The 54,503-nt window shown below is 40.6% G+C and carries 50 protein-coding genes, 3 tRNA genes and 1 pseudogene; 16 read left to right on the top strand and 38 right to left on the bottom strand.

Annotated features, from left to right (window positions below):
* Window positions 1-146: 146 nt before the first annotated feature.
* From hpsU to H6G59_RS24360, 4 genes are all read right to left on the bottom strand, one after another.
* Window positions 147-716, bottom strand: coding sequence for a hormogonium polysaccharide biosynthesis acetyltransferase HpsU (hpsU, locus tag H6G59_RS24375; RefSeq protein WP_190719755.1), 570 nt, complete (start codon window positions 714-716; stop codon window positions 147-149).
* Between the two features lie 127 nt (window positions 717-843).
* Window positions 844-1,773 carry a glycosyltransferase family 2 protein gene (locus H6G59_RS24370; RefSeq protein WP_190719752.1) on the bottom strand — a complete coding sequence of 310 codons (930 nt, stop codon included), beginning with the start codon at window positions 1,771-1,773 and terminating at the stop codon, window positions 844-846.
* Window positions 1,774-1,791: 18 nt separating this feature from the next.
* Window positions 1,792-2,724: a glycosyltransferase family 2 protein gene (locus H6G59_RS24365; protein ID WP_190719749.1), complete on the bottom strand. Its 933-nt coding sequence runs from the start codon at window positions 2,722-2,724 to the stop codon at window positions 1,792-1,794.
* A 174-nt stretch (window positions 2,725-2,898) separates the two neighbouring features.
* A complete protein-coding gene (locus tag H6G59_RS24360; RefSeq protein WP_190719746.1) occupies window positions 2,899-3,705 on the bottom strand; it encodes a hypothetical protein in 807 nt (268 codons plus the stop codon).
* Window positions 3,706-3,842: 137 nt separating this feature from the next.
* Here H6G59_RS24360 and cobU point away from each other — a divergent pair, with 137 nt between their 5' ends.
* On the top strand, window positions 3,843-4,391 hold the full coding sequence (gene cobU / locus H6G59_RS24355; RefSeq protein ID WP_190719744.1) for a bifunctional adenosylcobinamide kinase/adenosylcobinamide-phosphate guanylyltransferase: 549 nt from the start codon (window positions 3,843-3,845) through the stop codon (window positions 4,389-4,391).
* 56 nt (window positions 4,392-4,447) lie between these two features.
* Window positions 4,448-4,873 (top strand): hypothetical protein, encoded by a 426-nt coding sequence (locus tag H6G59_RS24350; RefSeq protein WP_190719742.1) that lies wholly within the window; start codon window positions 4,448-4,450, stop codon window positions 4,871-4,873.
* Window positions 4,874-4,903: 30 nt separating this feature from the next.
* Here H6G59_RS24350 and H6G59_RS24345 read toward each other — a convergent pair whose 3' ends face one another.
* The gene (locus H6G59_RS24345) at window positions 4,904-7,081 is read right to left on the bottom strand and encodes a putative bifunctional diguanylate cyclase/phosphodiesterase (protein ID WP_190719740.1); all 2,178 of its coding nucleotides are present in this window, start codon (window positions 7,079-7,081) and stop codon (window positions 4,904-4,906) included.
* A gap of 387 nt (window positions 7,082-7,468) precedes the next feature.
* Here H6G59_RS24345 and H6G59_RS27500 point away from each other — a divergent pair, with 387 nt between their 5' ends.
* Both H6G59_RS27500 and H6G59_RS24335 read left to right on the top strand, forming a co-directional pair.
* The gene (locus H6G59_RS27500) at window positions 7,469-10,309 is read left to right on the top strand and encodes an ATP-binding protein (RefSeq protein ID WP_242038970.1); all 2,841 of its coding nucleotides are present in this window, start codon (window positions 7,469-7,471) and stop codon (window positions 10,307-10,309) included.
* Window positions 10,310-10,431: 122 nt separating this feature from the next.
* A complete protein-coding gene (locus H6G59_RS24335; RefSeq protein ID WP_190719737.1) occupies window positions 10,432-10,911 on the top strand; it encodes a response regulator in 480 nt (159 codons plus the stop codon).
* A 99-nt stretch (window positions 10,912-11,010) separates the two neighbouring features.
* Here H6G59_RS24335 and glgB read toward each other — a convergent pair whose 3' ends face one another.
* Window positions 11,011-13,302: a 1,4-alpha-glucan branching enzyme gene (gene glgB, locus H6G59_RS24330; RefSeq protein WP_190719735.1), complete on the bottom strand. Its 2,292-nt coding sequence runs from the start codon at window positions 13,300-13,302 to the stop codon at window positions 11,011-11,013.
* 360 nt (window positions 13,303-13,662) lie between these two features.
* On the bottom strand, window positions 13,663-14,943 hold the full coding sequence (locus H6G59_RS24325) for a hypothetical protein (RefSeq protein ID WP_190719732.1): 1,281 nt from the start codon (window positions 14,941-14,943) through the stop codon (window positions 13,663-13,665).
* A 169-nt stretch (window positions 14,944-15,112) separates the two neighbouring features.
* Between H6G59_RS24325 and H6G59_RS24320 the strand changes: the two genes are divergently transcribed.
* Window positions 15,113-15,592 carry a hypothetical protein gene (locus tag H6G59_RS24320; RefSeq protein ID WP_127055636.1) on the top strand — a complete coding sequence of 160 codons (480 nt, stop codon included), beginning with the start codon at window positions 15,113-15,115 and terminating at the stop codon, window positions 15,590-15,592.
* A 274-nt stretch (window positions 15,593-15,866) separates the two neighbouring features.
* On the opposite strand, the gene H6G59_RS24315 is transcribed toward H6G59_RS24320, so the two are convergent.
* The 8 genes from H6G59_RS24315 to murA all read right to left on the bottom strand — a co-directional run bounded on the left by H6G59_RS24315 (window position 15,867) and on the right by murA (window position 22,690).
* A tRNA-Gln gene (locus tag H6G59_RS24315) sits at window positions 15,867-15,938 on the bottom strand.
* A 79-nt stretch (window positions 15,939-16,017) separates the two neighbouring features.
* Window positions 16,018-16,242 (bottom strand): hypothetical protein, encoded by a 225-nt coding sequence (locus H6G59_RS24310; RefSeq protein WP_190719729.1) that lies wholly within the window; start codon window positions 16,240-16,242, stop codon window positions 16,018-16,020.
* A 496-nt stretch (window positions 16,243-16,738) separates the two neighbouring features.
* Window positions 16,739-16,954 (bottom strand): hypothetical protein, encoded by a 216-nt coding sequence (locus H6G59_RS24305; protein ID WP_190719724.1) that lies wholly within the window; start codon window positions 16,952-16,954, stop codon window positions 16,739-16,741.
* A 467-nt stretch (window positions 16,955-17,421) separates the two neighbouring features.
* Window positions 17,422-17,503: transfer RNA gene (locus H6G59_RS24300), tRNA-Leu, on the bottom strand.
* Between the two features lie 78 nt (window positions 17,504-17,581).
* Window positions 17,582-18,664: an alpha-hydroxy acid oxidase gene (locus H6G59_RS24295; protein WP_190719721.1), complete on the bottom strand. Its 1,083-nt coding sequence runs from the start codon at window positions 18,662-18,664 to the stop codon at window positions 17,582-17,584.
* A gap of 52 nt (window positions 18,665-18,716) precedes the next feature.
* Window positions 18,717-19,592, bottom strand: a complete 876-nt coding sequence (locus tag H6G59_RS24290; protein ID WP_190719718.1) for a M48 family metallopeptidase — start codon at window positions 19,590-19,592, stop codon at window positions 18,717-18,719.
* A gap of 405 nt (window positions 19,593-19,997) precedes the next feature.
* A complete protein-coding gene (locus tag H6G59_RS24285; RefSeq protein WP_190719715.1) occupies window positions 19,998-20,921 on the bottom strand; it encodes a hypothetical protein in 924 nt (307 codons plus the stop codon).
* A gap of 386 nt (window positions 20,922-21,307) precedes the next feature.
* Complete coding sequence (gene murA / locus H6G59_RS24280; RefSeq protein ID WP_190719758.1) at window positions 21,308-22,690, bottom strand: UDP-N-acetylglucosamine 1-carboxyvinyltransferase; 1,383 nt, start codon at window positions 22,688-22,690, stop codon at window positions 21,308-21,310.
* Between the two features lie 327 nt (window positions 22,691-23,017).
* On the opposite strand from murA, the gene H6G59_RS24275 reads away from it, so the two are divergent.
* Together H6G59_RS24275 and H6G59_RS24270 are read left to right on the top strand one after the other, a co-directional pair.
* Window positions 23,018-23,099: transfer RNA gene (locus tag H6G59_RS24275), tRNA-Leu, on the top strand.
* Window positions 23,100-23,442: 343 nt separating this feature from the next.
* The gene (locus H6G59_RS24270; protein WP_190719712.1) at window positions 23,443-24,225 is read left to right on the top strand and encodes an RNA methyltransferase; all 783 of its coding nucleotides are present in this window, start codon (window positions 23,443-23,445) and stop codon (window positions 24,223-24,225) included.
* A 7-nt stretch (window positions 24,226-24,232) separates the two neighbouring features.
* Here the strand turns inward: H6G59_RS24270 and H6G59_RS24265 are convergent, their stop codons facing one another.
* Entirely contained in the window at window positions 24,233-24,472 is a 240-nt protein-coding gene (locus tag H6G59_RS24265; protein ID WP_190719709.1) for a hypothetical protein, read from the bottom strand.
* 165 nt (window positions 24,473-24,637) lie between these two features.
* Here H6G59_RS24265 and H6G59_RS24260 point away from each other — a divergent pair, with 165 nt between their 5' ends.
* Window positions 24,638-25,201, top strand: a complete 564-nt coding sequence (locus H6G59_RS24260) for a thermonuclease family protein (RefSeq protein WP_190719707.1) — start codon at window positions 24,638-24,640, stop codon at window positions 25,199-25,201.
* Window positions 25,202-26,115: 914 nt separating this feature from the next.
* Here the strand turns inward: H6G59_RS24260 and H6G59_RS24255 are convergent.
* The 4 genes from H6G59_RS24255 to lipB all read right to left on the bottom strand — a co-directional run bounded on the left by H6G59_RS24255 (window position 26,116) and on the right by lipB (window position 29,977).
* Complete coding sequence (locus H6G59_RS24255; protein ID WP_190719704.1) at window positions 26,116-26,952, bottom strand: peptidoglycan-binding protein; 837 nt, start codon at window positions 26,950-26,952, stop codon at window positions 26,116-26,118.
* Between the two features lie 72 nt (window positions 26,953-27,024).
* Window positions 27,025-28,542 (bottom strand): ABC transporter permease subunit, encoded by a 1,518-nt coding sequence (locus H6G59_RS24250; protein ID WP_190719694.1) that lies wholly within the window; start codon window positions 28,540-28,542, stop codon window positions 27,025-27,027.
* A 409-nt stretch (window positions 28,543-28,951) separates the two neighbouring features.
* Window positions 28,952-29,152 carry a hypothetical protein gene (locus H6G59_RS24245; RefSeq protein ID WP_127055645.1) on the bottom strand — a complete coding sequence of 67 codons (201 nt, stop codon included), beginning with the start codon at window positions 29,150-29,152 and terminating at the stop codon, window positions 28,952-28,954.
* A 132-nt stretch (window positions 29,153-29,284) separates the two neighbouring features.
* The gene (lipB, locus tag H6G59_RS24240) at window positions 29,285-29,977 is read right to left on the bottom strand and encodes a lipoyl(octanoyl) transferase LipB (protein ID WP_190719691.1); all 693 of its coding nucleotides are present in this window, start codon (window positions 29,975-29,977) and stop codon (window positions 29,285-29,287) included.
* 629 nt (window positions 29,978-30,606) lie between these two features.
* Between lipB and hpf the strand changes: the two genes are divergently transcribed.
* Window positions 30,607-31,245, top strand: coding sequence for a ribosome hibernation-promoting factor, HPF/YfiA family (hpf, locus tag H6G59_RS24235; protein WP_190719689.1), 639 nt, complete (start codon window positions 30,607-30,609; stop codon window positions 31,243-31,245).
* A 92-nt stretch (window positions 31,246-31,337) separates the two neighbouring features.
* On the opposite strand, the gene H6G59_RS24230 is transcribed toward hpf, so the two are convergent.
* Window positions 31,338-31,799, bottom strand: coding sequence for a peroxiredoxin (locus H6G59_RS24230; RefSeq protein WP_190719686.1), 462 nt, complete (start codon window positions 31,797-31,799; stop codon window positions 31,338-31,340).
* 127 nt (window positions 31,800-31,926) lie between these two features.
* On the opposite strand from H6G59_RS24230, the gene H6G59_RS24225 reads away from it, so the two are divergent.
* Window positions 31,927-33,057 (top strand): acyltransferase family protein, encoded by a 1,131-nt coding sequence (locus H6G59_RS24225; protein ID WP_190719683.1) that lies wholly within the window; start codon window positions 31,927-31,929, stop codon window positions 33,055-33,057.
* A 74-nt stretch (window positions 33,058-33,131) separates the two neighbouring features.
* Here H6G59_RS24225 and H6G59_RS24220 read toward each other — a convergent pair whose 3' ends face one another.
* The 8 genes from H6G59_RS24220 to H6G59_RS24185 form a co-directional block, all read right to left on the bottom strand.
* A complete protein-coding gene (locus tag H6G59_RS24220; RefSeq protein ID WP_190719680.1) occupies window positions 33,132-33,716 on the bottom strand; it encodes a Uma2 family endonuclease in 585 nt (194 codons plus the stop codon).
* Window positions 33,717-33,777: 61 nt separating this feature from the next.
* Window positions 33,778-34,203: a PIN domain-containing protein gene (locus H6G59_RS24215; RefSeq protein ID WP_190719677.1), complete on the bottom strand. Its 426-nt coding sequence runs from the start codon at window positions 34,201-34,203 to the stop codon at window positions 33,778-33,780.
* A gap of 3 nt (window positions 34,204-34,206) precedes the next feature.
* Window positions 34,207-34,431 carry a hypothetical protein gene (locus tag H6G59_RS24210; RefSeq protein WP_190719664.1) on the bottom strand — a complete coding sequence of 75 codons (225 nt, stop codon included), beginning with the start codon at window positions 34,429-34,431 and terminating at the stop codon, window positions 34,207-34,209.
* A 153-nt stretch (window positions 34,432-34,584) separates the two neighbouring features.
* Window positions 34,585-34,878: a hypothetical protein gene (locus H6G59_RS24205; protein ID WP_190719661.1), complete on the bottom strand. Its 294-nt coding sequence runs from the start codon at window positions 34,876-34,878 to the stop codon at window positions 34,585-34,587.
* 20 nt (window positions 34,879-34,898) lie between these two features.
* Window positions 34,899-35,192 (bottom strand): restriction endonuclease subunit S, encoded by a 294-nt coding sequence (locus tag H6G59_RS24200; RefSeq protein ID WP_190719658.1) that lies wholly within the window; start codon window positions 35,190-35,192, stop codon window positions 34,899-34,901.
* Window positions 35,193-35,290: 98 nt separating this feature from the next.
* Window positions 35,291-35,470: a hypothetical protein gene (locus H6G59_RS24195; RefSeq protein ID WP_190719655.1), complete on the bottom strand. Its 180-nt coding sequence runs from the start codon at window positions 35,468-35,470 to the stop codon at window positions 35,291-35,293.
* A gap of 107 nt (window positions 35,471-35,577) precedes the next feature.
* Window positions 35,578-36,606, bottom strand: a complete 1,029-nt coding sequence (obgE, locus tag H6G59_RS24190; protein WP_190719651.1) for a GTPase ObgE — start codon at window positions 36,604-36,606, stop codon at window positions 35,578-35,580.
* A gap of 105 nt (window positions 36,607-36,711) precedes the next feature.
* A complete protein-coding gene (locus tag H6G59_RS24185) occupies window positions 36,712-37,392 on the bottom strand; it encodes a Mo-dependent nitrogenase C-terminal domain-containing protein (protein WP_190719648.1) in 681 nt (226 codons plus the stop codon).
* A gap of 199 nt (window positions 37,393-37,591) precedes the next feature.
* Here H6G59_RS24185 and H6G59_RS24180 point away from each other — a divergent pair, with 199 nt between their 5' ends.
* A complete protein-coding gene (locus H6G59_RS24180) occupies window positions 37,592-38,686 on the top strand; it encodes a glutamate--cysteine ligase (RefSeq protein ID WP_190719645.1) in 1,095 nt (364 codons plus the stop codon).
* Between the two features lie 56 nt (window positions 38,687-38,742).
* Here the strand turns inward: H6G59_RS24180 and H6G59_RS24175 are convergent, their stop codons facing one another.
* Window positions 38,743-40,557 carry a peptidoglycan D,D-transpeptidase FtsI family protein gene (locus H6G59_RS24175; protein ID WP_190719634.1) on the bottom strand — a complete coding sequence of 605 codons (1,815 nt, stop codon included), beginning with the start codon at window positions 40,555-40,557 and terminating at the stop codon, window positions 38,743-38,745.
* 183 nt (window positions 40,558-40,740) lie between these two features.
* Window positions 40,741-41,409, bottom strand: coding sequence for a hypothetical protein (locus tag H6G59_RS24170; RefSeq protein WP_190719630.1), 669 nt, complete (start codon window positions 41,407-41,409; stop codon window positions 40,741-40,743).
* Between the two features lie 427 nt (window positions 41,410-41,836).
* On the opposite strand from H6G59_RS24170, the gene H6G59_RS24165 reads away from it, so the two are divergent.
* The 3 genes from H6G59_RS24165 to H6G59_RS24155 all read left to right on the top strand — a co-directional run bounded on the left by H6G59_RS24165 (window position 41,837) and on the right by H6G59_RS24155 (window position 43,313).
* On the top strand, window positions 41,837-42,073 hold the full coding sequence (locus tag H6G59_RS24165) for a hypothetical protein (RefSeq protein WP_190719628.1): 237 nt from the start codon (window positions 41,837-41,839) through the stop codon (window positions 42,071-42,073).
* Window positions 42,074-42,297: 224 nt separating this feature from the next.
* Window positions 42,298-42,966: a glutathione S-transferase family protein gene (locus H6G59_RS24160; RefSeq protein WP_190719624.1), complete on the top strand. Its 669-nt coding sequence runs from the start codon at window positions 42,298-42,300 to the stop codon at window positions 42,964-42,966.
* A 32-nt stretch (window positions 42,967-42,998) separates the two neighbouring features.
* Window positions 42,999-43,313 carry a hypothetical protein gene (locus tag H6G59_RS24155; RefSeq protein ID WP_190719621.1) on the top strand — a complete coding sequence of 105 codons (315 nt, stop codon included), beginning with the start codon at window positions 42,999-43,001 and terminating at the stop codon, window positions 43,311-43,313.
* A gap of 75 nt (window positions 43,314-43,388) precedes the next feature.
* Here the strand turns inward: H6G59_RS24155 and H6G59_RS24150 are convergent, their stop codons facing one another.
* The gene (locus H6G59_RS24150; protein WP_190719618.1) at window positions 43,389-44,534 is read right to left on the bottom strand and encodes a SpoIID/LytB domain-containing protein; all 1,146 of its coding nucleotides are present in this window, start codon (window positions 44,532-44,534) and stop codon (window positions 43,389-43,391) included.
* Window positions 44,535-44,639: 105 nt separating this feature from the next.
* The gene (locus H6G59_RS24145) at window positions 44,640-46,682 is read right to left on the bottom strand and encodes a GumC family protein (RefSeq protein ID WP_199332148.1); all 2,043 of its coding nucleotides are present in this window, start codon (window positions 46,680-46,682) and stop codon (window positions 44,640-44,642) included.
* Between the two features lie 875 nt (window positions 46,683-47,557).
* On the opposite strand from H6G59_RS24145, the gene H6G59_RS24140 reads away from it, so the two are divergent.
* Entirely contained in the window at window positions 47,558-47,785 is a 228-nt protein-coding gene (locus tag H6G59_RS24140) for a photosystem II protein, Psb35-related (RefSeq protein ID WP_127055632.1), read from the top strand.
* Between the two features lie 180 nt (window positions 47,786-47,965).
* On the opposite strand, the gene H6G59_RS24135 is transcribed toward H6G59_RS24140, so the two are convergent.
* Window positions 47,966-49,555, bottom strand: coding sequence for a glycoside hydrolase family 57 protein (locus tag H6G59_RS24135; protein WP_190719612.1), 1,590 nt, complete (start codon window positions 49,553-49,555; stop codon window positions 47,966-47,968).
* A 149-nt stretch (window positions 49,556-49,704) separates the two neighbouring features.
* On the opposite strand from H6G59_RS24135, the gene H6G59_RS24130 reads away from it, so the two are divergent.
* Window positions 49,705-50,511: an Rpn family recombination-promoting nuclease/putative transposase gene (locus H6G59_RS24130; RefSeq protein ID WP_190719609.1), complete on the top strand. Its 807-nt coding sequence runs from the start codon at window positions 49,705-49,707 to the stop codon at window positions 50,509-50,511.
* Window positions 50,512-50,531: 20 nt separating this feature from the next.
* On the opposite strand, the gene rsgA is transcribed toward H6G59_RS24130, so the two are convergent.
* The 4 genes and pseudogenes from rsgA to H6G59_RS24110 form a co-directional block, all read right to left on the bottom strand.
* Window positions 50,532-51,638 (bottom strand): small ribosomal subunit biogenesis GTPase RsgA, encoded by a 1,107-nt coding sequence (gene rsgA, locus H6G59_RS24125; RefSeq protein ID WP_190719606.1) that lies wholly within the window; start codon window positions 51,636-51,638, stop codon window positions 50,532-50,534.
* The gene (locus H6G59_RS24120) at window positions 51,635-51,892 is read right to left on the bottom strand and encodes a sulfurtransferase TusA family protein (protein WP_127055628.1); all 258 of its coding nucleotides are present in this window, start codon (window positions 51,890-51,892) and stop codon (window positions 51,635-51,637) included. Before H6G59_RS24120 ends, rsgA begins: the two co-directional genes overlap by 4 nt.
* On the bottom strand, window positions 51,889-53,019 hold the full coding sequence (dnaJ, locus tag H6G59_RS24115; RefSeq protein ID WP_127055627.1) for a molecular chaperone DnaJ: 1,131 nt from the start codon (window positions 53,017-53,019) through the stop codon (window positions 51,889-51,891). Before dnaJ ends, H6G59_RS24120 begins: the two co-directional genes overlap by 4 nt.
* Window positions 53,020-53,619: 600 nt before the next feature.
* Window positions 53,620-54,402 (bottom strand): annotated as a pseudogene (locus H6G59_RS24110) (Hsp70 family protein); the annotation flags it as partial.
* Window positions 54,403-54,503: the final 101 nt, after the last annotated feature.

Here is a 54,503-nt window from a genome sequence, read left to right as displayed (position 1 = left end):
ATGGGGAGATGGGGAGATGGGGAGATGGGGAGATGGGGAGATGGGGAGATGGGGAGATGGGGAGATGGGGAGATGGGGAGAAATAATGATCTACTGCACCCTGTTCCCTGTTCCCTGTTCCCTGTTCCCTGTTCCCTGTTTACGAATTACGAATTACGAATTATTCTCTGATGGTGGGGACGACAAGGACTTCCCAAACAAACTTGATTTGCTGGCATATCAGTAAAAACACTACTACGCGCCCCAATCACTGCATTAGCACCGATTTCTACTCCTGGGGCTAGGAAACAATCTGCTGCTACCCATGCACCATTACCGATGGTAATACTTGCAGTTTTTAAACCAAAGGCTGGATCTTGAAGATCATGACTACCTGTACACAGGTAACTTTTCTGGGAAACTATGCACTGTTCACCAATGATAATTTGATCAAGACTGTAGAAAACTACGTCATCACCAATCCAACTGTAATCACCAATGGTCACTTTCCAAGGATAGGTGAAACGGGCTGTGGGTCTAATTAATACGCCTTTGCCAATCTTAGCTCCAAATAGCCGCAGCAGGGCGCAACGCAGAATATTTAGCGGTTGGGGAGTCAGAGGAAATGCGATCGCTTGCACCAACCACCATAATAAAACATACCAACCCGGACGACCTCGGTCAAACCAGGATTGGTCATATTTACGTAAATCTACAAAAGGTCTGTCATTGGTCATTGGTCATTGGTCATTAGTCATTGGTCATTGGTCATTGGTCATTGGTCATTGGTCATTGGTCATTGGTCATTAGTTATTTGTCATTAGTCATTAGTCAGGAGAAAGATAAATATTTTCCCATTACCCATTACCCAACTTCCTGAGACAAAGTTGAGGAGGTAGATTCAGAGGTGTTTGCAGTATTTAACTGTCCACCACAACTGCGTAATTCGTAGAGTTTGACTCCTATTTGATATTCATATTGGCTCAATAACCGTCCATAGATGTATCCAGCTTTGCCATCTAAAAAGCCAAGCTGAACAATATAGAACAAAATAAACCTTAATAATGGTTTAAATGGCAAGCGTACCCACACTGTTTTTAAGAAGCGTTTACGTTGTACTGCATCACCAAATAGATTTGCACCAATTGTTTTACCATTATCTTTACCTGTGAGCAAATTTAAATACACACGGGCTTCCCAATTAGAATAGCGGTTATGTCTTTCTAACCAGTGATAAAGATTGCGGAAATCTTCATGGAGCATATCATGTTTGAGATACCCAACTTGTCCCTGTAAAATTACGTGTTCGTGAACTTCGTTATCGCCTGTGTTGGGGATATCTTCGGTGTTGAGGTTTTCGTAGCGGCCTTTTTGATGTTTGAATAAGCGGAGATTCCAATCAGGATATTTACCTCCGTGACGAATCCATTTTCCTAAGAAAAATACACGTCGATTGATGTAATAACCATTACACTTATCGCTCTTAATTACTTCGGCAATTTCTGCCCAAGATTCAGGTGTAATCCGCTCATCACAATCAACAATTAGCACCCATTCATTCCGAAAAGGTAGATTTTCTAATGACCAATTTTTCTTTTTTGGCCAACTGCCATTAAAGTTGAATTGTACAACTTTTGCCCCGTAACTCTCAGCAATTTCAATACTTTTATCGCTACTTTGGGAATCGACAACAAAAACTTCATCAGCTACTGCCAGACTAGTTAAACAGGCAGGCAAGTTAGATTCTTCGTTTTTGGCGGGAATTAGTACGGAGACTGGTATTTTAGATGACATAATAATTTTTACTTTAATTTATTTTTTGTTCGCTGTAAAAAGAAGTCCTTGAATGGCTGCATTTAAGTAACCAATCTGACCATAAGCATAGACTAGTTTATCAAATCTTTCGGCTGGATCAGTAATATATTGTAATGATTTATATAAGCCACGTACAAACTTCTCGCTGCCTCGTTGCAGTTGACCAATACCGGCTTTACCAGCAAGTTGTTCCCGATAGCACTCACTAATACCTTGCCACCAACCCCGGTTTAAAAACCAGGAGGGTTTTAGCCGTTCTGGGGCAACATTGTGAGCAACTAGGGCTTGGGGAAGATAAGCGACTTGCCAACCACGCTGAAGGGCAAATTCGGTCATTTGTAGTTCTTCGTTAGATAAGAGGTTTTTGCCGACTCGTCCTAGTTGAGGGTCAAAACCGCCTATATCTTCGAGAAAACTGCGCCGAATCGAGTAATTTAAGCCTCTAGGGGTGGAACCGGGCTGTTCAATGTAGACGATACTGTCTCCCAAATCGTAGGCTCCCAAGTTAGCAGCGAGTCCCGGAGATATCCACTTTGGTGGTTCAATGTCTGGAGGCCAGATGAGAGTAACTTTACCACCTGCGATCGCTATGTTGGGATTATTTTCGTAGGCAGAATACAAAACTTGCAACCATTGGGGACTAGCGACTGCATCATCATCCAAATAAGCGAGAATGTCTGCGCTAGTAGCCTTAGCGCCTGTGTTACGAGCTACTGATAAGCCCAGGATCGGTTCAAAAATGTACTTGAGGCGGGGATCTGCTGCTCTTTGTTCGACAACTTCACGAGTGCGATCGCTAGATCCATTATCCACTACTACAATTTCAAAGTTAGCAGTAAAGTCCTGCGCCAATAAACTGTCAATCGCTGCACCTAAATAGGTATCTCGATTGTGAGTACAGATGATGGCAGAGATTTGTAAGTCCGGCATGGGATTGATTACTATAGTTTTTAAATTGGGAATTTTGTTAAAAATATCCAATTCAACTTTTGCTTACTGGTTGTTAATCTACTCTATAAAGTACTTATCGACCAACGTAATTTTGCTGAAAACAATATTTGCAGACAAGTTTCATAAAAAAATTGTCACCACTTTACCAATACTTCATGCTTGTCGGATATGACTGTGTAAAGCCACAAGTGTTTCTGCCAATTGACCCAGCCGAGTTTCTAGATATTGCTTGCGCCCAAACAGTTGACGTAATTTTTGATATCGCGCGATCGCCATACTCACAGTCGGAACCTGTTCTACTGGACATAAACGCGACCAGACTTTACCAGCTGCATCGACTCCACAGAGGCGGTAGCCAGTACGCGATGATGGAGATGATACCTGATCACTAGTCTCACAAATTTCTTCCACATAATCCATCAGGCGCTCAACTTCCGCATGACGCAGCGTTGCCGTTCCTCCTGTTTCTGGTTCTTGAGGATTGGATTCTAGCCAGCCATTAATAACTGGTCCATCTAAATAAATATCTTGAATTTGTTGCAAAATGACCTGTAACTCAGTTTGCCAATCAGCGACAGTCTCTTGAATTTCTTGCAAGAGATTCATTGCAAATGCTGGATTGGCTCCGTGGCGATGATTACTGAAGCTCGGTGTTTTAAACTTAGGTAGGCTAGGTGTTTTGCCTTCACCTGAGTGCGCGGGAAAAGTTTGTACGGAATTATCCTGGGAAAAGAAATTGGGATCTGAAGATGATTTACTGACAGTATCTCTGCCCAAATCAACGGTATTGATGCCCTCATTATCTGAAGGCTCTGTACTGTCTGTGGTTTTGTTAGCTCCGATGCTAATCCTAAAGGAGAACGGGCGTTTTGTTGAATCACCTGTTTCTGTGCCTAAGTCAGTGCCACGAATTCCCAAATCATGTAGAGTTGCCTCAATCCGTTTTAGGCCTGCTTTCATAAAGAGATCCTCAAGCTTGTTCTGGTAGTATTGATTGATTTGCGAATCAGTTTGTTAAAGAAGCAAATTATTGAGAAACTTTTCTTTATTCTATAGGTAGAACAAGACTTTAAGGAAGACCAAGATTGTGATATCTTATGAGTAGAGTTATTTTAGTAACAGGCCCAGCACGCTCAGGTAAAAGTGAATGGGCAGAAACTTTAGCAAAACAGTCAGGAAAATCAGTTATTTACATAGCAACAGCTACAGAAAATCCTGAAGATCAAGAGTGGCAGCAACGTATTGAAAAACACCAAAAACGCCGTCCTCAAGACTGGGTAACTCTATATGTACCTGTGGAACTTGCTACTACCCTAGCTAATGCCCAGCCTAACACCTGTCTTTTAATTGATTCTTTGGGAACTTGGGTAGCTAATTTTTTAGAACAAGACGATGTGAGTTGGGAAAATACCTTGGCAGAATTGCTCAAAATAGTTGGTTTAGTTGCGGCTGATCTAGTATTTGTAGGGGAAGAAACTGGTTGGGGAGTAGTACCAGCTTATCCTATGGGTAGGACATTCCGCGATCGCTTGGGTTCTTTAGTTCGTCAGTTAGGTGCAATTTCTGAGACTGTTTACCTAGTTACTGGTGGTTATGTTCTGAATCTCAGTGTTTTGGGTTCTCCCTTACCAGTAGCAAAGCCTTAATTCCAAATTAAAGATTGGCCGGGTAAAATTTCTGAATTAAAACTACAATTAAGCATATGGCAAACGAACAAGAAGTTAAAGAATATGTTGCTCACTGGTTTCAGTTAGGGAAGAAAGTGATTGTAGGTAATGGTAATCACAGCTTCTTACCTAGCCCCGTGCTAAAAGGCGATCGCTATAGCCCAGAATTTGAAGAATGCTGGCAAAGTATTCTTTCCTTAGAAATTAGTGACTGTTATTTAGAAGGCACTCACGAAACCATAGCTGAACTGCTGACACCAGTCTGGGAAATGCTCCCTTGCGGTCGTTGTTCAATGCCTGTACCGATACGTAGTGTGGGAATGCCAGCTTTGTTTTGTCCCTGTAATAGTTTACCCAACTGGCCTAATACCGAACTACCAGCACCGCGTGGCCCCGTTAATAGCCAAGAACAGCTGACAGTAATTTGCGATCGCTTAATAGATAACATTCCTTGCACTTGAGTTGGTAAAATTCCAGCAACCAGTTTCATCTCAAACCAGAAATTTAAACTTAGACACTAATGCATTGAACAAATGAGCTTGATAAAGTTTCTCATAGTCTTCTTTGAGCAAGTGCGTCTCAATTTCTTGACTAGCCAAAGGTGGAGAAAATAAATAGCCTTGACCGAGTTCGCATCCCAGTTGCTGTAACCATTGAAGTTGTTGTGGTGTTTCAATCCCTTCAGCCACCACAGCCAATCCCAGTTGATTGCTCAAGGCAATGATAGTACTCACCACCTGATAATTACGATTTCCTTCCTCCATCTGACTCACAAAAGAGCGATCAATCTTCAAATTATCAGCAGGTAAACGATGGAGATAATTGAGCGATGAATATCCAGTTCCAAAGTCATCAATGCTAATCTGAATTTTTCTGTCCTTTAATTGGGTCAACAAATCAATTGTTTTATCGATATCCTCAATTAGCATACTTTCAGTAATTTCTAGGACGATAGAATTGCCTTCTAAACCTGTTTCGGCTAGTGTGCGATCAATGTCTTCAATTAAACTGGCTTGGCGAATATCTTGAGCAGAGAGGTTAATACTAACCTTAAGCGGGAAGTGAGTAAAATTTGTTTTCCAGTTGACCAATTGTTGACAAACTGTGTAAAACATCCAACGATCTATCTGCACAATTAGCCCAGTTTCTTCGGCAATAGGAATAAATTCTCCTGGAGAAACGAACCCGCGAGTAGGTGAAAGCCAGCGCACCAATGCCTCAAACCCAATTAGCCGACCGCCTAGTAAATCGACAATAGGTTGGTAGTAGACAATGAACTCTTCTCGTTCCAGAGCTTTACGGATCTCAGTTTCTAGAGTTAGTCGATTTACAGCTTGGGTATGCATTTGGGCATCAAAAATTTTGTATGAATTTCGCCCCTGAGCTTTAGCTCGATACATGGCAATATCAGCATCTCGGAGTAAATCGGCGGCTTGACGATAGTTTTGTGTAGCAAAAACAATTCCGATGCTCGTACTAATAAACATTTCGTTACCATTGAGCATCAGCGACGTTTGACAATCTGTGAGGATACGTTCAGTAATTTTAATCGTAGCTTCAATACTGACGATATCTTCTAGTAAAATTACAAATTCATCACCACCGAGTCGAGCGACTAAATCCATATCTCGCAGGTGAGTTTTCAACTTCTGGGCAATACTCTGAAGTAGTTGATCTCCAGCTAAATGCCCTAAACTGTCATTGATGACTTTGAACCGATCTAGGTCTAGAAACAAGACAGCATAATGATAGGTTTCCACCCTTTTAGCTCGGTTTATTGCTAGTTCCAGTCGCTCCTCCAACAGCGTCCGATTCGGTAAACCTGTCAATGGATCATGAAAAGCATTGTGAATAAGCTGTTCTTCCGCCTGTTTGCGTAACCGAAGCTCTTCGTAGAGATTGCTAATATCCGTGCGGATAGCCAAGTATTGAAAGGGCTTACCCAAGGCATCCAAAAAAGGTACAATCGTGCTATTAACCCAGTAGAAACTGCCATCTTTTGACCGATTGCGGATTTCGCCCCGCCAGATCTGCCCCTGGCTGATGGTTTGCCACATCTGAGCAAAGAATTCTTGAGAATGATAGCCGGAATTGATCACCCGATGGGTTTGACCAACCAGTTCCTCTCGGTCGTATTGAGATATCTCGCAGAATCGATCATTAGCGTAGGTGATTACCCCGTGAGCATCAGTAATAGCGACGATGGCCGATTGATCTAGGGCATATTTGAAGTTGGATAATTCCTGGAGAGTGTGGTGCAGTTTTTCCTCTGCTTGTTTGCGCTCTGCCCGCACCTGAGCATCCCGAAGTTCTCGACGCACTGCCTCTGGTAAGCGGTTTAAGTTATCCTTCATCAGATAATCATGAACACCCGCTTTCATCATTTCCACAGCAGATACTTCGCCGATGGTTCCAGAAACCAGAATGAAAGGAATATCTTTTTGACTCTGCTTTGCTATTTCCAGAGCCGCAGGAGCATCGAATCCTGGCAATCGGTAATCTGAAATGATCACATCCCAAGTCCGGCTACCGAGGGCTGTGCGTAGCTCTAGGGCTGTTTGGACACGCTGCCAGATAGGATTGAAACCACCGCGACGCAGTTCGTGGAGAACTAATAGGGCATCTGTTTCTAAATCTTCAACAAGCAGGACATTCAAGTCTTGACTCATATCTAATACCAGTTCACTTTAAGGTTGATACAAATGGACAACAAACGCACAGACATCGGGACGTGGAAGGATATTCATTTGTAGCTTTAATTAAGTGAATTGATATTACAATTTCTGAAGTTAGCCGTTCAGATAGCTAAGAGTTTAAGTGAAATTCATGCCGCCCATATCATTCATAAAGATATCAATCCATTTAATCAGTGGGTGGATTTAATTAAATATCATACCTTTCTGGTAAACCTATTCCGTTGTAGAGGATAGGCTTTGACTTTCGCCCTTCTACTGATGGTTTTACATTCACCAACATAACAACTTAAAATTATGTGATTAAAGTGCCTGGGAAATAAAAACTGATTTATAGCCAAAGTTATCTGAAGGACAGGCAGTATGTATTTAACAGAAATCTTGAAATCAAAATTATCTGAAAATCGCCAACTGTGGGGCTTGATCCTACTAATTATTGCTGGCTTTTTAGGAAACTACTGCCGATGGACGTTATTTTTCGACATTGATTTTCTGTTTGGTTCAATTGCTGTTTGGATTGTCGTTTGTTTATACGGAGTGAGATGGGGGACTTTAGCAGGTTTTTTGGCCGGAAGTTGTACCTATGTGATTTGGCATCACCCCTATACTACCTTTACTTTTACAGCAGAAGCCCTATTTGTCGGTTGGCTGTTTCACCGACGGCAGCACAATAATATTGTTTTGCTGGATGCTCTTTTTTGGTTGGTAATCGGGATGCCATTGATATGGTTATTTTACGCGATCATTCTGCACGTCGATCCGATCCAAGCCCGAATTATTCTCTTCAAGCAGCCTACTAATGGTATTTTTAACGCCCTTATTGCCAGCTTATTGCTGACACATTCACCAATTCATCGTTGGGTTGACCGTCCACCTGCTATTAGCACCCTTTCACTACAACAAACCCTGTTTAATTTACTGGTTGCTTTTGTGTCAGTTCCCACCTTAGTTTTGATTGTGCTGGCCAGCCATCAGGTGGTAGATGATATCAAAAATATGACTCGTTTAGATTTAAATGATGCGTCTCGTTACCTGACAGTTGAGGTGCGTGGCTGGTATGAACGACGTTTGGGTTCTGTGAATGGACTGGCCGAATTAGCAATGCTCAACTCTTTCGGGAGCGACGCTTTACAACAAAATGCTGCATTCGTCAGCCGGACTTTTCCTGAGTTTAGACACATTCATATTCTGGATGAGAGGGGAAAACCCATTCTCGATTTTGAGAACAATGTTTCTGCTTCTGAGAGTGCCTTTAATGAAGACAAATATTTTCAGCAAATGCAGCGATTGCCCCAACCTTTTCTCTCTCCCGTTCTGCTGCTACCAGGTAAGTCGGCTTTTCCCGTTGTCTTATTGGGTGTGCCAATCCTAAGGGATACAAAACTCATGGGTGCTATTTTTACTGAAATTGATTTAAGCAATATTACAAAGTTGTTGCAGTCTAATTTAGGTGAAGAAAAGCTAGACATCACATTAGTGGATCAAAAACAAACAGTAGCAGCCAGCACGAAACTAGAATGGATTGGTACTCAGGCTTTTAATTGGCGTAAAGATGGCAGGGTTGACCAGATAGGGACTCAAACCTACCATTGGCTACCAATCACTGGTAGTCCTCTGGTGATGGTACAGTGGCAAAATTCCCTATTTGTGAAAGAGTCTGCCATTAATCAGACAATTCCCTGGACACTGGTGGTACAGATGCCGGCAATCTCTCATGTGCGCCAGATTGAGTGGGTTCACACCCGCAACATGGCAATACTCCTATTTGTCTCAGGACTAGCTCTGATTTCTGCTACCCTAGTTAGCCGCCAATTGGTCAAACCCTTGTCTCAATTAGCAGAAGTCACCACGAACTTACCAAATAAACTGTTAGAGCAGAAACCGATCAACTGGATACAGAGTCAGGTGACTGAATTGGCGCTGTTATTGCGGAACTTTCGGTTCATGGCAGCCAGTTTGCAGCAAAAGTTTGGGGAAATTCATCAAGCCAATGAACTATTAGAACAACGAGTTCAGGAGAGAACTCAAGCACTACAACAAACAAATGCCGAATTAGAGATGGAGATTGCCGAGCGCAAACGGGCAAAGAAAGATCGCGATCGCTTGATTGCTATTCTCGAAGCCTCCACCGACTATATTGGCATGGTTGATCCCCAAGGTAATAACTTGTGGAATAATGCCCAATTACGAAACCTGATGAATCTATTCTCGGATGTAGACTACTCTACCTTGCGTATTCCCAACTACCATCCTCAGTGGGCATTAGAGATTATTGAAGATCTAGGAATTCCGGCAGCAATTCAGAATGGCACATGGGTCGGTGAAACGGCGTTATTGGCTAGTGAAGGTAGGGAAATTCCCGTTTCCCAGATGATTATTGCTCACAAAACAACAGATGGCAATCTGGAATATCTCTCTACTGTTATGCGGGATATCAGTGACCTCAAAGCAGTGGAGGCTGAAGTTCGCCAACTCAATGCGGAGTTAGAAGAACGGGTAATCCAACGAACTGCCCAATTAGAGGCTGCTAACAAAGCTTTGGAGTCTTTTTCTTATTCCGTTTCCCATGACTTGCGAGCGCCTTTACGAGCAATTGATGGCTTTTCGAGAATCATGCAAGAAGACTATAGTGAAAAACTAGATGCAGAAGCCAATCGTTACTTAAAAATTGTCCGGGATAATGCTAAACGCATGGGTGATTTGATTGATGATCTGTTGAATTTATCCCGTCTGGATCGGAAGGAAATGTCTAAGCAGACAGTGTTTTTCAATGATTTAATTCAACAGGTGCTGAGTGATTTGACCCCACAATGGTCAGGTCGTCAAATTGAATTTGCGATCGCTGATTTACCCATCTGCGAAGCTGACCTTTCCCTCCTCAAACAAGTCTGGATCAACTTGTTATCGAATGCAATTAAGTACACCAGCTACAAATCCGTTGCCCATATTGAAGTGGGTTATGAGGTTATCGATGGTGAAGACGTGTACTTTATCAGAGATAATGGGTCAGGATTTGATATGCAATATGCCGATAATTTGTTTGGAGTTTTCCAACGTCTACACCGTGAACAAGAATTTGAAGGCACAGGCATCGGACTAGCGATCGTCCAACGGATTATTCAACGTCACGGAGGGCGCATCTGGGCTCAAGCAGCCGTCGATCAAGGTGCAACCTTTTATTTCACCCTACCAAGTAGTGAGTAGTGAGTAGTGAGTAGTGAGTACCGAGTATTGAGTACCGAGTACCGAGTACCGAGTACCGAGTACTGAGTACCGAGTAGGAATTTTCTGCCCCCTGCCTCCTGTCCCCTGTCCTACCATAACTAATGACTGACCAACCCATTGATCAGCCTACTGATACATCTTATGAGCAACCGATTTCTATTGTGTTGGTTGAAGATAATCCTGCTGATGCAGAACTAGCTATCCGAGCCTTGCGTCGCGGCAGAATTGGCAATCAACTCCAATGGCTCCAAGATGGAGCAGAAGCCCTCGATTTTTTCTTTTGTCGGGGAAACTATGCCCATCGGAATATGACCAATCAACCCAAAGTCATTTTGCTGGATTTGAAATTACCAAAGGTAAGTGGATTAGAAGTTTTACGGCAACTCAAATCTGACCCACGCACACAAACAATTCCAGTTGTGGTGTTAACATCTTCCGCCGAAGATAAAGATGTGATTGAGAGTTACCAACTTGGGGTAAATAGCTATATCGTCAAACCTGTGGATTTTGAGCAATTTAACCATGCAGTCCAGCAGCTAGGGTTTTATTGGGTTTTATTTAACCGAGTACCGGTTTTTTGAAGAAGACACAAGGGGAGAAGGAAAAAGGGGGAAATCGATCTCCCCCTCTGTGTGTCTCCGTGTCATCTTCGATGAGCAACGAAGCTCACGGACTTGATATTATTCCAGCACCTGGGCTGTCTTCTGCTGATCCAATTTGAGAATCAAAACTCCCAAAGGTGGTAAACACAAATCCAGGGAATAAGGACGATTATGCAAAGACCAATTATCAGTCCACTTACCGCCTAAATTGCCCATATTGCTACCGCCATATTGACGGGCATCACTATTGAACATTTCGGTATAAAAACCTGATTCAGGAACACCGATGCGATAGTGAGAATGAGGTTGGGGTGTGAAGTTGCAAATCACAACCACAAAATTTTCCGAATCCTTATCGCGGCGGATAAAGGAAACTACACTATGACGGTTATCGCTACAGTCAATCCACTCAAATCCCGGCTCGGCAAAATCTTGGGTGTACAAAGCTGGCTCAGAACGGTAAAGATGATTGAGAGCCTGGAAAAAGTCTTTTAACTGTTGGTGTGGTTCATGCTGGAATAGATGCCACTCCAAATCAGCCCAAACATTCCACTCACTCCATTGCCCAAACTCCATGCTCATAAACATGGTTTTCTTACCTGGGTGAGCAAACATATAACTAAACAAACAACGCACATTGGCTAACTTCTGCCATCTATCCCCCGGCATTTTGCCAATGATATTGCTCTTACCATGCACCACTTCATCATGGGACAGAGCCAGCATGAAGTTTTCGCTGTGGTTATACCACATACTAAAAGTAATGTTGTTTTGGTGGAACTGGCGGAACCAAGGGTCCATGCTGAAGTAGTCCAGCATATCGTGCATCCAGCCCATATTCCACTTTAAGTTAAAGCCCAACCCTCCTGTGTAAGTAGGCCAAGATACCATTGGCCAGGAGGTAGATTCTTCAGCAATGGAAAGCGCACCAGGAAAATAGCTAAAAATATTGTGATTTACCTGGCGCAGGAAATCAGCAGCTTCTAAATTTTCTCTACCACCGTATTCGTTGGGCAACCATTCCCCATCTTTACGGCAATAGTCAAGGTAAAGCATAGAAGCTACAGCATCAACGCGAATCCCGTCAATGTGGTATTTGTCAAACCAGAACAGGGCATTTGCTACTAAGAAATTGCGGACTTCATGGCGATTGTAGTTGAATACTAAAGTTCCCCATTCTTTATGTTCGCCTTTGCGAGGGTCTGCGTGTTCGTACAGGTGACTACCATCGAAAAAAGCTAAACCATGGCCATCTTTAGGGAAGTGACCAGGAACCCAATCTACAATTACGCCAATTCCGTTTTGGTGACATTGGTCAACAAAATACATAAAATCTTCTGGGCTGCCAAAACGGGAAGTTGGGGCAAAGTAACCAGTTACCTGATAACCCCAAGAACCATCAAAGGGATGTTCGGCAATTGGTAGCAATTCCAAATGGGTGTATCCCAATTCTTTGACGTAGGGAATGAGTCTTGCTGCTAATTCCCGATAGGTAAGAAAGCGTGCGCCCGGATTTAGTTCGGAGACGGTAACTATAGGTTGAATTTCCCCATTGCTCCCTTTGGGGGGTTCCCCACTAGCCGCGTGTAACCAAGAGCCTAAATGTACTTCATAGACGGAAACTGGTTGAGTTAGGGGGTCTGTGTGACGGCGCGTTTCCAGCCAATCTTCATCAGCCCAGGTGTAGGAGTTTAAGTCAGTAACAATTGATGCGGTTTTGGGGCGTGGTTCCTGCTGGAAACCGTAGGGATCAGATTTTTCGTAAATATGTCCTTCAAAATTTTTGATTTCATATTTGTAATGCTCTCCCACACCAAGTTCAGGGATAAATAATTCCCAAATGCCTGTGTGTCCTTTTCGCATCTGGTGTTTGCGTCCATCCCATAGGTTAAAGTCTCCTAGTAGGGAAACGTTGCGGGCGTTGGGGGCCCAAACAGCAAAATAAACACCTTTCACTCCATCTACTTCTGTGAGATGCGCTCCCAGTTTCTCGTAAATGCGGTGATGATTGCCTTCACCAAACAAATGTAAGTCAAAGTCTGTTAGGTGGGGAGAACGGAAAGCGTAAGGGTCGTAAGTGACACGCTCATGTTCCCCTTCTTTAATTCGTAATTGGTAGTTTGTGAGTTCTGCTGTTTCAATTATGCATTCAAAAAAGTGGGGATCATGGACTGTCTGCATTGGGTATTCTTTGCGTTCTTCAGGAAGTACTACCCATGCTGCGCTGGCATTTGGTAGGTAGGCTCGCACAGCCCAGACGTTTTTACCATTTTGTTCTATGGCATGAGAACCAAGTATTTCAAAAGGATCATGATGCTGATTCCGAACAATGCGATTAACCTGTTCAGGTGCGATCGTGGTTATGGACATGAAGCTACCTACGTGAAATAAGGTGATTGACTAAATCTGCTTTTTTAAATATCTATATATATTCTTTACATTTATTTGCAGTTTTGTCGTCACCGTCATAGTACCTCAGAATGTATCTTGATTGGGAGATGGGGAGATGGGGAGATATGACAAGTGTAAGTTTTTTTACGTGGGTATGAGTATTCACTGCTGAAAGCGAGAGTCTGATGGTTGGCAGTGGCACAACACTTGTTTAGTTGATCCACAACGTGCTGAATGGTTGTGGTTAGCCATTGCTCATACTACTGTTGATAGCTTTTATTACTCCAACTCCTACTAGTTGTAAAAAAAACTACACCTGTCAGATCCCTTAGTCCCATCCTAATCCTTTGATTCATCTAACCGGTTCTGTTTTTTAACTTGCTCAAATTCTTGTTCTAGCAAGTCTGTCTCACTGGAATAAACAGAATCTTCTTTACCAATGATTTTTTCTGTAGCAAATTCACTAGCAAAAGCAATTTTTTTCTGTAAAGTCGAATCAGCATTTGCTAACAGTCTTGCTCTTTCTATCCTTTGGTTATTACCAGCGGCAATTTTACCATTACGCCATTGAATCCAGAAATAACGCAATAAGGGTATACCTAAAAAACCTGCTCCATAAGCCAACAACAGCCAATAAATTCCTTGTACAAAGCCTACCAGTCCACCTATTTGCGCTGCGGCTGTACCATCCCTCAATAAGCTTCCCAATATTAAAGCAGCCACAAAATTGAGTACACCTAAACCAGCACTCAACATAATTTTTCCTGAACTCGCCGCACTAAACCGCCAAGGAAATTCCTCTAAATAAGGAGCTATTGACTGCCGCTTTTTTTTGCTGGCTCTTACTTGTAACTCTGGGAAATAATAGACAATTTGCCCATCAGCACTTACCTGGGGTTGCCCATTAAATCTAACCAGTACAGGCAACATATAATCTTCGTATTCTTGCTGATATTTTTCACCCAAATTATCCAGATATGGGGCAATTTGTTCGGCTACTATTGCTCCTTTGTGATTACGAATTACTGTCGCAATTTCTTGCCAACGGCGTTCTTCTAAGTTGGCGTTAGGATTACCATCACCAAACAAAAACGAAAACACAGCTTCAAAGAAATTGAGATCGCTCTCTTCCCCTCTTTGTTGTCGTCTTTCTTGGGATTGTTGTCCATAATCGGGACTAAAATACCAGAATAAATCTGGGAAAAAGAAGAAATTGAATCCACGAGAACTGCCGCTTCCATTGTCTCCATCCCGATCTGAATTGGCAGCAGTAATGATAATGATGATGGTGACACTAATCAGCGCAATAGAAGCAATTAAGAAAATTCCAAAGGAAATGCGAATTAAGTAAAACAGCACTCCCCAAACTTTTTTCCACCATTCCTGCAACCGTAATTGCAAGTATTTATTACGCAAGATTGTTCTAAAATTTTGGGGAAATTTATAAACAATATCACCGGATTCTGCTACCTGTAAATGTCCCCCAGCATCTGATGCTAAAGCTAATAATCCTTGATTGGCTTCAGCTAAATTTAAACCAGCTTGGGTTGCCACGTCACCAACGGTAACTCGGTAGCCCAATTGTTCTACAGATCGCATAATGGCGGGATTGGGAGTCATTGCTCTCCTCTCCTCTTGTATTTGAGTTTCTCTTTATCTAGTATAAAGTTTGATTTTAGTTTAAACCCATAGCATAAACTCATCACCAAATGATATGGTCATTATGGCGCTGGACAATTCTTGTGTCTAGTTTCTCCCTAGCTTAGTAAACCAGCACATTTTCCCTAATATGGTTCAGTATACTCTCGCTCAAAGCCCAGAAATTATTCTTTCTGTTCCTGGCAAAGATTCGGCTAAAGCCCGCGACAAAGCAATGGATCAGCTGATGGAACTGATGGATACTGATCAGCTATCCACAGAACTAGAAGAAGGATTTGGACCTCAACAGTTAATTGAAGTTAAGGAACCAACTATTGATAATACTAGCGGTGAGGATGCCATTACCCAAGCCGTCCAGATTCTCAACAATTTGGCTACACTGAAGTTGAAGGTGCAAGAATCACGGTCTGAAGCTTTGGAAATTCGCAAAGCGGTTGATGTTCTTTTCTCAGATAATGTGGTGACTGAGGAGGAAATCACCCGTCTCAAGGAAGGTTTTAAGGTTCTTAAAAATTTCGCCCAAGCTAATATCCGTTATCAAGAAGCACGCACAAAAGCAGAACAGGCTAGACAAGTTTTGGATCAAGCTCTCAAATCACCTGAAAAGTGACCGAATAATTACTAATTCGTAATAGTGCCTACGGCAGGCTACCGCCAACGTAATTCGTAATAATGCCTACGGTCCCGCTAGGGATACGTAATTCAAGGTTACAGAGCAACTAACTTTAGTTATGGAGAGCCAAAAATTTATTCCTTGGTTTAAGCCCCTGGCTTTAGACATGGGGTGATCATTAGGAATTACTTTGACTTTACATCAAATCCCGTTGTTAATTTTGATAATTGACAAAAAAAAGGGCAGGTTTTAAAACCTGCCCTTCTTAATACTGGGGCGCTAGGATTCGAACCTAGGGATGGCGGGACCAAAACCCACTGCCTTACCACTTGGCTACGCCCCAACGAAGTAAGTCAACTTCAAATAATATAGCAGTTACCCTGGGGGTTTTGTCAAGTACTTTTTAGAAAATATTTTTATTCTTATTTTATTGTCGAAGAAAGGCATAAAAAAAGAGGGAAGGTTAAAATACCTTCCCCCTGCTTGTTGTTTTGATTGTTTTCGTTGTTTTCTGGCTTTTGCCCTTCTTTGAGTTTGTTTCTCAGCATCTGTCTTTGTTTCTTCAGTTGTCTCTTTCTGGCAGAACCGCCTCGGCCTTTATCGTTTCTCCCTTCTTTGCGGGGAGATTCCCATCTTTTTAAGCGCATGGTGTTAATGTGGGTTGTTTTTACTTGTGTTATTGTACTACAATGTTTTTACTTTTGACAAGAAGTTGGAACAATCATAGTGATCGCACTTCATTTAGTATCAAATGCATCATCTCTGGGTTAAGTGATAAATCCGATCAAAGCAGCGATGATAATTAATTATTTAAAATCCAATTTGCTAGATTTTGTCTAATTCTTGTTAACCTTGCTTCAGAAATTTCACCAATTTTTCCTAAAAGTATCTGCTCTGAAACCACAGCTAGTCGTGAAGCTCGAATCACACTTTCTGATTTTAAGCCTGTTTGCGAAAAATCAACCTCTTGGGATGAGATAATTTCATCTCATCCTGCTAGTTATTGTCCTGTTTTTGTGGAAATCATACAGGCAAGCCAGTCATCATATACATTATTGGATAGGGGTTTTATGAGTAGTGTAGGACGTAGTTTCCCCAGTGTCAGGTTAGTTTGCGGAAATCTGAAGAGAACTATTTGACCTGCTATTGCCATTTTTCTATCAGATCAGATTCGGTGTATTCAGGAAGATGATCATTTTCTAAGCCTCTCATAGCTTGTTCTAAGGAAAACTCGTTCCATTCTTCATTTTCTTTGTTGGTCAAGAGCGGAATTAACATTTTTTGAATTATCCATTTTTCTTCTTGTATCAGTTCTAAAATACTTTCTTTTATGAGGGCTTTCAGTTGTTGGGTTTCCATTGTTCACCTTTGGTTAATCATTCTTTGATTTTACCTAGTTTTCAAGTTGTGGGAACTGTGACTAGGAGATTGAGAACGAACCGCAGAGACGCAGAGAGAATTTACTGTTATTTTTTAGTAGGTTAACAATAATATCCTGTACATCCTTTAATCCTGGTTATCCTGATTCTGACTTAATATTTTTCTGTAATCTTTAGATTTTACAGTCCACAAGTCTCGACGCGAGATTTTAAGTAAATGCTGATTGATGTTTACCCTACACCCCACTTGTATCAACTTAAGAGGATGTTTAAAAAGTTTTAGGAAGTAAAAATTTTACAGATTCAAATATAAAATTTGGAGACATCCACTCTAATGACATAGCTACAAATTATTTCATTGAGTAGTATTTATAATTGGTGCAAAAGTAGTCAAAAGAGTTATTGCTTTCTAGCAACTGAACCTTGAAAACATTACTATGTAAGCAATGGGCAGGAGGAGAATCGAACTCCTATACCTTTCGGTGCCGCATTTTGAGTGCGGTGCGTCTACCAATTCCGCCACCCGCCCTTGGGTGTAACTTTCCTATTATAGCCTATTTTTTGATTTTGGCAACAAGTATTTTTTAGAATCGGGAATAATCAAGAATTACCAATTACGGATTACCAAAGTTGAATCAATATCTTGTAGACTAGCACAGCCGCTGAGTGCCATTGCGGTAGTTAATTCATCTTTGAGAAGCGAGATAATATCAGACACGCCCTCTTGTCCAGATACCGCTAATCCCCACAATACAGGACGGCCGATGAGAACGGCTTTTGCGCCTATAGCTAAGGCTTTGAGGATGTCTGTACCTCGACGGATACCACCATCTAAAAGAACTTCTGCTTTACCGTCTACTGCGGCTATGATTTCGGGTAGAGCATCTAAGGAAGCGATCGCACCATCTAATTGTCTACCACCATGATTAGAAACCACAATCCCTTGAGCGCCATATTCTACCGCCCGCACAGCATCATCACCCCGCAAAATCCCTTTCAATACTAAAGGTAAGGGACTAAGAGATTGCAGCCATTCTAAATCTTTCCAAGTCAGTGCGGGGTTAATCTGTTGAGCAAAATAGGTCAATAACCCAGATTCGCCTTTTTCCTGGGGAATATCTAACCCAGATATTTTGGTTAAATTAGCGGGATGTAAACCCGGAGGTAATGTAAATTCATTGCGTTGATCTCGTTCTCGCTTTCCCAACACAGGAGCATCAACAGTTAGACACAGTGCTTTGTAACCTGCTGTATATGCTCTTTCTACTAAAGCGCGAGTTAAACCCCGATCTTTGTGGATGTAAAGCTGGAACCATTGCAAACCATTGTCAACCGTTGCAACTTCTTCCAAACTCTTAGTAGACAATGTACTCAAAACCATACCTACACCTGCTGAAGCCGCAGCTGAGGCTGTCGCCATTTCCCCATCTGAATGAGCGAGACATTGAAAAGCCATTGGTGCAATGAGCAGAGGGAACTGCAAAGGTTCACCTAAAACTTTGGTAGTTAAGTTGATTTCACTGACATCAACTAACATTTTAGGACGGAGTTTGATTCGTGTAAAAGCAGTGCGATTATCTTTTAAAGTGATTTCATCCCATGCACCACTGCTGTAATAATCAAACGCCATTTGCGAAAGATGAGCTTTTGCTAACTGTTCATATTCAAATAAGTTGATGGGTGAGTTCATCCCCTGCTTCCCCTGCTTCCCCTGCTTTCTGTGCTGTCACTCCTGCGGATATTTACCAATTACGCCAGCCGCCCTTCGGTGCAGTTTCAAGTTTGTCCTTAAAACCGTGATTTTGCAGTAACTTTTGGTATTCTAAAGTACTACTCCAACGGTCAATTTCCCTAGCTCGCAATACTGGTACAGGGTGGCTTAATTGGGCGGTGCGGGCTTCTTTGACCATTTCGCCAAGTTCGGTTTTACTAATGTCATCATAAGCACGAGCTTGGGCAACAAAGGCATCGAGATTTAGCTTGGGTGCTAAGGTGGGAGAACCGCCAGCAAGCTTCATTAATACTGACATGACAACTTTGGGGTCTTGGGTAGCTAACAAAGCGGCGCGATCGCAGGTAAACTCAGCACAACGTACCCATTCTAATAATTGTGCCTGTAACGCTTGAGCCACAACAGCACCAACATTAGGTACAATTCCTGCTACTAAGACTAATAAATTTACAGGTGTTAAATAAACACTGTGATCACATTTGAGATGTCCCAACTCATGGGCAATTACAGCTTGTATTTCCTCTGGTGTGAGAATATCAATTAAGGAAGTGTGCAGAACTACAAACGGCTGCTTACCACGCATAGCAAATGTGTAAGCATTAGGAGCCGGATGTTGACGCACATACAACTGGGGTGGTTCGATATCTAAGATATGACAAGCATCTAACAACAGCTTGTGTAAATCCGGCAGTTGTTTTTCACCAACCAAAATACTTGATGCAATATTTTCTACATAAAAAACCTGTTCAGCCATTGGCCCCAACAAATTCCGCACCATCATATCTAAGCCAGGAATTTGCTTAAGGGTGTTGGTTGCTTCCAAGTCTAGAGGATGACGGAATGAGTCAGCTTTTAAACCAATTAGTGGGGTTTTAAGTAAAGACATAATTATGGCAATCAATAAAAAATATATTTCCCACAGCTAGTATAGCGATTTCAGCAGGGTGGGCATTGCTAGTACCTGGAGATGATGTGCTTGTTGCTTGACTTCTGCCTAATTAAACAAAAATGGTTTAACAAATTGAATCATCCGTTCTAGCTCCGGTTTATTGTGTCTGAGAAGATGATGTCCCCATAATTCATTTTTGTTTTCAGAGCAATCTTACGCATTCATAAACCAGTAAATTGACTATCCATATCTCGTGATTGATGTAATATCCTAACTATCTAGATTCCATTTCCCGTCAGTATATTCCTTTTTTTTGAAAAACTCCAGTTTTCAAGATGGATGAAGCTTATTTAAGTATTAAAAGTTACATTATAAAGTGATCGTTCATTTTTATAATGTATTTTAGCACTCTTTTAAATCTATATATAGTTGAGGTTCTGTCATAGAATGATTTATCAATTTCTTTAAAAATGATTTCAGAAATATCAATACTGTTTTTCTACTTTTTAGTAAAGATAACTGTTTCTTAAAATCACTTTCATTACCATGTGCTATACAGCTTCTATAATCATAAAGGGTACTCCAAAGTTTATCTTCACTGCAAGGATTAAAAAAAATTTCATACTCTACTTTACATGAAAACCTTTTTACTAGCAGTGGTATTTTCTTCCTAATCTGATGTTTTAATGAAGCTCCTTTATCACCAGGATTATATGTTATAAGTGATTCAATAATACCAAAAAATCCTATTATTACAAAATCGCTGTCTATGGGTAGTCTATTTAAATGATAAAAATTATCAATACATTTTGCTATATGAGGATATTTTGTAGCATCAAAATGCTTAATTTTATCAAAGATTGATTTCAATTCCAACAAATTCTCAATTTCTAGGTGCTTATTCTTTTCTAGATCTGGGTTTAATTTCCAATTTCCTAAATAAGTCATGAAATTGACAGTGAAACTAATCTCATATTTTTGTAATTCAGATAACCAAGACAACCCAAGCTCCAAATCTATTTCCGCTAAATTTGCTGCCAGTTGGAGACGCATAAAAGTTTCTTTATTATTCTCTAAAAAAGATATTACATAATAATTCCACTTCTCTCTAGGCATCCTTCTATACGAGTTATTTTGCTCAAGAACTGCTTCACATTCATGCTTAAAGCCAAGGTGGTTATCTCCCATACTGTAGAGTATTGATCTAATATCATCAATTTGCATATCATTTGCTTTTTGCAAGTACCAGCCTTCAATAATTTCAAATGGCAATTCACAATCAATGGTTAATGGATTAGCTACAAAAGCAAAATTTATATTTTCCATAATATTTAGTTTCCTTAATTCAAACACGCTCTAAAATTAGTAACAACTATAGCTTTGTATAACATAGGAATGAGAATGATCATGTTAATTTTTTTTTAAATTAAATTACTTTGCCACAAATAAATACTTAGCACCAATCGAGCAGTAAGTTTAAGCAGCATTGTCTGATGAAAGCAAATTATCACAAAGGTCACAACCCAAAAAAGGGAGAGACTTTTCCTTCAATGCCTTACTTTTTTATGTTTTTATGACTGTTCACACACAAATTACTTTATTAACCGCCTTTTCCCTAGTCACCAAAAAATGAATGGCGAAAGTTACCAACTTGATATTTCATCAACAGGTAAAATCCGCCATTAAATCACCAAATACGAAATCCCCTAACTCTAGATAGAAACAGAAGCCGGGGGATTGCTGTTGTTTGTATGTAACTCTGCATCAGCTGATGCTTCACTATTCACACGGATAATCTTTGCTCCTAGTTGCTGCAATTTCATATCCAGGCGATCATAACCACGATCTAAGTGTTTTAATCCTTGAATTGTGGTTTTTCCTTCGGCTGCTAGTCCAGCTATAACCAAAGCTGCGGATGCTCGTAAATCCGTGCCTATTACTGGTGCGCCGGATAACATTGGCACGCCGCGAACAAAGGCAGTATTACCTTTAACGCGAATATCTGCCCCCAAGCGATTTAACTCGGAAGCATGACGCAGACGATTTTCAAACACAGATTCGTTAATGATGCTGTCACCTTCTGCCAAAGTCAGCAATGCCATAAAAGGCGCTTGCATATCTGTGGGAAAACCCGGATGAGGTAAAGTATCAATATCCGTAGCTCTGAGTTTCTCTGCTGGTAAAATGCGTAAACAGTCTGACCCTTCCTCAATGATGGGTACGCCAATTTTTTGTAACTTGGCAATCACTGGGATTAAATGGTCGGGAACCACTGGGGAAAGAGTAAATTCTGAACGAGTGATGGCTCCAGCGAGTAAAAAAGTTCCTGTTTCAATGCGATCAGGAATAATGCTGTAGTCGGTAGAATGTAATTTCTCAACACCGTTGATGGTAATTGTACTCGTTCCTGCTCCTTGAATCTTCGCTCCCATTGAGTTACAGAAATTAGCCAAATCGGCTACTTCTGGTTCTCGGGCAGCATTTTCTAGGATAGTTTCACCATCAGCTAAGGTAGCTGCCATCATCAGGGTTTCAGTTGCACCCACGCTGGGAGTATCTAAATAAATTCTCGCTCCCTTCAATCTACCATTGCTACCAGGAACAAAAGCATTACAAATACCATGCTCAATTTGCACTTCTGCTCCCATTGCTTGCAGTCCCCTGACGTGCAAATCAACTGGTCTAGCACCAATGGCACAACCCCCTGGTAGAGGCATTTGTGCTACTCCCAGTCGCGCTAACAGGGGTCCAATGGCAAAAAAGCTGGCTCGCAGTTGAGTAACTAGTTCATAAGGCGCTTTGGACGTGCTAATTTCCCTGGCATCAACATCTAAAATGTCGTCTTCTCTGGTTAAGCGCAATCCCAAAGCTGATAAAACTTGCCCCATGCGCTCTACGTCCGCTAATAACGGGACATTGCGAATACGACAATCTCCTGAACAAAGCAAAGCTCCAGCCATGATTACCAGTGCTGAATTTTTTGCCCCGCTAATTCTTACATGACCTTGCAAAGGATGCCCACCCCAAATTTGCAAGACTGAGGAGTCTGCTTCAGGTGAAGACTTGGCATCTGGTAAGCTGCTAGAAGAATTAATAAGCCTACCTCCAAAAAAAGTACGCAATAATAAAGGTTTAAAGTTGGTTTTGATTCTACAGTAAAGAGTTGGTTTGTCTACATTTTGGTGTTATGACTTGTGGAGATAAATTTTCACTTTCTCGGTTCTGATGGCTGTAAATAATTACTAGCAAGCTTTCTGCGGTTTGACAATTTATTGGCTATGTCAATACCAATTAAGTGCTATAAGTTAAATACAATACTCAATAAGTACTCCTTCCTGTTTTTTTACTTTGAGAAACATTTTAGTTGACAAACCTACAGCATTAAGCAATAATAAGAAATTGTCGATAAGATGTCGATGCCAGCGGAACTGGCGGAATTGGCAGACGCGCTAGATTCAGGTTCTAGTGCCGCAAGGCTTCCGGGTTCAAGTCCCGGGTTCCGCATATCAATTTGGGATTGCAGATGAATCTAAAATCCCAAATCTCAAAATCTAATTAATTATGTAATTATGTATGGGAGTTTAATTGCCCTGCTCCTAAAAGCAACAACTTTTGTGGTGGTTTATTTCTGACTAAATCTGGAATCTCCTTCAAAGACGCTACGCGAACGGAAGTTTTTTGAGTTACTATTACAAAAATTAATTAAGAATTACGTATCCCTAAGGAGACCGTAGGCTTAATTACGAATTACGAATTACGAATTACGAATTACGAATTACGAATTACGAATTACGAATTACGTTGGCGGTAGCCTGCCGTAGGCACTATTACGAATTATTTTAAAATCGTGTTGACAAGTTTACAAAATTCCCTAGTTAAGCAAATCCGTAAGCTGCACTCTACCAAAGAGAGACATAAGCAGCAGCTATTTTTACTGGAAGGGACGCACTTGCTAGAAGAAGCTTGTGCGGTGAATTACCCTTTAGATACCCTTTGTTGTACAGAAAAATGGCAAATGGCACATCCTCAATTGTGGGATAATGCCTGTAGTCGAAGCCATCGCTCAGAAATTGTTAGTGAAGACGTTTTAGCGGCCATGGCAACTACGGTACAGCCAGATGGTGTAGTTGCCATAGCAAAGCGGAGTGAACAGCAAACCCAAGTCCCTTTTACTGGTTTGGTTCTAGCTGTGGAAACTCTGCAAGATCCAGGGAATTTAGGGACAATGATTCGCACCGCTGCGGCTGCTGGGGCATCCGGTTTGTGGTTGAATAGTGATAGTGTGGATTTAGATAATCCCAAGGTTTTACGTGCGTCTGCGGGGCAGTGGTTTCGCTTAAATATGGCGGTGAGTGAAGATTTAAGAACGACAGTTGCCCAAAGCCAGCAAGCAGGAATGCAGGTAGTTGCTACTATGCCAAGTGCAAATTTAACTTATTGGGAAGTGGATTGGCGTAAACCTAGTTTGATTCTACTGGGAAATGAAGGGGCTGGATTGTCAGCAGATTTAGCAGCAATGGCGAATACACAAGTGAAAATTCCTCTGAGTCCTGGAGTAGAATCTTTGAATGTAGCGATCGCAGCGGCTTTAATGTTATACGAAGCCCAGCGGCAAAAGATTTATAGTTGATCAGTTCTTAATTTTTTTGTTTTCTTGCTAAATATTGCTCAATGTCAGCAACTGCATCCTCTAAGGCTGATATATCAATAGCATCCGTCTTGTTGCTGAAGCTATCGTTCATGGAGCTACTAGTATCCAATTTATTGTTCACTTGATTTATAGTGGAATTGACTTGTAAGATGTCTTCTAACTGAAGCAGGGATTGCTGAAACTCTTGAGCAGCATCATAGCGCTGATATTGGTGAATAGGTTTCATAATCTTAATAAAGAGAATCAGGGTGAAGTTGAGCAATTTTGGATTGCAGTCGCTAATCCAGTCAATTTGAGCAGTCTAAAATTATTTTGATAACTAGCTGCTCACCACTATTTCGTCTAGTATCAATCTTACACATTAGCAGGCTTGACTGCCAAATTTGTGGAAATGAATCAATCGATTAAACAAGTTCTAATTTGGTTGGGTGCAGCTATCATCGGTTTTAGCGTCGTGGGTTGCGATCGCCTGTTTCCCCCGACTGGTGATATTGTTGAGAGGGTGAGCGACGGTGATACCTTGGTGTTGAAAGACACTGATGGCAAGAAGTTCACAGTGCGCTTTGCTTGTGTTGATTCCCCAGAAATACCTCATTCTCAGAAAGAAAAAAACAGTAAATTTACTAAAGATGTAAATCAATTTGCTTGGGGTGTGAAAGCACAAACACGGGTGGAAGAACTTGTGCAGCAGGCAGGCAATCGCGTCAAGTTGAGTATAACGGATAGCGATCGCTATGGTAGAAAAGTTGCAGAAGTGCGTTTAAAAGATGGTACGTTTGTCCAACAAGTTTTGTTACAGGAAGGATTAGCTAAGGTATATCGTCCTTATTTGAGCAAATGTCCCAGTAAAGATATTGTCCAGCAAGCCGAAGCGCAAGCACAACAGCAAAAAATAGGAATTTGGAGCGATGCTAAATTTGTTGATCCTTGGGATTATAGAAAAGCAAATAAGTAAATCATTGAAATTAGTAAAAGATAGGCTAGAAAATTGGCGTTGCTGATTAAGAGTATGATTTTGTTTCACGCCGAGGCGCAGAGAGTAAGAGTTTGAAATCGTTGATTTTTCAATTTCATACTTCAATTCAGCAACGCCAGAAAATTAATCATAAAAAGCCTCAACTTGAGTAGGAGTCAAGCACCATGCTAAACCCCTACATATCTCATCAATTACAGGATACTTTACCGCTGCTGTAGACAATATCTACAAAAAATCTCTCTTAAGCCATATTTAATAAGCCATCTTTTATTTGTGTGCTTTGAGGTTAGTTTTTCCATTATCACTGTCTAAGTATTGGTTAAATCATAATTTAAACTTATAAAAATAGAATAGTGATTTTAATATTCATAACTTATCACAATTCAAGTTTAGATTTCCTTAATAATTAATTGAGAATTATTTTTATTTAGCAACGCTCTTGCAATACTTTCAGCGATTTGCTATAATTCTGGAGAAATTCATAATCGGGATTATATTGTCAATTTTGTATCCGGCTGACAAGATGATCTTCAAAACCCTTTATTTATAGTTGTTTCAGAAATCAATACTGAAAAATAATAAAAAACTTCACAAATTAGCAGCAATTTCAGAAAGAAATTTCGACAAAAATTATCCAAGAAATCATGTAATTTGATGGGTAGAGCAAATGCACCATTGACAAATATGTTAATTCATGATGTGTGGGGTAATTTTTGGTGGTTGGTGGGTAAAAGTGATGACTAGCGAGAGGTTCAGACTGTTCCCTGTCCTCACCAACAACTTTTATGGCTTACGCCAAGCTACGCTATCAGCAAACCCTACTTATACATTTGGTCATGAAACCTAGACGTGGGTAGGGGTTTAGCATTGCTCACAGGTGTCAACTTTTGCCGTTAGGATATACCTAATAATCTGCGGGTTTGAGGTCCAACCACACCATCTTGACTTAAGCCTTTTTGGTCTTGAAACTTCTCCACAGCAGATTTCGTATCGTCATCATAGCTGCTATTAATTTGGTTTGCGCTCAAAAAACCAGCATTAACTAATGCCTGCTGAACTTTGCGAACATCTTCACCTTGTAAATTAGGAGTAGTGAGTTTCAGAAGTCTAGCCATGGCAAAACCTTCAGCTGGAGACATATCCAGTTTTGCTGCTGTTTGGGGTCCAAATCCACCATCCACTGTAATTTGATCGTTAGGATTGTTCTTGTTCCAAAGTTGCTGAAAAGCCTTGACCCCAATATCACCAATATCATCCCTAACACCACTGCCTCTATAGGTGAAATGAACTGAATCAGCATTACCAAACCAATCCCAACCTTCATTTTCTAAAGCAGATATCCAAGCCTGAAAATCAGGAGTATCCAAAGCTAAACCATCTTCATGGTTACTAAGACCAGGCTTGGCTGCACGTGGTGGGGCGCACTGACCGCCCAGTTTAAACCAGCTATACAGAAGGTGCTGTTGAGCAACTGTCCGATAAGCAGAAGTGATATTAAGTGTTGTTCCTCGTTTTCTGATAGCACGTCGGAGTGCTTCTTTCGCTGCGGGTTGAAGAAAAAGATTAACTGGTGGGCTGGCAGCACTGACATTCAAATCTTCAAAATTCACAAGAATGTTAGGAATGAGAAGATTCATCTCAGCAATAATTTGTAGACTCAGACCTGCAACTATAGCAGTGCTACAAGAACCATTAGATCGATTGGTAATAACTTGTTTTACTGTTGGCATATATGTTTGTTTGGAAAAATCTGCCTTTTAAGAAATTAGCATTTTTACGTCAATTTTGAACAAAATACATAATTATTTTACATTTTCTTTACTGATTGGATTCATCCATATTTCTAACCGGCTAATGGCTTGAGAAGAAACCAGCGTTAAACATAAATAAATCACAGCTACAGCCGCGTAAACTTCAAAAGCGCGATAGTTTTCGGAAACAATTAATTGTCCTTTTCTAAATAATTCTTCAAATCCGATTACTGCAACTAAACTAGTATCTTTTAATAAACTGATAAACTCATTACCCAAAGGTGGAATCATCCTGCGGAAGGCTTGGGGAAAAATCACATAACGCATTGTTTGTAGAGGATTTAAACCTAGTGATTGGGCTGCTTCTGATTGTCCTATTTCAATTGATTGAATGCCGGCACGAACAATTTCAGCAATGTAAGCGGCGCTATTTAAACTTAAAGCAATTACTCCGGCTACAAGACGATTTAATGAAAAGGTCAAACCCAATTCTTGAGAAATTGCAGGTAACCCAAAGTAAATCATAAAGATTTGCACTAGTAAAGGTGTGCCTCGGAAAAAGTCTATATAAGCCCTCGCTAACCAACGTATAGGTGTAATTTTAGAAAGACGAATAATACCAATTAAAGAACCACCAATTAAACCAAACATAACTGATAAGAATGCTAATTGCAATGTTATCAATACGCCGTTTAATAAAGTGGGTAAAGACTGAAGAATTACGGTAAAAGAATTTAATGTGGCTGTATTTTGATTTGCAAATGGTGATGCTGCTGGTAATTGTGGTGGTGTAGATTTAAACCATTTTTGGTAAATCTGTTGATAATTGCCGTTTTCTAATACCTTTGTCAACCCTTGATTTATCAAAGACAAATAAGGCGAACTTTTAGCAGTTGCAATTCCGTAAAATTCCTCTGTCAGCAATTGCTGTATGACTTTGATTCCTTGGAGATTACCTGTATTGATGGCGTATAAAGTTACGGGTGCATCGTTAATAACTGCATCGACATTGCCATTTTGTAATTCTTGCAGTGCTAAAGGTGCAGAATCAAAACTGCGAACTTGCGCCCCTGTTACACTTTTAGCCTTTTCTGCGCCAGTTGTACCAATTTGAACGGCGATTTTTTTATTTTGCAGACTATCAAAACTAGTGATATTTTGATTATCAGTAAGAATTGCGTTGCCTTTGGCAAGCGTAGCTATCGCTAAACCTGCTTTAAAATAAGGACGAGAAAAAGCTACAGTCTTTGCCCTTTCTTCGGTTATTGTAATTGAACTAATTGCCGCATCTATGGTTTTAGCTTGTAATGCGGGGATAATGCCATCAAAAGGTAAACTTTGAAAATCTACTTGGAAACTAGCAGCAGTGGCTATCGCCCTCATCAAATCAATCGAAAAACCTGTTAACTCTCCACCTTTCCCCTGAAATTCAAAAGGAGGAAACGCCGGTTCAGTAGCTACCCGCAGAGTTTTTCCATCATTCGGAGTCATACTACAACCTGCTAATAAGCAGCAGCTTAACCCTAGTACCAAACACCAACGCCACCAACGCCCAAAAGTAAATTTCACCTTTTCCTCTCTCTGCGTCCTCTGCGGTTCCTTCCACACACTATATACAGCTTTGGTTAGCTTTTCATATTGTGAAGATCCCCCAAATCCGCATATTTTTATCCGTCTTCTTGACGCTGAATCAGGATTTCCAGGATTTAAGGATGAAGTCTGGGATTTGATCACCAATTACCTTTTTCCCTGCCTCAACTAGATAACTAGCAACTTGGGTTAAATATTTTAATTTTTAATTAAGCTGCTTAGGCAGCGCTCAATACTCAGTACTCGGTACTCAATACTCGGTACTAATTACCTTTTTCCCCTGCCTCAACTAGATAACTAGCAACTTGGGTTAAATATTTTAATTTTTAATTAAGCTGCTTAGGCAGCGCTCAATACTAGGTACTCGGTACTCAATACTCGGTACTAATTACAGAAACTCGCGCAAGAACTCGAAGGGATTATCTTCCCAACATGGTTCTGGTACTAACCACACCAATTTACTTTTGATTTCCGCTTCAATTTCATCGCTATCGTCTCTATCAAACAGTAATATCAAAGCTTCCCAGTCGCGTTCTCTGAGGGAGGTGTATGAGGAAAAATTTACCTGTAGATTATCTGAGTAATTCACAAGCACTGTTTTTGTTGATTTTTACACTAAGTGAACATATTTGCAGACAAATGAGCATATTTTAGTGTGACAACAGAAATTTATAAGTGACGCAGATCATCATCCTCAAAAACAATTTACTAGTAAATGAAATTACAAAGATAGCACAATTCCTTCTGGCTGAGAATCGACTAATTCAACATCAAACACCTCAGCAAAGCACCGTGCTACACAAAAACGGACTTCTTGAGATTTGATACCAGGAATCCATTCCGCTAAACTGCCCACAGACTTATCAGCAATACCGCAGGGGACAATGCTTTCAAAGCCAGTCATATCTGGACAAACATTTAAGGAAAAACCGTGCATAGTAATCCAGCGGCTAACTTTAATCCCTATGGCCGCGACTTTGCGCCCTTCTAACCAAACACCAGTAAAACCGGGAATGCGTTCTCCCTGCAATTCATAATTGGCTAAAACGCGAATTAACACTTCCTCAAGTTGGCGCAAGTACCAATGCAAGTCTTGACGATAATGTTGCAGATTTAAAATTGGATACCCCACCAGTTGCCCAGGACAATGGTAAGTGACTTCGCCACCACGTTCAACTCGATGCACATCGTACGTGCTTTTGTCAAGGTCAAATTTGAGAAATTCCGGGTTGGCTCCTTGTCCCAAAGTATAGACAGGTGGATGCTCCAGCAAAATGAGTACGTCTTCTAGGTTAGGGTTGTTGATGCGTTCTGTGAGTAGCGATCGCTGCCATTGAAGAGACTTTAAATACGGCATTAATCCTAGGTTATATAAAAAACAGCGATATTTGTTGCTGGCGTTACTATGAATCATGTCAAAAATCAATTGGGTAAATGACGAAAAAACATTTAAAATCACAGAAATTTAGTCAACAAATGTCAAGCTATGCAAAGGATTTTAAAGGAACGTCAACGGAATCAGCAATATTAACCACAAAGTGTTAATTTGGATATATAACCTCAATGGTGTTGGGAGGAATTCTCTGCAATAAGCATCACGCCAAGACAATAGAAACGAATGCACTGGCTGATGGGATCTCAATTGAGTTGTATACATCCGGATAAAACTTTCACAAAGGCTTGTATTTTGTATTCACAGTGAGCAAGCTGCCAAAATAAAAACAAGAGCAACTACTCCTAATTATATAAAGGTTGCTTTAACTCACAAAGTAGGTACAGTATAAGTAACACGGCTTTATTTAGGGGTTTTCTTGGAATATCCAATTGTCTAGCAACCAGTTGGAACTCAGCGCAGAGGTTAACAAATTAGATCAAGACGAGAGGTAGTTATAAGGAAAGATGCAGCAACCTGAGAGCCGATGCAACAGTAGTACATTAATAGCAGTTTACGATTTGTCTTGGCGGCAGTAATAGACCTTACCGCAATTTCTGTTCATACAAAACACAATTCACATCAAATAAATATTGAGCGGGAGAGTTTACATGAAGCTTGTCATCCACGGCAAAAATATTGAAATTACCGATGCGATTCGGGAATATGTACATCAAAAGATTGAAAAAGCAGTTAGTCACTTTCAGAACATCACCAATGAAGTGGATGTCCATTTGAGCGTAGCTCGCAATCCCCGAATTAGTACCAAACAAGCGGCGGAAGTAACTATTTATGCCAATGGGAGCATCATCCGGGCGGAGGAAAGCAGCGAAAACTTATATGCCAGTATTGACTTGGTTGCAGATAAAATAGCCCGTCAACTGCGTAAATATAAAGAACGTCGTCAAGACCACAAAACCCAACCGATATCAACTACTGACGTAGTAGTTCCAGAACCAGTAGCAGCAGACTTAATAGGCGATCGCACTCCCGAACTACCAGGAGAAGTCGTCCGCACCAAATATTTTTCTATGCCCCCCATGACTCTTGCAGAAGCCCAAGAACAACTGCAACTCGTGGGACACGACTTTTATATGTTCCGTAATGCCGAAACAGGAGAGATAAACGTCATTTACGAACGTAATCACGGCGGTTATGGTGTGATTCAACCCCGCAACGGTAACGGTCACACCAACGGTAAAAATGGCAAAACAGCCAACGTTGCCGTACCAGAAAAGTCTAAAGCTTGATTTCAGGTGACAGGTGACAGGTGACAGGTGACAGGTGACAGTAAAGAGTTTCATCTTCCCTGCTCACCTGACCTTTCCTAGTTACCAGGAATTTACTTTGCAGCCAATTGTTGCAACGTTTTCAAGGTTTCCTCAACGTGACCTTTAAAGTTCAACATGGAATCAAACACATATTGAACAATACCGTTTTGGTCAATTACATAAGTCACCCGGCCGGGGATAAAACCAAAAGCGGTAGTTGCACCGTATTGTTTCCGCACTTGGTCGCCTTTATCACTTAACAGTGTAAAAGGTAAATTGTGCTTGGCTGCAAATTGCTGGTGAGACTCTTGAGAATCGCCACTTACGCCGATAACTTCAGCACCAGCGGCTTTAAACACTTCATATTGATCTCGAAACGCGCAAGATTCCATAGTGCATCCTGGTGTATCGTCCTTAGGATAAAAATAAAGAACAACAGCCTGTTTACCACGAAAATCTCTCAGGCTGACTTGAGAACCGTTTTGGGCCGGTAGGTTAAAATCAGGCGCAGTATCTCCAACTTTGATAGCCATATTAAAAAATTCAAAATTCAAACATTACTTAATAAAATTTTACCTTGTAACCTAGTCCATACATTTTCCTTGATAACGTGCATCAGGCAGGGTAGGGTAGATAGTCATCAAAGACAAAATTCCGCCTATGCGCCTGACTTCACTTGATGTTTTTCGCGGTATCACCATTGCGGGTATGATTCTCGTCAATATGGTGGGAGTCGCAGACGATAAATATTCCCTTTTAGATCATGCTGAATGGAACGGTTGTACACCAACTGATTTAGTATTTCCTTTCTTTTTGTTCATTGTCGGTGTAGCAATGACTTTTTCACTATCAAAGTACACCGCAGATAATAAACCCACTCAAGCAGTTTACTTACGTATTCTCCGTCGTGCTGTAATTCTCTTTATTTTAGGATTGCTACTTAACGGCTTTTGGAATCAAGGTGTTTGGACTTTTGACTTAAGTAGCATTCGCTTAATGGGGGTATTACAACGGATTAGCTTAAGTTACCTTTTCGCATCTTTGATAGTTTTAAAACTACCCCGCAAAAGTCAATGGATATTAGCAGGGGTGTTACTTCTTGGTTATTGGTTAACAATGATGTATGTTCCTGTTCCCGAATATGGTGCGGGAGTGTTAACGCGGGAAGGTAATTTTGGCGCATTTATTGACAGATTAATTATTCCTAAAGCACATTTATATAAAGGTGATGGGTTTAATTATCTGGGAGATCCAGAAGGACTTTTCAGTACTATTCCGGCGATAGTTAGTGTTTTGGCTGGTTATTTCGCTGGGGATTGGATAAAAGAGAAAAAACAGGCTAATTCACAAACCAGCATGGATTTAGTTTTATTTGGTTTGTGTTGTTTAGTAATTGCGATTATTTGGGATGTAGCATTTCCCATTAATAAAAAACTATGGACAAGTTCCTATGTTGTATTTACTGTTGGTTGGGCGTTAATGTTATTAGCCGCTTGTTATGAAATGATAGAAGTGAGGTTAATAAAACGCTGGAGTAAACCGTTTGAAATTATGGGATTAAATGCGATCGCTCTTTTTGTTGCATCTGTCTTGTTAATCAAAATCACAGCAAAAACCCAACTTGGTACAGGTGAAACAGCCATTAGTATCTATAATTGGATTTACCAAAATATCTTTGCATCTTGGGCAGGAAATTTCAATGGCTCATTTCTATTTGGGATTGTTACTGTGTTATTTTGGTACGGTGTAGCAGTTTTGATGTATCAGAAACGCTGGTTTATTAAAGTGTAAATAAAACTCTTGTGGGACGGGCATCTTGCCTGTCCGAATCATGAAAATTCAATAATAAAAACTTTGCGCGAGATTCATTCTTTCACATCAAAATCCACTTTATCATAGATATCTTCCAGCAAAATTTGACAAGCTACAGAAGCTAAATTTAAAGAATCATGACTATCTGAATATTCTGAAAAAATCCATTTGTTATTATCAGCTTTGTAGAATTGCTCAACGTGCATTGTATATTGGTCAATTAAAATATATTCTTGAAAGCTAGGAATAGTTCGATAAGCAGCAAATTTTTCATCTTTATCATAACTTTTAGTAGATGTTGATAATACTTCAGCAATCATCACCGGGTTAGTAATAGTGTCTTTTCTTCCTTCTTCAAAAACTAATGGAGTTTGGACAACCATAATATCAGGATAAGTGTGAATGCGTCTGTTAGGAATCCAAAGCCGTTGATCTGTAACAAAGACTCGATAAGGTTGACGTTTAAGAGCAAAATTTAGTACAGCATAAAAATTGCCAGCAACTTGGTTGTGATCTGGTGTTCCGCCGGTCATGGGTATAATTAATCCATCAATATATTCGTGACGTATATCTGAATTTACTTCTAGTTCTAAATATTCTTCAGATGAATAGTAGCGTGTTTCTTGTGCAGTAGTCATGATATTTTCTTCTGCAAGAAGGTTATAATAGAAATGAGGTGAATTTATTTAGCTTCAGTCATTAAAAACTATTGGGTTCAAAGAATTTTTCAAAGCCTTTTTTAATTAATCCTTCTTTCAATTTTTTATCTCCTGTCCACAATAAGCCTTCTAATTCCAATGTTAAAGCAACATGGGGAGTGTCACTTTCATCAACATCTTTACATAAAGCATAAGCTGCTGCTCGGTTATCAGGTGCAATTAAGTCTTCTTTATAGAGATTGAGTCGTTGTAGTAATATTTGGTAAATTCGCACTATTTCGTTTTCAGATAACTGACTAACTTTGATTATCTTTTCTTTACGCTTAAATAACTCTACCAATACTAGCTCACAGATATAATAACTATATTCTCCTTGAAAGAGGAGGTTAGCAAAACTAGATTGGCTGTTGAGTAACGCAGAAAATAAAATATTTGTATCAACAATAATTGGCTGGTTTCTAGACACTAGTTACTCTCCAACAAATTTATGTTTGATATTTGACCATACATCAATATCAATTTCCTTAGCTAAAGCTTCAGCTTGTGCTATTGTCATACTGCTTTTTTTTCTGAAAGACTCTAACTCAAGATAATCTAAAAATTTCTTGAGAGTATCTAGCTCAATAATATCTTTTTTGAACCTGATGATCAGGTCTTGGTTTTCTACTGTGATATTGTAAATTTGATCTGACATAGGATGATAGTATTTAGGTAGTTGTGGGGCAGTATATACTTGGATATTTATATTATCTCAGAATTAATTGGGTTTGGAGAAAAATTTACTCTTCAACTTTAGGATTAAATAAAGCAACCCAGTAAAAAGTATCTACGAATAATGTTTTCATAATTATTGTTTGGGTTTACCATAAAGATAATGATCAACTTGTGCTGCACCATCTGTAGGTAATTTGGCAATAACTTCTTCTGGTAAATCTTGATTAGCTTCTTCAAATATTTCCCAAATTGGTTTACTTTTCTGTTGCTGTTCTCTAGATTTTATAGTTAATTGATTAGCAGAATTAGACTCATTAGCTTGTTGATTTCTTCTATTTTTAGCAAATAATAAAAAATCCAACAATTCTTCAATGAGATTTTCTGGCGTTTGTTCGATTTCTCTGATTAGTCGTTCTTTAGCTGTCATGGTTTTACCTCATTCAGATTTTATTCATCGAGGGAATTAATACCCAAGGCTGCAAGTTGTTGATTTATCCAAGCTGTAGCTGTGGTTTCGTCGGTTTCTATGGCTTTCTCTACTCCTATTTTAGCAATTTCTAGAATTTGATGAGAGGTTTCTTTTAAATAGAGAGAGTTGACATAATAATTAATAACTTCCTCTTGCTTATCTTTAGATATGAAAGGAATTAAAAAACTTTCTATATCTTTACGATAAAGTTCTGCTTGTGCAGTACCAGTGCTTATCTGTTCAGTTTGCAGTCTACCAATAATAGAATTCATCACAAAACCTACATACACTGGATTTTTTTCATGAATTTTCAAAATATTAACATGGTTACTAGCTAAAGCTTTTTCGTGTTTTAAATAAACATTTGTTCTTAAATATAAGCAACATTCCCGCTTTTGGTTTGCTTGATAAAAATGGATTTCTCCAAAGTATCAATTTCTTGGGGTGTAAATTGAGCAATCTTGTAATTAGAGTCTTTGAAAATAGCAGCAAGATTCATGCGGTGTTTAGTTCTAATTCTAGTCGCTAAACGCTGAGAAGTTCCAGACATACCGGAACCCTCAAACTAGATAGCTGAACTAGTATAAAACCTAGTTTGACATTTTGAGTCAGTTAACAGAACTTTTGTTACTTTACTCAAAAAAATCAACCCATTAATTAAACTGCAACCTCCGTAGCTTCCAAAGCATTAATTTCATCCAAAATCCGCCAAATCTCCTGCATCATGGGATCTAATCCAGTACGAGTCACAGCCGAAATTATGAAAACAGGAGCTAAAGAAAGATGATTTAATTGCGTAGCTAAAGCCTCCAAATTAACAGTTTCTCTATCGACAGCATCAATTTTATTTAATGCTAAAATTTGCGGACGTTTAGCTAAACCTCTGCCATAGGCTTTCAGTTCTTCTTGAATAGTATGATAATCAGCGATGACATCTTCACTTGTGGCATCAATTAAGTGTAATAAAACCCTTGTCCGTTCAATGTGACGTAAGAAATCATGACCTAAACCAGCACCATGAGAAGCACCTTCAATTAAACCCGGAATATCGGCGAAAACTGTACCATCACCCGTGGGTTTCTTAACTACACCCAAATTAGGAATTAAGGTAGTAAAAGGATAATCAGCAATTTTCGGACGTGCGGCTGATAAAGAAGAAATTAAAGTTGATTTACCAGCATTTGGTAAACCGATGATTCCTACTTCTGCTAACAATTTCAACTCTAAACGTAATACCTTCTTTTCTCCTTCCAACCCAGGAAGTGCATATTCGGGAACGCGGTTGCGGTTACTCAAAAAATGTTGATTTCCTAGCCCACCTTTTCCACCTTCAGCAACTCGAAAAACTTGTCCGGGTTCAACTAAATCGCATAGTAAAGCACTTGTTCCGGCATCATAAACAGAAGTACCACAGGGAACTTCGATAATTAAATCCTTTCCACCCGCGCCGGTGCAATTATTGGGGCCGCCACGTTCTCCATTTTGTGCTTTAAACAAATGCTTGTAGCGAAAATCTAGCAAGGTTTGGAGGTTGGTATCAGCCACGAAAATGACTGAACCGCCTTTTCCGCCATTCCCACCAGAGGGACCACCTGCTGGGACATATTTTTCTCTGCGAAAGGCGACGATACCATCGCCACCTTTACCTGCTTCTACTTCAATTACTGATTGGTCAATAAATTGCATATTGTTAGAGTCCTGAGTTCTGAGTGATGAGTTATTAATTATAAGTTTTTCTTAACTTTAAATTCCTCATTCTTTACTTGTAACTCAATCCTCAGCACTCAGCACTTAAATATAAGGTGAAATATCCTCACCACAGTCATCTGCGAGGTAAGACAAGGCGCGGAAGCGTAAACCTACCAATTGTTCATACAATGGGTTAATTTTACACATCGGTGGGATGTGAACTATCTTCCGTCCAAAGAGAGTGACATCTCGCTCAAAAGGACATTGAGAGGGAATCATTTTACACAAAAATCTAGCAACTCTGGGATCTTGAATATCTAACCCGTCTAACCATTCGCGCATGGGGCGTAGTGCGTCTGGTGGGGGTGCTGTGAGTGCAGAAACAGTTGAGACGGGGCTTTCTGCTTGTTCTGTATCTTCTAGGGTATGACCCAGGGCTGCTAGGGCTTCTGTTTGCAGTTCCAAGGCTTGGCAAAATTGTTGCAGAAGTTCCTCTTCGCTGGGAGAATATGTTCCATCTGCGATCGCTACCATCACCGCTGTTCGCAAAAAATTTTCCGCTGCTGGTGTACCTTTACCTAATACAGCAGCTAATTCCTCTGGTGTAATTATCTCTAAACAATCCCAGTTAAGAGAAGGAGCTAATTCATCCTTAGTGATGCTGGTAATTAACTGTTGTTCTTGGGCATCAAAATTACCATCTGACCAAGCAATAGTCAGTAGTCCACGTAACCAAGCAGCAATTTGTTCGCTACTGTAAGGGTTTTGAACACCACTTGTCATAAAAACTCACGCCTCAAAATTTTCTCAATCATTACTAAACTACCTTAATCGTCAGTTTTGCGTTAGAATCCGTCTGAAGAGGATTATTGAGAATTCTTTCTATTTACTACAGCGATTGTCTCTTGAACAAAATGATATATTCAAGGACTTTCAACGCTGTCACCTGTCACCTGTCACCTGTCACCTGTCACCTTTTCTTATGTTTTATTTCGGTATTGAACATGAAGTTGCTTTCCTTAACCATGAAGGAAAATTTGCTGATTTCTCTTGTACGAAATTTGCTGATTTTCAACAAATTGTGGACAGGCTACCCACATACCCTCATGATTACCCACAACTGCGAGTAGGCGATGCTGGCATTAAAAAGAAGCGGTGGTATATTGAGGGATTTGAAAGATTTGCTGATTCAGAAGTGGTAATTGATTGTGCAGCCAAAGGTATCGAAATTAGAACAACCATACATTCTGATATTCAAAGTGCAATTAATGAATTAACAGAAAGTTTTAATCTCCTGGGTGAGGTAGCGGCTAGTTTTGGTTTTACACCGATTTTAGTCAGTTTTAATCCTTATACCTGCGTTTTTGAGCCAGAACCGCCATTGAATGCTTTTGAAATCAAGCAATTACAAGCTTATCCTGATGAACAAACTGCCAATATTTATATGGTTTCCTATGGACCAGATTTAAATATTTCTGTAGCAGATTTACCTATTGAAGATGTAATTGATATGGGTAAAAAACTAACTTATTACAGTCCCTATATTGTTCCTTTTAGTTATAGTTCGCCTTTTTATAATGGAGGTTTGTGGGAAGGTTTATCAGTTAGAACATTTATCAGAACAGGCAAAAGATCAGCAACATTAGTTTTTGTAGAAAAAGAAGAACAACTGATTAAAAGTATACCTTCATTGACCAAAGTTGCCCGCATTCCCGCCGAGATAGGACGTATAGAATTTAAAGCTTGCGATAGTTGTGATGACTTTTCTATTTATGCTGGTTTACTAGCTTTATTAAAAGGTCTAATTTTAGACCAAACTTTGCATGGTCGAGCGACTACACCTGATGCTGCTTTGCACCAAATTTCAGCCAAATCAGGATTTGACAATCAGGATATTTTTGTCAATGCAACCAAGCTTTTACAAGCTGCGGAAGTTGCTTTGACAAATGACCCAGATATTGAACTTTTAACACCGCTAAAAGTTATTTTGGCAGAGAGAAAAACAAAATCTCATCAACTAATTGAGATTTACCAAAATTTAGGTTCAATTCAAGAAACACTCAAGCAAACTTACTAGAACAGTTCTGAGTATTGAGTGTAAACTCAGGAGATAAAAATTCTTGCTCATATTGCTCATTTTTTGCTGGGAGCAAGCTGTTCCAGTGGGATGAGAGTTTCCATCACAGTCTTAACAATTGGTGCAGCGACAGTAGAACCATAGGCATTTTCTCCTTTTGGCTCATCCACAACAGCTAAAACCACATAACGGGGAGATTCCACTGGGAGAATAGCCACAAAACTCGTAATTCTAGCACCGGGGATGTAACCACCGTTGGGACTGGCTTTTTGGGCTGTACCAGTTTTACCACCAATGCGATATCCGTTAATTTGTGCTGCTTTACCAGTACCTTCAGAAACGACAGTTTCCATCATTTCTACTACCTTTTGGGTAGTTGTAGGCGAGAAAATTTGTCTTGGTGGTGTGAGGTTAGGAGAATAATGATTTTGCCCTTTGGTATCAATCAGCCCTCGGACTACGTGGGGTGTTACCAATTTGCCACCATTAGCTAATGCTCCTTGCATTTGCACCAGCTGTAATGGTGTCAGAGAAAAGCCTTGTCCAAAAGAAGTGGTTGCCGGTTCAATGGGTGAGGCCATAAATTCTTCTTGACTTTTGAGCCGACCACCCACTTCAAACGGTAAATCTGTATCAACTTTCTGCCCTAGTCCCAGACGTTCTAGCCAGTTGTAGTATACTGGGGGGCGCAATCGTTGAATGATTTGCACCATGCCTATATTACTGGAGGTTTGCAAAATCTCAGCAATGTTAATCCGGCGATAACCATTTTTTTCAGCGTTTTTGATGACCCGGTCAGCCACTTTAAGAGTACCTGAGTCACTGAAAACATCATCAGGTTTAATTACACCATTTTCTAGAGCGATCGCAATATTCAAAGGCTTAAAAGTTGAACCGGGTTCATAAAGATCCGCTACAGTCCAGTTTTTAAAGAGAGAAATATCAGCTTTAGAATATTCATTTGCATTATAGGTAGGCTGGGCAACCAAGGCCAGTAATGAGCCATCCATAGCATCCATAACAATGACAGCACCGCGTTTAGCCTGAAACTTTTCTATCTGCTGTTTGAGAGCAGCACGGGCAGCCCTTTGTAAGCGACTATCAATAGTCAGTTGCAGTTGTAAGTCATCAAAATGTAGAAAACCCTCAGGAGCATGATCAGGCATCAGCGCCCCATTCCCCGCCCGACTGAGACGCACCGTTTGTACAGAGCGTTCTAGCAACTTCTCCTGACTGTATTCCACACCCGCCTGACCCCGACGGTCAAGGTTAACATAGCCGACAACATCAGCAACTAAATCACCTTGTGGGTAGAAACGGGAATATTTTTGAATAAACTCCAAGCCATTCAAGCGTAATGAAATCAAGCGGTCAGCGATATTTTCTGATACGCCATTGGCTAGAAGAATCCCGCTTTTTTTACTTTCAAATGTTTTGAGTAACGCAGTAGCATCTTTGTTGAGTATGGGCGCAAGTTGTTGTGCCATTTCTTCATTAGACTTATCAAACAACTTGGGATGGGTGTACAACGTATACACAGGGCGGTCTATCGCCAACAAATTGTTATTGCGATCAACTACTGGTCGGCGGGGCATAAAAGGACGTAAATTCACCATTTGCTGGTTTCTTGCCCTTTGGGTGAGCTTTGATCCCTGGATAATTTGCAGCCTATACAAATTGAACACCAACCCCAACCCAGCAGCAATTAGTAAACCCCAAACTATTAACAGTCGAGACTTAATTTTTGCTGACTGGTCTTGAGTTTTATCAGTACTATGATCTGATATACCTGGTCTGGAAAACTTCCGCTGCCTTTTGAATTCTAAATTCCGCAAATTTCTGAATTTTGTCCTATTTGATGACTTCTGCATTGGGTTTGTCCTCTATCCTTTGCCATCTGTCAGTTATACCTGTATAACCCATGACCAATAGACTTCTTGCAGAAGTCGGGATAATATCAAGTCCGGCTAATTGCTGATCGAAAAAACTCGACCCGTCTCCGTGTCCCCGTGTAAGAGCGTCAGCCCTAATCAAATGACCAATCACCCTTGATATTAATATCCCAGCGTTGAGGGTATTTGTCGCTGGGTTTCTGAATTGATAGTTGTGGTTTGGGATGGCGAATTAGAGCTATAAGATGTTGGTGGCAAGAAAATTGTCTTGGCCGGACTTGGTGAGACTAATCCTGCTGTTGACTGTTCTGCTTCTTCGGCCATTTTACTAGTCAGTGTTGCATTAGTTGTAGTCAACTGCCGCTCATGACGTTGTAAACTTTGCAGTGTGCGGTAAGCTTGACTCCAAAGCTCTTGGGAATATACAGTCCAACCATAAACCACCAGTGTTGCAGCTACACACAAAAACGCCGCAGCTGACGAATAACGATAAAGAGAGTACATCCTTAGCAACCACAAAGGCGCAGCCCCAGCATTAGACATTACAGGTAAGCGTCCGCTCGACTGTTGTTTTAAATTTGAGGTTGGTTGTTTGCCCGACTCTTTCATCAACATCGGTCTTTTTGCTTCATTGGTAGGAGAAATTGATAAATTTCGGGAGGAACTTCTTTGTCTTCTGGGGCGTACAGATGTGGATTCATTGCCAACTGTCGAGGATCTGGGTGTCATTAATCCCAAACGCCTGGAACGTCGCTGACCCCACGGTAAGATAGAATCTTTTTGGAACCAAGTACTTTTTGTGGAAATAGCTGATTTGCGGGCAACAACCATAATTTTTGTGCAGGGAAATAAATATTGTATTGATTTAAGCGGATTGTTTTTACCAAGGTTAAAGTTGTTTATTTAGCAAACAGCACACATAGCACCTTTTCAGAGTTTTCAAGGGTAGTTGCACCAATGTTTGCGTCTCCTCGATAGTGTAATGCTTGCTTTTGGGTGATCAGCTACTGTGATAAATTGACCAGCTAGAAATTATATCTAAGATTATGGCAATGTGGAGCAGTAACAAGCAAGAGGCAACAGGCAAGAAAGACCCCCAATTCTGTAAGTGGCAGTTCCCTCTTGAAGATGGTTACTTAGTATTATCCTTTCCTTCTTGTTAAGAGTATCCTGAAAGATTTAACAAAAAGCAACAAATAGGGTATCGTATTCAATGAGGCGAAAGATTTCTATTGCCCTAATTGGTGAAAGAGGAGATATGAAAACAAAAATCTTTGGTTTGGCTTTGATGTTAAGTCTGGCAACTATGCTCGGAGCTTGCGAAGGCGGTAGCGAACCTGCTGGGACTGCAACCAGTTCCCCTGCTGCTACAACAGGTGGTGAACCGACTGACACTGGCGCTAGTCCCGCAGCTAGTCCCGCAGCTAGTCCCGCAGCTAGTCCCGCAGCTAGTCCCGCAGCTAGTCCCGCAGCTACACCCACTACGACTCCCTAATTAAGTCAGGATAGCGCTCCTCACTACATCGCTATCACTAAATTTAATCAGGTTCGAGCAACAGCAACAGTACTCTCATACCGAGAGTGCTAAAATATCTATCTAATTTAATTAAGACAGCAACTGAAGAAAAAAAGCAAAAACGGTTTATAGCGCCTTTCAGTTGATATATGTCTGTCATTAAAGCTTGAAAAAAAACTTCCACTCATTAAAGAAGTAGCTTTATGTTGCTACTGCAATTTAGTACATCTCATTATTGTCGCAAAGCCCGCCTAGCGCTAGGTTATAAGCGAATTAATTACAATGTCGAAAATCTCACTCCTGGCTTACATATCCTCAAACTCAAGCCCCTGACAGGTTTGAGTACACTGCCAGTGTTGTTGCCCCAAATTGAGGGACAACCGCAAGCTATCGCTGACTCAACCCAGATTATCAAATTCCTAGAATCTTATCAGCCAGAACCTGCAATATTTTTAACCAACCCAGAACAGCAAACTGAAGCTTTGATGCTTGAAGACTGGTTTGATGAAAGCATCGGTACAGCAACAAGGTTTGTATATTATCAGTTTCGCGCCAATGAAGGACAACAAGTTGATCCATCATTCTTTAGCCAGATGCTAATTAGAGTCGTGCGACAACAGTATGGCATCAACGATGCTACAGTCAAATTGGCTACTAGCAGATTATCCACATCCTTGGCAGAATTATCGCTTCGCTGGCAAAAGAGCGAATATTTAGTTGGTGGATGCTTGAGTGTGGCAGATATTACCGCAGCTGCCTTACTCAGTCCTTTAGCACTCATTCCTGAATACCGTCAGGGATATCCCTGGTTGTTTGAGCGCATCGTGCAGATCCATCAATTGTGTGGAGAGAAACTACCACCGGGACTTTAGAAATTCAAAATTCAAAATTCAAAATTCAAAATATGAAGCGGATAAAAATTTTGGTTTTGAGTATTAGTACTAGTATTTTAGTTGGGGTAAGTAGCCATTGGGGGAAAGCCGTCATCGCATTACCACCACCAGAGGATATACCAGAGGAAATATTGCGGACAGAGATAATCACCGAAGCGCGATCGCCCATTGATGGTAAGCGCCTAACCGCAGCCGAATACGCAGAATTACAAACCCAATTGCAAACAAGTCCACCACCAAAGCTCGATGCCAAAATCCGAGACCAAATATTCCTGCTACGGTTACGTAAAGCATTATTACAGATTTTCCCATTTTTAGGTATTTAGTTCAGTAGTCAGGCTGGGAGATGGAGGGATGGGGAGAATTAACCTATTCCCTGCTCCCTATTCCCTATTCCCAGTTTATTTAGCCTGAATCGGCGTTAGAGCTACACCTTGGTAATAATGTCCTAAAATTTGTAAATGGCTGGCTCCGCGTTGAGCTAAACTATACGCGCCCCATTGACTCATACCTAAACCATGTCCATAGCCTAGTCCTTGGAGGACAAAACTGCCATTTTCTCCTTTACTAACGCTAAAACGGGTACTTTTGAGCCTGAGTGCGGTACGAACTTCTTCACCTTTAAGTACTTTAGTACCTTGCTCCCCGACGATTTTTAAGGTTTTGACGCTGCGGAAAGGAGAGAAAGATTCGGCGATCATATCTTTGATGTTGCCTATCCCGGAAATTCTGGCGCTAATTTCTCCAGGAGAGAAGGTTTTTACCCAATTGCATTCTTTGAAACCTTGATCAAAGTCTTGTACTGCACGCAGGTAAGGGAGGGTATTTCCCCAAACATCTTCTACATTTTCGGTGTGTCCACCAGAACAAGCATGGAAGACTGAGAGAATAATTCGGTTGTTATAGGTGAGGACTTTTCCTGCTGTTCCATCTACAGCACCATAAGTGTTACGGGATTCGCTGCTGACACCTTTGTAGATTTGCCAGCGATCTGGACTATCTCCTAAATCATAAACGGGATTGTTACGCTGTTTTTCTCGTTCATAGAGGGCATAGGTACGGGCTGCGATCGCTTGGGCTTTGAGGGCTTCGGGAGGCCAACTAGAATTCATTTCTCCACCGATGACGCTGTAGAGATATTCTTCTAAATCGACCCAATTAACTGCGGTTAAGCCTTTTTCGGTAGGAATGACAAGAGTTCTGCCTCGAAACCAGCGATCGCCAATATAAACAAATCCCTTAGCAGTTGGCTCAATCCAAAATAACCCAGATTGCCATTTATCCAAAGCCACTCCCCCAGGAACTGCTTGAGCAGCATAAGCGCTCATTCCTGGCAACTGTCCAAGAGTACGTCCGGCACTATCTTTAACTATTGCAGTTGTGGAAGCACCAACTTTGACTTGATTTACTCCCCTCTCAATTGCTACGCGCAGGATGACAGATGCTTGAGCAGGAGCAACCAAAACAAACCACAAGAGGATACCTATCCACCAATGTTGTCCTTGAATCCGGGAAAATAAAGCGCCTAAATAAAGTTGGATTTTCATGCTGATTGTCTAATCACAAGCCTCTACAAGTTAAATAAGACAGTTCTCCCAGATAGGAGCTTGCCACTTCTACTTATTATGCATTTTGATTAGACTTGTGGGGTTTTAATCAGCAGATTTAATCGTGTCAGAACTTTTGGGAGATTTCCTGACTTTTGGCGAATTATTCACCTCATTTGCCACAATACCGATTAAATTCAACTGGCTCAAAATTTCGGTTGCTTGCATGAGTTCCTGTGGGGTTAACTGACCAATGCGCCCAACTATGACAATTCCATTACAAACAGAGGCGATAATTCTAGCATCAATGCTATCTAAAACAGCAGGAGCATCTATCAACACCAAGTCATAAATTTGCTCAAAAGACTCAATCAATTCTTTCATTCGTCCAGAACTCAGCAGATTCACCACATCTTCTGGTGTTGGACCAGCAGTTAAAATATCAATTGAGGGGTGAATAGGTTGGATATAATTATGAACTTGGGTTTTGATATCATCCACCAATAACAGAGATAGCCCCCAATCATTGGAAATTTCCAAGATTTTATGTAAACTGGGCGATCGCAAGTTAGCATCAATAACTAGTACCCGTTGATGCATATGTGCGGCACTAGCCCCAAGTCCCAAAGCTAAAGTTGTTTTTCCCTCTCCCGCTACTGCTGAAGTCAACATCAAGGACTTGAAAGGCAAAGGATTCTTGAATATTTGAATATTTTGATAAATCATATCCAGGGTTTCATGGCTGGATAATTTGTCGTTGTTTTCCAGCTTTGGGGATGCTAAATTTTGTCGCCCACGTCTAATAATCCGCTCAATTCTATTTTTTAAACTTGGTTTTCCCAACTTGGAAACAGAACCCAGTAATCGAAGGTTTGTTAGTTTCTGTAAATCTTGCGCTGAAAAAATTGCCTTATTAAACACCTCCCAAATCAAGGCTGCTGCCACACCTAAAATTGGACCAATTAGCACTCCTCCAATTATCAATAACCATTTACGATTACCGATATAAATCCCCAAGTCTGGCTCTTCCAATACTTGCCAGTCAAATCCTCCTTGAGCCATTTTCATTCCCAATGACTGTTGGACTTGAAGCAATTGATCAAGTGTTCGGCGTTGGAATGTTATATCTGCAAGCAATCGATTGTACTCTGCTATTATGCTGGGGTATGTACTTAGCTGCAAGCGAATGCGTTGTTCAGATTTAGCTAAATTATTTTCATTGTTAATTAGTCCAATAGCTGTTTTTTGTAACTGCTGTAACTCATTAACTAACTTTGGCTCAACTCCTAATAAGCTTTGGGTTACGGTGTTAGTATTGACAGATTGCTCTTTTATTTCTTGCTGTAATAAGGCAATTTGAATTTTGTGTTTTTGCTTGAGTTTTATTACAATTGGTGAATTATCAGTATAGCGCAGACGCTCCTGAGCCAAACTCAATTCTGTCTTTTTCACCTCATCTAATAAGGCTTGGTAGCGGCTAGAACGATTCAAACTAGCTGCCAATTGTGCATTCTGGCTAGAAGATGCTATTTTTTGATCTAGGCTATTGTACTGAGCTTGTAAAGCTTCAAATTCAGCGCGAGTAGTTTGTCGTTGTTTTTGAATATCAGCAAGAGATTCTTCCAGGATTTTACTTTGTACTAACGGGTCAACTAAATTATGTTTCTGGCGAAATAATTCTAATTTTTTCTCTGACGCTATTACGTCTTTTTGCAACTTGGGTAATCGATTGTTAACGAAAGCTAAAGCTTGATTTACACGCTGCTTTTTTTGGTCACTGTTGTAGTCTTGATAAACTTTCTGGAGAGCTTGCAATACTCTTTTTGTTTTTACTGGATCTGGGTCTTTGAAAGAGACTATAAATACTTGATTAATAACCTGATTAAATTCTGATAAACCCTCCACTGGGGTTACTTGCAAAGCTCCTTGATCGCCAGAATCATTTTTACCCTTCAGATTTTCTATAGTAATATTGGGATAATGAGATCGTAACAAATCTACAGCTTGTTGTACCAGCTTAGAACTCAGCATTAATTTCATCTGATGAGTATATTCTCCAGATGAAAAATTAGGTTTAATTAACTCAGCTTTTGCATTTTCCTGCTTCTTGATTGATCCTGATCCTTCATCTAAATCAGAACTCACCATGATCTGCATAGAACTCTGGTACATCGGTTTAGTGATAACAGCTAGAAGAGAAGTAACTGAAATCACTGCACAGGAAACCCCTAAAATCAAAAAGCGTCGGTAAAACAGAATTGTAGAGATTTGTCTAATGTTAACCGACCTTGGCTTAGAGGTAGTAAGCTGTTGATGATTTAGACCAGTTGTAGCCACTATGAAAGCCCTCTACTATTGAAACAATATATCTATCTGGAAGATGATTATGAGAAAAGAATTGGAGAGAATTTATACTCAATCTTGTCTCAGAAATAATTAATATTTATTCTTCCCATGACGATAGACCTACTTCACAGAACATTTTCTTGAATTTGTAGTGATTACATAATCTATTCATTCAGATATATGTCCAGTCAGCACTATGATAATAAATTTCTTCATCAGATTTTTAAATCTTTAATGAAGCCTGAAGATGGAATCTATTAAGGTTGATATTATATTTTCCATAACTAGTGAAACTACTCAGGTTATTTTTGAGGTTATTTTTCAGTTATTGTGAAAAAATTTGCATCGATTTTGAAAAATCACAGCTACAGATGGAAAACTGCAATGCTGATGTAAGTCTGTGAAAATCCAAAATCCAAAATCTAAAATCCAAAATGGGATCTAAACCTTTGTGGTTGTCATGGGTTGGACAACAGATATCAAAAATTGTAGAGACGTGACACAAAATATTTATACAATTTTTGACGCGATTATATAAACGCAAAAAAATAATCACGGTGTGGAATACCCCACCGATCTCATCGGTTAGCACACCTTATGAACAGTTTGCAAATTTTGTTTACATTTGTTATATTTATTTACATAAGGAAACACAAGTTAAAACAAGAGGTTCCGAAATGACTATCTTAATTGCATTATTTGTTGTCGGTTGGGTAGCTGCTTCAGTTGTTGGTTCTTTGGCTTACTTCATGGGTGAACAAAGCAAGCCCATTCATGAACGTAACTGGCGTTCTGAGTCCTTTGAACAGTTGGCGAAATCTATTACTGGTATGGAAATAGACTATAGCAATCGCACTCCCGCCTATGTAATGGATGCTTACACAAGCCGCAATCTACCTCAATAGTAGTAAAAGCAGTTTAAGAAAATGTCCATAAAAATAACCCCCAGTATCTCGACTGGGGGTTTTGCTGTTTTTAATCGAAAGAACAATGATGGTGACAGATGGATTTGCAGAACTCAGACACAGAGAGGAATTTCCCATCCAAAATCTAAAATCCAAAATCCAAAATCCAAGATGGTATGACTACATCGGACGGTAAGTGCGATAGTTGATATTGGGGAAGATATTATCCATTAATTCGACTTTTTCCAGCCAACCGCTATCAACTTTACCGATTTTCACATCTTCATACAGTTTATTAAACCGCATTAAGTGCGATCGCGTTCTTCTCACCGCATAAGGAACCATTGTTCCCGTCCGCATAATAAACGCCCAGTCAGAAGATTGTGCTAATAATAACTCTCTCGCAGCTTGGTTTAAAGCTTTCCACTGCAACTCATCCTCTGGTTCCAGGGTTGATATTTCAATCATCCGTTCCGCTGCTTTATGTAAGTGCGGGTAAACCCAAGCATTAGTTTCATTTAACCAATACTCGTGGAACCCCTTATAACCCCAACTCGACTGAGCCGGACGACAAACCTGTTGTGTTGGATTTGCGCGTAAATAATCAGCCAAATGCGTCATTTCATAAGTACTTTGGTCATACCATGACTTACGGAACAAGTAATCAATAAACCAAGGACCCTCATACCACCAATGACCAAATAACTCTGCGTCATAAGGAGAAACAATAATTGGCGGGCGACCCATGATACCGTGTAAATGCTCAGATTGCCGCTCACGGTTATACATAAAATTAGCAGCGTGGTCTGCCGCTTTTTCCCTTGCCCAATAAGGATCATAGAGTGCTTTATCAGAAAGACCTAAGCCACGTCCAGTAATTTTATGATACTTAATGCCCGTATTTTTCCGCTGACCATTGGGCATGATGTAGGGCTTAATATATTCATATTCCGCTTCCCAGCCCAAATCTTTGTAAAATTCTCGATATTCAGCCGCACCAGGATAGCCAACCTCAGAAGACCATACCTGCTGAGAAGATTCATGATCTCGACCAAAGGCTGCTACACCAGGTTCAGTGAAAATGGGGGCATAAGTACCGAAGCGGGGACGGGGACGAGCGTATAATATACCATGACCATCGGTGAGGAAATAACGCAAACCCGCGTCCGCCAGCATTCGGTCTAAACCTTCATAGTAGGCGCATTCTGGCAACCAAATCCCTCTAGGTGCTTTACCAAAAGTTTCTTCGTAATGTTCACAAGCTACCTGAATTTGCGCCCACACAGCTTGGGGATACATTTTCATCAGCGGTAAATACCCGTGAGTAGCACCGCAAGTGATAATTTCTAAGTTATTGGTATCTTGGAACCCTTTAAAAGCCGTTACTAAATCACCGTCATAACGTTCCCATAACTCACGCGCTTCGTTGAACTCAGTGGCGTAATGTTCAGCTAAATAACGAAGATGCCCATTTTGGACATTTCGCTCGGCTTCCAGTTCTATAAGTTCTTCTAGTTGAGCTAAGTGTGCGTCATAGCGTTCTTGTAGCAGAGGATCACGCAGCATGGACACAAGAGGAGGTGTCATACTCATCGTGATTTTAAAGTCGATGCCGTCTCGCTTTAAACCTTCAAATACTTTCAATAAAGGGATATATGTTTCGGTAATGGCTTCATATAGCCATTCCTCCTCCAGCACGTAGTCACTTTCTGGGTGACGAACGAAGGGTAAATGTGCGTGAAGTACAAGCGCGACGTAGCCTATAGCCATAATAATTGTGGGTTGGTACTAGTAAATTGAAGGTCGAGAGTTTGGCTGAAATTAACAATATTTTAAGACTATATCGGGATCATGATGCTTTCTTATTTCTTACCCCTAGTAATTTAAAATTAGACTAACGATGATAAAGGTCAATCACCTTGAAAACGGATAGCCTATTCTACGAAATCTTTCAAGCCGACCCCAGTATTATCTTTGAACTTATCAACAGTAAGTTTCCCAGAAATGCGACTTACAGTTTTACCTCTGTGGAAGTCAAAGAAACCAGCTTTCGGATGGATGGTATTTTAATCCCTCCTATCTATGCTACTGACTTACCTATAGTATTTGTCGAAGTTCAAGGATACAGAGATACCAAAAAAGTCCTTTACTCTAGCTTTATTAGTGAAATTTTCCTTTATTTATACGATTATCAGCCTGTAAATGATTGGGAAGGAGTGCTAATTTTTACAAAACGCAGTCTAGATCCCGGTTTGCCTAGAAATTATCGAGTATTTGGATCTAGTGAGCAATTTCACAGGATTTACTTAGATGAATTAAATGAAAATACTGATATATCTTTGGGATTAAGTTTATTGCAACTTGTGGGCTTACGGGAAGAACTTGCAACAACCCGTGGTAGAGAACTCATTACACGCACCCGACAGGAGGTGACAGATGCCAAAACACAGAGTAAGTTTATAGAATTAATAGAAACGGTCTTCGTTTACAAATTTCCAGATTCAATGAGAGAGGAGATTGAAGCGATGTTAGGACTAAATGAACTTAAGCAAACACGAGTTTATCGAGAAGCTTTAGAAGAGGGTCTTGAGCAAGGTCTTGAGCAAGGTAAGCTGAAGGCAGTACCACTGTTATTGAAAGCAGGGATAACTGTTGAGGAAATTGCTAAACAGTTGGGTGTAGATTTAGCCGCAGTCAGAAAGGTTGCTGAAGAACAGTCAGCATGAAAAATGCGATATCGCTATCCTTATTCCTCGCTCTCGCGGTATAATTCTTGCAAATCCTGTAATTGAGTTTTACGGGAAATACGCCGATATTTTTTACTTTCTAGCTTCGGTTCGTATTGACTCTGACCTTTGCCTTTAGATTTTAATTTCAGACTAGATTCGGGGTCAGGTTGTTGGTTAAGATGATTTTGATATGCGATCGCATCGTTCAAAAATTCTAAATAATGTTCATATCGTTCCCAGTCACCACTCACCACACAGTCTGGTTCATCTCGATGGGTACAATCACTAAATCGACAATTACCAGCTTCTAACCTTGCTCTAGCTTCTGGAAAATAGTAGATTAATTCTTCGGGACTGCAATCCAAATCCGGCTGATTAAAGCCAGGAGTATCAGCTAACAACCCACCTTTAGGCATTTCAAATAATTCTACATGACGGGTGGTATGGCGACCACGAGCTAACTTACCGGAAACTTCCCCCACTCGCAGGTTGATATCGGGAATTAGTCCATTGATTAAGCTAGATTTACCCACACCGGAAGGGCCAGCAATTACAGTAATTTTATCAGTCAAATATTCGGCTATATGGTCAATATTAATTTTGTTTTGAACGCTGATAAATAGCGGTTGATAACCCCAAGCTTGTAAGCGATCGCTAATTTGCTGTTTTTCCAGAGGGGAAATCAAATCACATTTATTCAAACACAACAGCACATCAACCCCTGTAGACTCAGCCTTAATTAAAAATCTGCTCAATTGCACAGGTTCTAAAGGTGGGTCAGCTACCGCAAATACCAGGAGAATTTGGTTAACATTAGCGATCGCTGGACGATTTAATTGACTATGACGTGGTAAAACCTCAGAAATTGCACCTTGTTGCCCATCCCAATCAGGTTCTTCCACAATTACGCGATCGCCCACCATTACCTGTTGGCCGATTTTTTTTAGTCGAGTTCGCCGCGTACAGAGGAGGATCAAGGGCGGTGCTGGTGGGGAGGTAGGGATGTGGGGAGAATTTTCACAACTTTCCCCATCGCCGTCCATCTGTACTCGATAAAAATTCGCCTGTACAGCTAACACCGTACCCACCAACTGTGTTGTATTATCAACAGTTTCCCCTTTCATTTGGCAACTACAGGACGGCGTACCAACAGAGAAAAATAGCCAGAGCAATCCGTAATTGTTTCCACCTGATAACCTGCCATTGTCAGACTATCAGGAACTTGTTCAATTGGTTCTCCAGCATCTAACCAGACTTCTAACAACCCTCCCAAGGGCATTTGCTCCAAACGGAGTTTTGTCCGCACGAAATTAATCGGGCAAGGAGTACCACGCAAATCTAGTTGAGCATCAGGAGTTAACAAGGAAGATACACTCATGACTTAAACAGATTTTCAAAAAATCCCCCACCTTTACCAGTTCTGTCCCCCTTAATTTTAGCCAGCTTCTCCAGCAATTCTCTCTCCTCTGGGGTGATCTTCGTGGGAATATCAATTAATACCGTCAGCATATGGTCGCCCCGACTCACGGGATTTCCCAAGCGAGGTACACCACGATTTTCTAGCTTCATCACCGTATTAGGCTGAGTTCCTGCGGGAATGATTAATTCCACAGGTCCATCTACCGTATTTACCTCCAAACGGCAGCCTAAAATCGCTTGCAGATAGCTAAGTTGGATTTCGGAAAGAACATTAATTCCTTCCCGCTGGAATTCTTCATCCTCATTCACGAACAAGTAGACATACAAATCCCCAGGGGGACCACTCCGCTGACCGGCATCTCCTTCTTGGGAAATCCGCAAGCGTGTGCCATTATCTACCCCAGCCGGAATAGTAATTTTCAGCTTTTTCGTGACCTGATTTGCGCCCTTACCGTCACAAGCATCACACTTATCTTCAACTACAGATCCTGTGCCATTACAGGTGGGACAAGTAGAGACTTGGGTAAAGCTACCAAAAGGGGTTCTCGTCACACGTCGTACTTGACCGGAACCGCTACAAGTCGCACAAGTCCGGGGACGAGTTCCCGGTTTAGCACCAGAACCACTACATACTTCACAAGTTTCTAAATGAGAAATGCGAATTTCTTTTTCGCCACCAAATACTGCTTCCCGAAAATCTAACTTCAGGTCTAGCCGGAGGTCATCACCCCGCACAGGTCCACTGCGCCGTCTTTGTTGCTGGGTTGGTCCACCCATTCCCCCAGCAAAGCCACTGAAAATGCTTTCAAAGATATCGGCAAAACCGCCCATATCGCCCACATCTTGGAAGCCAGCACCAGCCCCACTAGAAACGCCAGCTTCACCAAAACGGTTATAACGCTCGCGGGTTTCCGGCTCTGAAAGCACTTCATAAGCACGGTTAATTTCTTTAAATCGTTCTTCCGCACCCGGTTCTTTGTTCACATCTGGGTGATACTTCCGGGCTAAACGGCGATAGGCTTGTTTAACTTCTTCTTTGTCGGCGTCACGGGAGACACCCAGAATTTCATAATAGTCGCGGGCCATAGAGCAAGGGTAAAAGTTAGAAGGAAGAAATCAGAAGTAGGGTTGGCAGAAGGTAAAGGACTAGAGACAACACTTAATTTTTGTTAATAATTGATTTTACCTTTTACCTTTGACAAAAATTACTAGAAAGTCTTGAGTAACAGGTGCTTTTTTCAATATCAACAAAACAAGTTAGATAAATTATCAACACATTCAGCTGAACCGCCCTGACGGGCAACCACTGAGTAAGTGCCGCACCCTTTGTTTGAGCGCAGCTTTGGCACCAACTGTCTCAAGCTGTCTCTTTTACAATTGTGCTACTTAGATGAGTGAAACTACGCCTATCAACTAGAGGAACTAGCCGTACAAAATGGTACGGAAAACAACCATATACTTTTGAGAGCATATGTAATATTGAAGCATCTAGTCTACTCTAATTCGCTCCTACAATCTAGCAAACCTTGGGGATATAAAACCATGTTTATTGTCAGCATCTGCCTAACTTGAAGAAGACACGGGGACACGGGGACACCCCATGTCTAAAGCCAGGGGATTCCAGCATAGAACCAGCGGCACGAACCCGTTTTATCATTTTTAATTTTTAATTCCGAGAAAGCGGTGTTAGTCTATCGCCTCATAATCAGCCGCAGCAGTACTTTCATCATCAAAATCAAAATTAAATTGTGGTAGTGATGCTGCATTCGTGGTAGTTTCAGCGACTACTGTTGAGGAATTATCAGCAAGTTCTTCTTGTTCAATTGGGTTATCTAATGGGGTACTGGCTCGTTTGTAAACATCTGCACCAATGCCAAACAGAGTTTGTTGGAAGTCCTCTAATATTGGCTTAAAGACTGCTACAGAGGTAGAAGGGTCATTCATTGCTGCTTGGAGTTTGGCAAATTTCTCACTTGCCAACACTTTAATTTCTTCACCGATTAAGTCGCCATTATCCCGTAAAGTAGACGTGTAACTTAACAACAGGTTATCAGCTTGGTTTTTAAGTTCAATCAGTTCTTTACGTTTTCTGTCTTCTTCAGCATACAACTCAGCTTGTTGCCGCATCCGTTCGACCTCAGCTTGACTTAAACCACCTGTATTGGTAATCCGAATACTTTGCTCTCTGCCTGTACCCTTGTCTTGAGCAGAAACTTTGAGGATACCGTTGACATCGATGTCAAAAGCTACTTCTATTTGTGGTACGCCACGAGGAGCAGGAGGAATACCAGCTAGGAGAAACTTACCAAGAGTTTTATTATCTCGTGCCATAGCCCGTTCTCCTTGGAGAACATGAATTTCCACGGAAGATTGACCATCAACTGCTGTAGAAAAGACTTGGGATTTGCTCGTGGGTATGGTGGTATTACGTTCAATGATTTTAGTAAATACTTCTCCTAAAGTTTCCAGGGGAGCAACGCGATTTTGTGAGGTGGGGCAAAAAAAGTGCGATCGCCAAGTTAAAAACAGGCATCGCTAAAATATTTTTCTGAAATTAATGTTAAATAAAT

The sequence above is a fragment of the Anabaena lutea FACHB-196 genome (assembly GCF_014698305.1).
Classification (GTDB): Bacteria; Cyanobacteriota; Cyanobacteriia; order Cyanobacteriales; family Nostocaceae; genus Anabaena; species Anabaena lutea.
The sequence above is the reverse complement of the archived record's forward strand: the minus strand, read 5'-3'. Positions and strand labels throughout refer to the sequence as shown.

Excerpts from the sequence above, each read along its gene's own strand:
- hpsU (WP_190719755.1), bottom strand. The coding sequence starts at position 716 with ATGACCAATGACAGACCTTTTGTAGATTTACGTAAATATGACCAATCC.
- H6G59_RS24370 (WP_190719752.1), bottom strand. The coding sequence starts at position 1,773 with ATGTCATCTAAAATACCAGTCTCCGTACTAATTCCCGCCAAAAACGAA.
- H6G59_RS24365 (WP_190719749.1), bottom strand. The coding sequence starts at position 2,724 with ATGCCGGACTTACAAATCTCTGCCATCATCTGTACTCACAATCGAGAT.
- H6G59_RS24360 (WP_190719746.1), bottom strand. The coding sequence starts at position 3,705 with ATGAAAGCAGGCCTAAAACGGATTGAGGCAACTCTACATGATTTGGGA.
- cobU (WP_190719744.1), top strand. The coding sequence starts at position 3,843 with ATGAGTAGAGTTATTTTAGTAACAGGCCCAGCACGCTCAGGTAAAAGT.
- H6G59_RS24350 (WP_190719742.1), top strand. The coding sequence starts at position 4,448 with ATGGCAAACGAACAAGAAGTTAAAGAATATGTTGCTCACTGGTTTCAG.
- H6G59_RS24345 (WP_190719740.1), bottom strand. The coding sequence starts at position 7,081 with ATGAGTCAAGACTTGAATGTCCTGCTTGTTGAAGATTTAGAAACAGAT.
- H6G59_RS27500 (WP_242038970.1), top strand. The coding sequence starts at position 7,469 with ATGTATTTAACAGAAATCTTGAAATCAAAATTATCTGAAAATCGCCAA.
- H6G59_RS24335 (WP_190719737.1), top strand. The coding sequence starts at position 10,432 with ATGACTGACCAACCCATTGATCAGCCTACTGATACATCTTATGAGCAA.
- glgB (WP_190719735.1), bottom strand. The coding sequence starts at position 13,302 with ATGTCCATAACCACGATCGCACCTGAACAGGTTAATCGCATTGTTCGG.
- H6G59_RS24325 (WP_190719732.1), bottom strand. The coding sequence starts at position 14,943 with ATGACTCCCAATCCCGCCATTATGCGATCTGTAGAACAATTGGGCTAC.
- H6G59_RS24320 (WP_127055636.1), top strand. The coding sequence starts at position 15,113 with ATGGTTCAGTATACTCTCGCTCAAAGCCCAGAAATTATTCTTTCTGTT.
- H6G59_RS24310 (WP_190719729.1), bottom strand. The coding sequence starts at position 16,242 with ATGCGCTTAAAAAGATGGGAATCTCCCCGCAAAGAAGGGAGAAACGAT.
- H6G59_RS24305 (WP_190719724.1), bottom strand. The coding sequence starts at position 16,954 with ATGGAAACCCAACAACTGAAAGCCCTCATAAAAGAAAGTATTTTAGAA.
- H6G59_RS24295 (WP_190719721.1), bottom strand. The coding sequence starts at position 18,664 with ATGAACTCACCCATCAACTTATTTGAATATGAACAGTTAGCAAAAGCT.
- H6G59_RS24290 (WP_190719718.1), bottom strand. The coding sequence starts at position 19,592 with ATGTCTTTACTTAAAACCCCACTAATTGGTTTAAAAGCTGACTCATTC.
- H6G59_RS24285 (WP_190719715.1), bottom strand. The coding sequence starts at position 20,921 with ATGGAAAATATAAATTTTGCTTTTGTAGCTAATCCATTAACCATTGAT.
- H6G59_RS24265 (WP_190719709.1), bottom strand. The coding sequence starts at position 24,472 with ATGAAACCTATTCACCAATATCAGCGCTATGATGCTGCTCAAGAGTTT.
- H6G59_RS24260 (WP_190719707.1), top strand. The coding sequence starts at position 24,638 with ATGAATCAATCGATTAAACAAGTTCTAATTTGGTTGGGTGCAGCTATC.
- H6G59_RS24255 (WP_190719704.1), bottom strand. The coding sequence starts at position 26,952 with ATGCCAACAGTAAAACAAGTTATTACCAATCGATCTAATGGTTCTTGT.
- lipB (WP_190719691.1), bottom strand. The coding sequence starts at position 29,977 with ATGATTCATAGTAACGCCAGCAACAAATATCGCTGTTTTTTATATAAC.
- hpf (WP_190719689.1), top strand. The coding sequence starts at position 30,607 with ATGAAGCTTGTCATCCACGGCAAAAATATTGAAATTACCGATGCGATT.
- H6G59_RS24230 (WP_190719686.1), bottom strand. The coding sequence starts at position 31,799 with ATGGCTATCAAAGTTGGAGATACTGCGCCTGATTTTAACCTACCGGCC.
- H6G59_RS24225 (WP_190719683.1), top strand. The coding sequence starts at position 31,927 with ATGCGCCTGACTTCACTTGATGTTTTTCGCGGTATCACCATTGCGGGT.
- H6G59_RS24220 (WP_190719680.1), bottom strand. The coding sequence starts at position 33,716 with ATGACTACTGCACAAGAAACACGCTACTATTCATCTGAAGAATATTTA.
- H6G59_RS24210 (WP_190719664.1), bottom strand. The coding sequence starts at position 34,431 with ATGTCAGATCAAATTTACAATATCACAGTAGAAAACCAAGACCTGATC.
- H6G59_RS24205 (WP_190719661.1), bottom strand. The coding sequence starts at position 34,878 with ATGACAGCTAAAGAACGACTAATCAGAGAAATCGAACAAACGCCAGAA.
- H6G59_RS24200 (WP_190719658.1), bottom strand. The coding sequence starts at position 35,192 with ATGAATTCTATTATTGGTAGACTGCAAACTGAACAGATAAGCACTGGT.
- H6G59_RS24195 (WP_190719655.1), bottom strand. The coding sequence starts at position 35,470 with ATGTCTGGAACTTCTCAGCGTTTAGCGACTAGAATTAGAACTAAACAC.
- obgE (WP_190719651.1), bottom strand. The coding sequence starts at position 36,606 with ATGCAATTTATTGACCAATCAGTAATTGAAGTAGAAGCAGGTAAAGGT.
- H6G59_RS24185 (WP_190719648.1), bottom strand. The coding sequence starts at position 37,392 with ATGACAAGTGGTGTTCAAAACCCTTACAGTAGCGAACAAATTGCTGCT.
- H6G59_RS24180 (WP_190719645.1), top strand. The coding sequence starts at position 37,592 with ATGTTTTATTTCGGTATTGAACATGAAGTTGCTTTCCTTAACCATGAA.
- H6G59_RS24175 (WP_190719634.1), bottom strand. The coding sequence starts at position 40,557 with ATGCAGAAGTCATCAAATAGGACAAAATTCAGAAATTTGCGGAATTTA.
- H6G59_RS24170 (WP_190719630.1), bottom strand. The coding sequence starts at position 41,409 with ATGGTTGTTGCCCGCAAATCAGCTATTTCCACAAAAAGTACTTGGTTC.
- H6G59_RS24165 (WP_190719628.1), top strand. The coding sequence starts at position 41,837 with ATGAAAACAAAAATCTTTGGTTTGGCTTTGATGTTAAGTCTGGCAACT.
- H6G59_RS24160 (WP_190719624.1), top strand. The coding sequence starts at position 42,298 with ATGTTGCTACTGCAATTTAGTACATCTCATTATTGTCGCAAAGCCCGC.
- H6G59_RS24155 (WP_190719621.1), top strand. The coding sequence starts at position 42,999 with ATGAAGCGGATAAAAATTTTGGTTTTGAGTATTAGTACTAGTATTTTA.
- H6G59_RS24150 (WP_190719618.1), bottom strand. The coding sequence starts at position 44,534 with ATGAAAATCCAACTTTATTTAGGCGCTTTATTTTCCCGGATTCAAGGA.
- H6G59_RS24145 (WP_199332148.1), bottom strand. The coding sequence starts at position 46,682 with ATGGTGAGTTCTGATTTAGATGAAGGATCAGGATCAATCAAGAAGCAG.
- H6G59_RS24140 (WP_127055632.1), top strand. The coding sequence starts at position 47,558 with ATGACTATCTTAATTGCATTATTTGTTGTCGGTTGGGTAGCTGCTTCA.
- H6G59_RS24135 (WP_190719612.1), bottom strand. The coding sequence starts at position 49,555 with ATGGCTATAGGCTACGTCGCGCTTGTACTTCACGCACATTTACCCTTC.
- rsgA (WP_190719606.1), bottom strand. The coding sequence starts at position 51,638 with ATGAAAGGGGAAACTGTTGATAATACAACACAGTTGGTGGGTACGGTG.
- H6G59_RS24120 (WP_127055628.1), bottom strand. The coding sequence starts at position 51,892 with ATGAGTGTATCTTCCTTGTTAACTCCTGATGCTCAACTAGATTTGCGT.
- dnaJ (WP_127055627.1), bottom strand. The coding sequence starts at position 53,019 with ATGGCCCGCGACTATTATGAAATTCTGGGTGTCTCCCGTGACGCCGAC.